Annotated in this window: 48 protein-coding genes and 1 tRNA gene (1 of these 49 running past the window's edge); 18 read left to right on the top strand and 31 right to left on the bottom strand. The window is 59.2% G+C overall.

What is annotated here, in order from left to right:
- From V8G57_RS23275 to V8G57_RS23290, 4 genes are all read right to left on the bottom strand, one after another.
- Nucleotides 1–374 (bottom strand): 2Fe-2S iron-sulfur cluster-binding protein (locus tag V8G57_RS23275; RefSeq protein ID WP_342831401.1); only part of this gene is annotated, 374 nt, incomplete at its 3' end.
- 51 nt (nucleotides 375–425) lie between these two features.
- A complete protein-coding gene (locus V8G57_RS23280) occupies nucleotides 426–1,988 on the bottom strand; it encodes a formate dehydrogenase beta subunit (RefSeq protein ID WP_342831402.1) in 1,563 nt (520 codons plus the stop codon).
- Entirely contained in the window at nucleotides 1,985–2,491 is a 507-nt protein-coding gene (locus V8G57_RS23285; protein ID WP_342831452.1) for a formate dehydrogenase subunit gamma, read from the bottom strand. Before V8G57_RS23285 ends, V8G57_RS23280 begins: the two co-directional genes overlap by 4 nt.
- A 185-nt stretch (nucleotides 2,492–2,676) precedes the next feature.
- Nucleotides 2,677–4,314 carry an OFA family MFS transporter gene (locus V8G57_RS23290; RefSeq protein WP_342831403.1) on the bottom strand — a complete coding sequence of 546 codons (1,638 nt, stop codon included), beginning with the start codon at nucleotides 4,312–4,314 and terminating at the stop codon, nucleotides 2,677–2,679.
- 167 nt (nucleotides 4,315–4,481) lie between these two features.
- On the opposite strand from V8G57_RS23290, the gene V8G57_RS23295 reads away from it, so the two are divergent.
- Nucleotides 4,482–5,558: a substrate-binding domain-containing protein gene (locus V8G57_RS23295; protein ID WP_342831404.1), complete on the top strand. Its 1,077-nt coding sequence runs from the start codon at nucleotides 4,482–4,484 to the stop codon at nucleotides 5,556–5,558.
- Nucleotides 5,559–5,576: 18 nt separating this feature from the next.
- On the opposite strand, the gene V8G57_RS23300 is transcribed toward V8G57_RS23295, so the two are convergent.
- Entirely contained in the window at nucleotides 5,577–6,605 is a 1,029-nt protein-coding gene (locus tag V8G57_RS23300) for a MerR family transcriptional regulator (protein WP_342831405.1), read from the bottom strand.
- Between the two features lie 301 nt (nucleotides 6,606–6,906).
- Here V8G57_RS23300 and V8G57_RS23305 point away from each other — a divergent pair, with 301 nt between their 5' ends.
- From V8G57_RS23305 to V8G57_RS23320, 4 genes are all read left to right on the top strand, one after another.
- A complete protein-coding gene (locus V8G57_RS23305; RefSeq protein WP_342831406.1) occupies nucleotides 6,907–7,686 on the top strand; it encodes a basic amino acid ABC transporter substrate-binding protein in 780 nt (259 codons plus the stop codon).
- 15 nt (nucleotides 7,687–7,701) lie between these two features.
- Nucleotides 7,702–8,499: a basic amino acid ABC transporter substrate-binding protein gene (locus V8G57_RS23310; RefSeq protein WP_342831407.1), complete on the top strand. Its 798-nt coding sequence runs from the start codon at nucleotides 7,702–7,704 to the stop codon at nucleotides 8,497–8,499.
- Nucleotides 8,500–8,525: 26 nt separating this feature from the next.
- Nucleotides 8,526–9,323 carry a basic amino acid ABC transporter substrate-binding protein gene (locus V8G57_RS23315; RefSeq protein ID WP_342831408.1) on the top strand — a complete coding sequence of 266 codons (798 nt, stop codon included), beginning with the start codon at nucleotides 8,526–8,528 and terminating at the stop codon, nucleotides 9,321–9,323.
- A 158-nt stretch (nucleotides 9,324–9,481) separates the two neighbouring features.
- Nucleotides 9,482–10,225, top strand: a complete 744-nt coding sequence (locus tag V8G57_RS23320) for an amino acid ABC transporter permease (protein ID WP_092401992.1) — start codon at nucleotides 9,482–9,484, stop codon at nucleotides 10,223–10,225.
- A 68-nt stretch (nucleotides 10,226–10,293) separates the two neighbouring features.
- Here V8G57_RS23320 and V8G57_RS23325 read toward each other — a convergent pair whose 3' ends face one another.
- Nucleotides 10,294–13,602, bottom strand: coding sequence for a UvrD-helicase domain-containing protein (locus V8G57_RS23325; protein WP_342831409.1), 3,309 nt, complete (start codon nucleotides 13,600–13,602; stop codon nucleotides 10,294–10,296).
- Nucleotides 13,599–16,343, bottom strand: a complete 2,745-nt coding sequence (locus V8G57_RS23330) for a PD-(D/E)XK nuclease family protein (protein ID WP_342831410.1) — start codon at nucleotides 16,341–16,343, stop codon at nucleotides 13,599–13,601. The genes V8G57_RS23325 and V8G57_RS23330 overlap by 4 nt, the downstream gene beginning before the upstream one ends.
- A gap of 313 nt (nucleotides 16,344–16,656) precedes the next feature.
- Between V8G57_RS23330 and trxA the strand changes: the two genes are divergently transcribed.
- From trxA to V8G57_RS23360, 6 genes are all read left to right on the top strand, one after another.
- Entirely contained in the window at nucleotides 16,657–16,983 is a 327-nt protein-coding gene (gene trxA, locus V8G57_RS23335) for a thioredoxin TrxA (protein WP_342831412.1), read from the top strand.
- Between the two features lie 104 nt (nucleotides 16,984–17,087).
- Nucleotides 17,088–18,350: a transcription termination factor Rho gene (rho, locus tag V8G57_RS23340; RefSeq protein WP_014004861.1), complete on the top strand. Its 1,263-nt coding sequence runs from the start codon at nucleotides 17,088–17,090 to the stop codon at nucleotides 18,348–18,350.
- Between the two features lie 205 nt (nucleotides 18,351–18,555).
- Nucleotides 18,556–19,848, top strand: a complete 1,293-nt coding sequence (gene tcuC / locus V8G57_RS23345) for an MFS transporter (RefSeq protein ID WP_342831413.1) — start codon at nucleotides 18,556–18,558, stop codon at nucleotides 19,846–19,848.
- A gap of 230 nt (nucleotides 19,849–20,078) precedes the next feature.
- Nucleotides 20,079–20,348, top strand: coding sequence for a type B 50S ribosomal protein L31 (locus V8G57_RS23350; RefSeq protein ID WP_014004858.1), 270 nt, complete (start codon nucleotides 20,079–20,081; stop codon nucleotides 20,346–20,348).
- 210 nt (nucleotides 20,349–20,558) lie between these two features.
- A complete protein-coding gene (locus V8G57_RS23355) occupies nucleotides 20,559–22,277 on the top strand; it encodes an ArnT family glycosyltransferase (RefSeq protein WP_342831414.1) in 1,719 nt (572 codons plus the stop codon).
- An 84-nt stretch (nucleotides 22,278–22,361) separates the two neighbouring features.
- Nucleotides 22,362–22,448 (top strand) — tRNA-Leu (locus V8G57_RS23360).
- A gap of 212 nt (nucleotides 22,449–22,660) precedes the next feature.
- On the opposite strand, the gene V8G57_RS23365 is transcribed toward V8G57_RS23360, so the two are convergent.
- From V8G57_RS23365 to V8G57_RS23440, 16 genes are all read right to left on the bottom strand, one after another.
- Nucleotides 22,661–23,356, bottom strand: a complete 696-nt coding sequence (locus V8G57_RS23365; RefSeq protein ID WP_342831415.1) for a DUF2968 domain-containing protein — start codon at nucleotides 23,354–23,356, stop codon at nucleotides 22,661–22,663.
- Nucleotides 23,357–23,495: 139 nt separating this feature from the next.
- Entirely contained in the window at nucleotides 23,496–24,863 is a 1,368-nt protein-coding gene (locus V8G57_RS23370; protein WP_342831416.1) for a sigma 54-interacting transcriptional regulator, read from the bottom strand.
- 142 nt (nucleotides 24,864–25,005) lie between these two features.
- Nucleotides 25,006–26,703 (bottom strand): TadG family pilus assembly protein, encoded by a 1,698-nt coding sequence (locus tag V8G57_RS23375; protein ID WP_342831417.1) that lies wholly within the window; start codon nucleotides 26,701–26,703, stop codon nucleotides 25,006–25,008.
- A gap of 43 nt (nucleotides 26,704–26,746) precedes the next feature.
- Nucleotides 26,747–27,193 (bottom strand): DUF3613 domain-containing protein, encoded by a 447-nt coding sequence (locus V8G57_RS23380; protein ID WP_342831418.1) that lies wholly within the window; start codon nucleotides 27,191–27,193, stop codon nucleotides 26,747–26,749.
- A gap of 38 nt (nucleotides 27,194–27,231) precedes the next feature.
- Entirely contained in the window at nucleotides 27,232–28,137 is a 906-nt protein-coding gene (locus tag V8G57_RS23385) for a tetratricopeptide repeat protein (RefSeq protein ID WP_342831419.1), read from the bottom strand.
- Complete coding sequence (locus tag V8G57_RS23390) at nucleotides 28,134–29,102, bottom strand: type II secretion system F family protein (protein ID WP_342831420.1); 969 nt, start codon at nucleotides 29,100–29,102, stop codon at nucleotides 28,134–28,136. The genes V8G57_RS23385 and V8G57_RS23390 overlap by 4 nt, the downstream gene beginning before the upstream one ends.
- Nucleotides 29,103–29,141: 39 nt before the next feature.
- A complete protein-coding gene (locus V8G57_RS23395) occupies nucleotides 29,142–30,071 on the bottom strand; it encodes a type II secretion system F family protein (protein ID WP_342831421.1) in 930 nt (309 codons plus the stop codon).
- Nucleotides 30,072–30,073: 2 nt separating this feature from the next.
- Nucleotides 30,074–31,432 carry a TadA family conjugal transfer-associated ATPase gene (locus tag V8G57_RS23400; protein ID WP_342831422.1) on the bottom strand — a complete coding sequence of 453 codons (1,359 nt, stop codon included), beginning with the start codon at nucleotides 31,430–31,432 and terminating at the stop codon, nucleotides 30,074–30,076.
- A gap of 113 nt (nucleotides 31,433–31,545) precedes the next feature.
- Nucleotides 31,546–32,850 carry a CpaE/TadZ family protein gene (locus V8G57_RS23405; protein WP_342831423.1) on the bottom strand — a complete coding sequence of 435 codons (1,305 nt, stop codon included), beginning with the start codon at nucleotides 32,848–32,850 and terminating at the stop codon, nucleotides 31,546–31,548.
- Nucleotides 32,851–32,871: 21 nt separating this feature from the next.
- The gene (locus V8G57_RS23410) at nucleotides 32,872–34,179 is read right to left on the bottom strand and encodes a type II and III secretion system protein family protein (RefSeq protein ID WP_342831424.1); all 1,308 of its coding nucleotides are present in this window, start codon (nucleotides 34,177–34,179) and stop codon (nucleotides 32,872–32,874) included.
- A gap of 55 nt (nucleotides 34,180–34,234) precedes the next feature.
- Nucleotides 34,235–35,221, bottom strand: coding sequence for a Flp pilus assembly protein CpaB (cpaB, locus tag V8G57_RS23415; RefSeq protein WP_342831425.1), 987 nt, complete (start codon nucleotides 35,219–35,221; stop codon nucleotides 34,235–34,237).
- A gap of 155 nt (nucleotides 35,222–35,376) precedes the next feature.
- Complete coding sequence (locus tag V8G57_RS23420) at nucleotides 35,377–35,862, bottom strand: TadE/TadG family type IV pilus assembly protein (protein ID WP_342831426.1); 486 nt, start codon at nucleotides 35,860–35,862, stop codon at nucleotides 35,377–35,379.
- A gap of 81 nt (nucleotides 35,863–35,943) precedes the next feature.
- A complete protein-coding gene (locus V8G57_RS23425; protein WP_342831427.1) occupies nucleotides 35,944–36,480 on the bottom strand; it encodes an A24 family peptidase in 537 nt (178 codons plus the stop codon).
- Nucleotides 36,481–36,547: 67 nt separating this feature from the next.
- The gene (locus V8G57_RS23430) at nucleotides 36,548–36,721 is read right to left on the bottom strand and encodes a Flp family type IVb pilin (protein ID WP_342831428.1); all 174 of its coding nucleotides are present in this window, start codon (nucleotides 36,719–36,721) and stop codon (nucleotides 36,548–36,550) included.
- A gap of 553 nt (nucleotides 36,722–37,274) precedes the next feature.
- Nucleotides 37,275–38,993 carry a ShlB/FhaC/HecB family hemolysin secretion/activation protein gene (locus V8G57_RS23435; protein WP_342831429.1) on the bottom strand — a complete coding sequence of 573 codons (1,719 nt, stop codon included), beginning with the start codon at nucleotides 38,991–38,993 and terminating at the stop codon, nucleotides 37,275–37,277.
- 214 nt (nucleotides 38,994–39,207) lie between these two features.
- Nucleotides 39,208–40,515: a collagen-like triple helix repeat-containing protein gene (locus V8G57_RS23440; RefSeq protein WP_342831430.1), complete on the bottom strand. Its 1,308-nt coding sequence runs from the start codon at nucleotides 40,513–40,515 to the stop codon at nucleotides 39,208–39,210.
- A gap of 367 nt (nucleotides 40,516–40,882) precedes the next feature.
- Here V8G57_RS23440 and V8G57_RS23445 point away from each other — a divergent pair, with 367 nt between their 5' ends.
- Entirely contained in the window at nucleotides 40,883–41,797 is a 915-nt protein-coding gene (locus V8G57_RS23445) for a 5'-nucleotidase (RefSeq protein ID WP_092396814.1), read from the top strand.
- Nucleotides 41,798–41,822: 25 nt separating this feature from the next.
- Here V8G57_RS23445 and V8G57_RS23450 read toward each other — a convergent pair whose 3' ends face one another.
- Nucleotides 41,823–43,475 carry a 3-(methylthio)propionyl-CoA ligase gene (locus V8G57_RS23450; protein WP_342831431.1) on the bottom strand — a complete coding sequence of 551 codons (1,653 nt, stop codon included), beginning with the start codon at nucleotides 43,473–43,475 and terminating at the stop codon, nucleotides 41,823–41,825.
- 178 nt (nucleotides 43,476–43,653) lie between these two features.
- On the bottom strand, nucleotides 43,654–45,966 hold the full coding sequence (locus V8G57_RS23455) for an NADP-dependent malic enzyme (protein WP_092396810.1): 2,313 nt from the start codon (nucleotides 45,964–45,966) through the stop codon (nucleotides 43,654–43,656).
- 464 nt (nucleotides 45,967–46,430) lie between these two features.
- On the opposite strand from V8G57_RS23455, the gene V8G57_RS23460 reads away from it, so the two are divergent.
- Nucleotides 46,431–47,609, top strand: a complete 1,179-nt coding sequence (locus tag V8G57_RS23460; protein ID WP_342831433.1) for an FAD-dependent oxidoreductase — start codon at nucleotides 46,431–46,433, stop codon at nucleotides 47,607–47,609.
- Nucleotides 47,610–47,647: 38 nt separating this feature from the next.
- Here the strand turns inward: V8G57_RS23460 and recQ are convergent, their stop codons facing one another.
- The 5 genes from recQ to V8G57_RS23485 all read right to left on the bottom strand — a co-directional run bounded on the left by recQ (nucleotide 47,648) and on the right by V8G57_RS23485 (nucleotide 52,290).
- Nucleotides 47,648–49,483: a DNA helicase RecQ gene (gene recQ / locus V8G57_RS23465; protein ID WP_342831435.1), complete on the bottom strand. Its 1,836-nt coding sequence runs from the start codon at nucleotides 49,481–49,483 to the stop codon at nucleotides 47,648–47,650.
- Nucleotides 49,484–49,506: 23 nt separating this feature from the next.
- Nucleotides 49,507–50,379 (bottom strand): undecaprenyl-diphosphate phosphatase, encoded by an 873-nt coding sequence (locus tag V8G57_RS23470; protein WP_342831436.1) that lies wholly within the window; start codon nucleotides 50,377–50,379, stop codon nucleotides 49,507–49,509.
- 70 nt (nucleotides 50,380–50,449) lie between these two features.
- The gene (locus V8G57_RS23475) at nucleotides 50,450–51,295 is read right to left on the bottom strand and encodes an undecaprenyl-diphosphate phosphatase (RefSeq protein WP_092396802.1); all 846 of its coding nucleotides are present in this window, start codon (nucleotides 51,293–51,295) and stop codon (nucleotides 50,450–50,452) included.
- A 98-nt stretch (nucleotides 51,296–51,393) separates the two neighbouring features.
- Nucleotides 51,394–51,948: a DUF1439 domain-containing protein gene (locus tag V8G57_RS23480; RefSeq protein WP_175500962.1), complete on the bottom strand. Its 555-nt coding sequence runs from the start codon at nucleotides 51,946–51,948 to the stop codon at nucleotides 51,394–51,396.
- Nucleotides 51,949–51,999: 51 nt separating this feature from the next.
- Complete coding sequence (locus V8G57_RS23485; RefSeq protein ID WP_254785040.1) at nucleotides 52,000–52,290, bottom strand: YkgJ family cysteine cluster protein; 291 nt, start codon at nucleotides 52,288–52,290, stop codon at nucleotides 52,000–52,002.
- A gap of 190 nt (nucleotides 52,291–52,480) precedes the next feature.
- Between V8G57_RS23485 and V8G57_RS23490 the strand changes: the two genes are divergently transcribed.
- The 4 genes from V8G57_RS23490 (at nucleotide 52,481) to V8G57_RS23505 (ending at nucleotide 55,667) form a co-directional block, all read left to right on the top strand.
- Nucleotides 52,481–53,119 (top strand): TetR/AcrR family transcriptional regulator, encoded by a 639-nt coding sequence (locus tag V8G57_RS23490; RefSeq protein WP_342831437.1) that lies wholly within the window; start codon nucleotides 52,481–52,483, stop codon nucleotides 53,117–53,119.
- Nucleotides 53,120–53,294: 175 nt separating this feature from the next.
- Nucleotides 53,295–53,960 carry a protein-L-isoaspartate O-methyltransferase family protein gene (locus tag V8G57_RS23495; protein ID WP_342831438.1) on the top strand — a complete coding sequence of 222 codons (666 nt, stop codon included), beginning with the start codon at nucleotides 53,295–53,297 and terminating at the stop codon, nucleotides 53,958–53,960.
- Nucleotides 53,961–53,968: 8 nt separating this feature from the next.
- On the top strand, nucleotides 53,969–54,292 hold the full coding sequence (locus V8G57_RS23500) for a rhodanese-like domain-containing protein (RefSeq protein WP_092396794.1): 324 nt from the start codon (nucleotides 53,969–53,971) through the stop codon (nucleotides 54,290–54,292).
- Nucleotides 54,293–54,365: 73 nt separating this feature from the next.
- A complete protein-coding gene (locus tag V8G57_RS23505) occupies nucleotides 54,366–55,667 on the top strand; it encodes a TolC family outer membrane protein (protein ID WP_342831439.1) in 1,302 nt (433 codons plus the stop codon).
- A gap of 37 nt (nucleotides 55,668–55,704) precedes the next feature.
- On the opposite strand, the gene V8G57_RS23510 is transcribed toward V8G57_RS23505, so the two are convergent.
- On the bottom strand, nucleotides 55,705–56,349 hold the full coding sequence (locus V8G57_RS23510; protein WP_092396790.1) for a TetR family transcriptional regulator: 645 nt from the start codon (nucleotides 56,347–56,349) through the stop codon (nucleotides 55,705–55,707).
- 244 nt (nucleotides 56,350–56,593) lie between these two features.
- Between V8G57_RS23510 and V8G57_RS23515 the strand changes: the two genes are divergently transcribed.
- On the top strand, nucleotides 56,594–57,671 hold the 5' portion of the coding sequence (locus V8G57_RS23515) for an efflux RND transporter periplasmic adaptor subunit (protein ID WP_342831440.1). Its footprint extends 158 nt past the window's final position; the window shows 1,078 of its 1,236 coding nt (coding positions 1–1,078); the start codon lies at nucleotides 56,594–56,596; its stop codon lies off the right edge, out of view.

Raw genomic sequence — 57,671 nt, forward strand, 5'->3', positions numbered from 1 at the left:
CAATTGCCGTTGGTGGGGCAAGTCAGGCAATCGAGCGGATGGTCGGAGATGTACAGTTCCATCACGCCGCGCCGGATATCGGCCAGCTTGGGTGTCTGGGTCCTGACCTTCATTCCTGGCTCGCACGGCGTGGTGCAAGACGCCGGATAACCCTTCTTGCCGTCGATTTCGACCAGGCACAGCCGGCAGGAACCGAACGGTTCCAGGCTGTCGGTCGCACATAATTTGGGGACGTTGATGCCGGCTTCCACGGCGGCGCGCATGACAGAGGTGCCGGCGGCCACTTCGACGCTGACGCCGTCGATTTCCAGGGTTACCGATTTTTCGGACTGCTTGGCGGGTGTGCCGTAGTCAAGTTCGTTAAGCTGATTCATCACATGCTCCTGGTTCCGGTGGAACGTGGGTGGTGTTTATCTGAATGGCGGTCAGGCGGCCTTGTCCAGCGTGCCGCCAGCGAAATCTTCGGGAAAATGATCAAGCGCGGACAGCACCGGCAACGGCGTCATGCTGCCCATCGCGCACAGGGAGCCGTTGACCATGGTGTCGCACAGGTCGCGCAGCAGATGGATCTGCTGGAGATGAATCTGTTGAGTCTGCCCCGCAACGATCTTGTCGATCACTTCCACCCCGCGGGTCGAACCGATGCGGCAAGGCGTGCATTTGCCGCAGGATTCCACCGCGCAGAACTCCATCGCGTAGCGCGCCTGCCTGGCCATGTCGACGCTGTCGTCGAACACCACGATGCCGCCGTGCCCCAGCATGCCGCCGACGGCGGCGAAAGCTTCGTAATCGAGCTTGGTGTCAAACAGCGATTCCGGCAGATACGGTCCGAGCGGGCCGCCGACCTGCACCGCGCGTATCGGCTTGCCGCTGGCGGTGCCGCCGCCGAAATCGAACAGCAGTTCGCGCAGGGTCACGCCAAATGCTTTCTCCACCAGGCCGCCGTATTTGACGTTGCCTGCCAGTTGCATCGGCAAGGTGCCGAGCGAACGCCCCATGCCGTAATTCTTGTAAAAAGCAGCGCCGCGCGCCAGGATGATAGGCACCGAGGCCAGCGAGATCACGTTGTTGATGACGGTCGGCTTGCCGAACAAGCCTTCGATCGCCGGCAGCGGCGGCTTGGCGCGCACCACGCCGCGCTTGCCTTCCAGGCTTTCCAGCAAGGCGGTTTCCTCGCCGCAGATATAGGCGCCGGCGCCTTTGCGCACTTCCAGATGGAAAGCGCGGCCCGAGCCGAGAATATTCTCGCCCAGGTAATTGCGCTCGCCAGCCGTGCCGATCGCCTGCTCCAGCGCGGCGATCGCATGCGGATATTCCGAGCGGACATAAATGTAGCCGCGGGTCGCGCCAACGGCCAGCGCAGCGATCGTCATGCCTTCGATCAGGACGAAGGGGTCGTCTTCCATCACCATGCGGTCGGAAAAGGTGCCGGAGTCGCCTTCGTCGGCGTTGCAGACGATGTATTTCTGCGCGCTCTGGGCGCCCAGCACCGTCTTCCATTTGATGCCGGTAGGGAAAGCCGCGCCGCCGCGGCCGCGCAGGCCCGACTCCAGCACTTCCTGCACGATGTCGGCGCTTTGCATGGCCAGGGCTTTTTGCAAGCCCTGGTAACCTTCGTGCGCCAGGTAGTCATCGAGCGACAGCGGATCGGTAATGCCGACCCGGGCGAAAGTCAGGCGCTCCTGCTTCTTCAAATAGGGAATTTCATCGACCAGCCCCAAAGCCAGGCGATGCTGGCCGCCAGCCAGGAAATCCGCATCGAACAGGCCGGCGACGTCATCCGGTTCAACCGGCCCGTAGCCGATGCGGCCGGCAGCCGTTGCCACCTCAACCAGCGGCTCCAGCCAGAACATGCCGCGCGAACCGTTGCGCACCAGCGTGATTTCCTGGCCGCGCCTGGCCGCTTCGGCCACGATCGCTGCGGCGACTTCATTAGCGCCCAAAGCCAGCGCGGTCGAATCGCGCGGTACGTAGATAGTGATGCTCATGCCGCACCTCGCTTGGCCCGCACCAGCTTGTTGAATTTGTCGTTGCTGACACGCGCATGCAGGTCGTCGTCGATCAGCATGCTCGGACCGCAAGCGCACTGGCCCAGACAATACACCGGCTCCAGCGTGAACTGGCCATCGCTGCTGGTGCCGTGGAAATCGCAGCCCAGCGCCGCCTTGGCGTGCGCTTCGAGCGCTGCCGAGCCGCGCGCCTGGCAAGCCTCGGCACGGCAGATCTGCACCAGGTGGCGGCCCGCAGGCTGCTGGCGGAAATGGTGATAAAAACTGATCACGCCGTGCACCTCGGCGCGCGAAAGATTCAGCTGCTCGGCGATCAACGGCACCGTCGACGACGGCACGTAGCCAAGCGCATCCTGGATGGCATGCAGGACCGGCAGCATGGCGCCGGGCAATGCCTGGTATTTTTGAATAATGGATTTGACCTGGTCCAGGTCGACAGACGGGTCCGACGGAACTACTTGAGAACTTGGCTCGATTTGCATCTTCACGACAGTCTCCTACCGGTGTTCGATGTTACAAAAGGTGCGCAGAATGGATGTTCTTGTTATGACTCGATGCACCTTGATCGGCGCACCGCGGTGCGTCCTGAATCTGTACTGCAACTGCTCTTGGCTTCTTGCCTGTTCAACCGCCGGACGGGCATTGCTGCCCATCCGGCCTGACTCAATTACTTAAACAATACTGCGGATTTCTGCAAGGTGATCGAGATCCCCCAAACCAGCGGAATAATCACCGCCGCCCACGACAACCATAACACCAGCGGGCTGCCGCCGCTGCCAATACGCGCCATGTCTTCGGCTGAAACCGTCACGTCCGGGTTGGCGGAAGCCTGCTCGTGCGCCAGTTTCTTTTCACGGGCCAATTCTTCCGGCGTCATGAAATGCTTTTCAGCAATCGGCTTGATCATCAGGTTGCACAGCAGGCCCACTACCAGGAAACCGGCCAGGATATACATCGTGGTGTTGTAGACCGATTCGCGCGGCATGCCCAGCGAGAGCTGGTATTCGCGCATGTAGTTCACCACCACAGGTCCAAGGATGCCCGCGGTCGCCCACGCAGTCAGCAAGCGGCCATGGATCGCGCCCACCATCTGGGTGCCGAACAGGTCAGCCAGGTAGGCCGGCACCGTGGCAAAACCGCCGCCATACATCGACAGGATCAGGCACACCGCGGTCACGAACAGGGCCACGCTGCCGGCCGCGCCGGACCAAGGCAAGCTCACATACAGCACGAAGCCGAGGACAAAGAACACCACATAAGTCATCTTGCGCCCGATATAGTCCGAGCAGGAAGCCCAGACGAAACGGCCGCCGATGTTGAACAGGCTGATCAGGCCGGTAAAGCCGGCGGCAATCGCTGCAATCGCGCCTTTTTGCTCCAGCGACAATTCAGTGAACTTGGTGCCGACGCCGAGCAGATGGCCGCCGAACACTTCCTGCAGCATGGGCGAAGCCATGCCGATCACGCCGATGCCGGCCGAGACGTTCAGGCACAGCACCAGCCATACCAGCCAGAATTGCGGGATGCCCCACACCTTGCTGACATGCACGTGATGCTGGGTGATCATCGCATTGCCGTTGGTGGCAGGCGGCGTCCAGCCGGCCGGCTTCCAGCCGCTAGGCGGGATCCGGTAGCCGAAGGCGCCAGCCATCATGAACACGAAGTAGATCAGGGCCATGACGACGAAGGTCTGCCAGACGCCGACCGAGACGTCGGAAGCAAAATGCTTCATCAGCTTGTCGGCCAGCGGGCTGCCGATCAGCGCACCGCCGCCGAAACCCATGATCGCCATGCCGGTAGCCATGCCGCGCCGGTCCGGGAACCATTTGATCAGGGTCGACACGGGCGAGATGTAACCCAAGCCAAGGCCGACGCCGCCGATCAGGCCGGAGCCTATCCACATCAGCCAGATCTGGTGATGGTAGACGCCCAACGCCGAAATCAGCAAACCGCCGCACCAGCACAAGGCTGCCACAAAACCCGCTTTGCGCGGACCGACGTGTTCCAGCCAGCCGCCCCAGATCGCTGCCGATGTTCCCAGCAGCACGAAGAACATGGTGTAGATCCAGCCCAGCATCGAAATCTTCCAGTCGCAGGTACTGGCGAATATTTCAGCAAAGAAACTCATATCCTTGGAACAGGCCAGCGACTCCTTGATCCCGATCGCCTTAGACAGCGGCAGCCAGAACACGGAAAAACCGTAAGCCATGCCGATACACAGATGAATTGCCAACGCCGCAGGCGGTACCAGCCAACGGTTGAAACCGGGACCTGCAATGGTCCGCTCTTTATCTAAAAATCCCACTTTTCCCCCCGGAAATTAAAAATGCTTATATGTACCATAGGTAATTACTTACATATAGTTTTATATGAAAAATATTTTCTCTAACTACAATTTTACCTATATTGACCTTTGTATATATGAAAAATATCACTGGCAACCAGGCCACTCAATAGGCTATATTTTGCATAATGTATAAAGTGAAAATCAAGCCGCACTGGGAAATCTCGCGCGACACCGAGCAGCCGCTGGATACCGCTGTGCTGCTGACGCTGCTCACCGCCGTCCAGGAAACCGGCTCCATCGCCAACGCCGCCAAGCAGACCGGCAGTTCCTACCGCCATGCCTGGGGTTTGCTGCGCGACGCCGAACGGATGTTCGGCCATCCCCTGATAGAGACCGGCCGCGGCCGCGGCAGCCGCCTGCTGCCGCTGGCGGAAAAACTGATCTGGGCTGACCGCCGCATCGCGGCGCGCCTGTCGCCGACCCTGGAAACCCTGGCGTCCGAGCTGGAAGGCGAACTGAGCAAGACGGTAAGCGGCCAGCCGCAAGTGATCCGCCTCAACGCCAGCCACGGTTTTGCCGTCGCCGCGCTGCTCAACCAGCTGAATGAACGCCACCTGCCGGTAGACCTGCGCTACCGCAACAGCGCCGATGCAGTGGCCGCGCTGGCGCGGCAAGAATGCGACCTGGCCGGCTTTCACGTGCCCTTGGGAGAATTCGAGGATGCTTCGGTGGCCAGCTACAGCCGCTGGCTGGACAAGAACAAACACTGCCTGATCCACCTGGCGGTGCGCAACCAAGGCTTGATGGTGGCGCCAGGCAATCCAAAGCATATCGCCGGCTTGGCCGACTTGAGCCGCGCAGGCGTGCTGTTCGTCAACCGCCAGCCGGGTTCAGGCACCCGCATGCTGCTGGAGCTGATGCTGTCCCGGCAGGCGCTGTCGCCGAACGCCATCGAAGGTTTCGAGAGCGCCGAATTCACGCATTCGGCGATTGCCGCCTTCATCGCCAGCGGCATGGCCGACGTCGGCTTCGGCGTACAGACCGCCGCTCATCGCTTCGGCCTGGACTTCATCCCGCTGGTCCGCGAACGCTATTTCTTTGCCCTGTCAAACGCTGCCATGAAAGATCCGTTGATGCAGCAGGTCATCGCCATCCTGCAATCGGCCTCGTTTCGCGACATCGTCAACCAGCTCAACGGCTACGACGGCAGCGCTACCGGCGAGATCCTGTCGCTGTCCGAAGCATTCGGAAGCCTGCAATAGAATCGCGCCGGCCCGGCCTCAGGATGCGGGCTGGAGGATCGCAAGCGCCTGGCGCAGGTAAGCCAGCAGCTCTTCATTGAGCCAGGTGCCCCTGGCCAGGCTCGGCTCCTGCACCATGGCGTTGCGGATTTTCTGCTGGGTCTCAGGATTGTCGCCTGCATAGGAGCGGAACAGTTCCATCCACACCTGCGCCAGCCGCTGCGGCTCCGCGTCGCCGGGCGTGGCGCCGCCATCCATCTGCTTGCGCAAGGCGGCGATCAGCGGCGGCCACTCTTTCATGCGCTTGCCGTAGTTGGCGCGCATGAAGGCGAACTCGGCGGGCGACAGGTACTTCTGGTACACCTGCAGCTTGCTCTCGGCGAAGGCCCGCATCACATAGCCGATCATGTCGGGCGAGATCCCGGTTTGTTCCTGCATGCCGGGTTCGTTGTCGTGCATGGCCCTGAGTTTGGCGAACAGGGCTGGGTCGACCAGCGTATCCTGCTCCACCATGTTCATCCAGCGCACCGCCAGCGCCTGCGCCTGCTCGCTGCCGGCCGGCGTTGCGCCGGCCATCAGGGCCGCCACCTGCTCCACCAGCGCCGACCACTGCCGCCGCCGGGCCGTATCGGCCTGGTAGAACGGCAGCTGCTTGAGTTCTTCCTGGGTGAAATATTTATCGTACATGTTCATCAGCTCCATCGTTGTCAGCCATTCGGCCAGTTCCGGCTCTTCTCCCGCCATGAACTGCGCGCGCAGGGTGGACAAACGGTCGCGCAGCCGGACAGACTGCGCGATTTGCTCATCCAGCATGCGGAGCTGCTGTTCGATGACAGAAGCCAGGGACAGCTCCGGCCGGGTCAATAGGGCTCCGATCTCGCCCAGTGATACCCCCAGGCGCCGCAGCGCCTGCACCTGGTGCAGGCGGGCGATATCGCCACGGTTGTACAGCCGGTAGCCGGCATCGGAACGCGCAGAAGGAGCGAGCAAGCCGATTTCGTCGTAGTAATGCAGGGTCCTGACCGTCAGGCCGCAGCGTTTGGCCAGTTCACCTACTCGCAACAGCATGGTCTTGCTCCTTTTTTCTTCAGCGTCCATTGATTCTGGAACCTCACGTCACGTCAGGGTCAAGCAGCTTATCGCAAAAAAAAACCACACCTGTCATTTCCGACATGGCATTCGGCGAGGCACGCCTCGCTGACTGCACCTGGCCGGCCGCACCTAGCCGGCCGCACTTATCTGCAATCTATCTATATAAATCATTGTTATTTGCATGGATGAATCTAAAATAGCGGCTTATTCCAGGCAATATTGTTAATATGCCAATCTCACGGCTGGAACACTCTACCGACCTTACAGGAGCTACTCAATGAATCGCATTTTCAATCTGGGCCTGTGCGTGCTCGCCCTGTCGCTGGCAGCTTGCGGCAAGCAGGAACCGAAAACGGCGGCGACGCCTGCACCAACCGAATACCTGGTCGGCGCCGAAGCGACTTTTGCGCCGTTCGAGTACCAGAATGAACAAAAGGAAATCGTCGGCTTCGACGTCGACGTCATGAACGCCATCGCCGACAAGGGCGGCTTCAAGATCAAGTTCGTCAATACGCCGTTTGAAGGCATCTTCAATTTCCTGGCGCAAGGCGACCGCGATCTGCTGGCGTCAGCCATCACGATTACCGACGAGCGCAAGCAGACTGTCGATTTCTCCGAGCCCTACTTTGAAGCCAACCAGCTGATCGTGGTGCCGAAAAATTCGAAGGTCACGAAATTCGCGGACCTCAAGAACATGAAAGTGGGCGTGCAAAGCGCTACCACCGGCGACGAGATCGTGCAAAAGGAACTGGGCAAGAACAATCCCAATATCAAGCGCCTGGAATCGGCGACGCTGGTCATGAAAGAACTGGAAGGCGGCGGCGTTGAGGCCGTGGTGTCCGACAACGGCGTGGTGAAGAACTACATCAAGAACAATCCGTCCGAAGGCTTCCGCTTGATCTCCGACCCGGCCTTCTCCAAAGAGTATTACGGCATCGCGGTCAAGAAGGGCAACGCCGAGCTGCTGGCCAAGGTCAACAAAGGGCTGGCGGCAATCAAGGCTGACGGCAGCTACGACAAGATCTACGCCAAGTATTTTGCCGACACCGCTAAATAACCGCCGGGGAAAAACATGAAACAACGATACCTGCCGGCGCTGACCCTGGCTTTGCTGTGTTCGCTGGCTGTGCTGGCTGGATGCGGCAAGAAGGATAGCAATGCCGCGGCGAGCGCAGGCAATGCAGCCACTGAATACGTGGTGGGCGCGGACGGCGCATACGCTCCCTTCGCTTCCGAGAATGAACAGAAGGAACTTGTCGGATTCGACATCGAGATCATGAAAGCCGTGGCCGACAAGGCCGGCCTCAAGATCAGGATCGTCAATACGCCGTTCGACGGCCTGTTCAATGCGCTGTCCCAGGGCGACCGCGACATCCTGATTTCCACCATCACGATCAACGACCAGCGCCGCCAGACCATGGATTTCTCCGAACCCTACTTCGTGGCAAAACAGCTGATCGTGCTGCCGTCGAGTTCGAAGGTGACCAAGTTCGAAGACCTGAAAACCCTGAAGATCGGCGTCCAGAGCGCCACTACCGCGGATGAGGCGGCGCAAAACCTGGTCGGCAAGAACAGCCCCAGCGTCAAGCGCTTTGAATCGATGCCGCTGGCGTTCCAGGAACTGGAAGGCGGCGGCGTCGACGCCGTGATCGGCGACAACGGCGTGGTCACCAATTTCGTAAAGAACAATCCAGGCAAGAGCTTCCGCATCGTCAACGATCCGGCTTTCCCCAAGGAATACTACGGCATCGCGGTCAAGAAGGGCAACGCCGAACTGCTGGCCAAGCTCAACCACGGCCTGGAACAGATCAAGGCTGACGGCACGCAGGACCGGATCTACAAGAAATATTTCGCCGACGAGAAGTTGTAAATTCGACTGATTTTTACGAGAACCCCATGAAAAAAATGTTAAGCCGCTATCTGCCGCTGTGCGCTCTCAGCCTGGGCTTGCTGGCAGTCGGCGCCTGCAGCAAAAAGGAAGAAGCGCCGGCGGCGGCCTCCAAGCAAACCCTGTACGTGGTCGGCGTTGAATCGGCCTACGCGCCGTTTTCCGCCGAAAATGAAAAGAAGGAAGTGGTCGGCTTCGATATCGACCTGATGAAAGCGATCGCCGCCAAGATCGGCATCGAGGTGAAATTCATACCGACGCCGTTCGAAGGCATCTTCAACTTCCTGGCGCAGGGCGACCGCGACCTGCTGATTTCCGCCATCACGATCACCGATGAGCGCAAGCAGACCGTGGATTTCTCCGAGCCTTATTTCGAAGCCAGCCAGCTGATCGCGGTCCCGCAAGGCAATACCTCGGTCAAGCAGTTCACTGACCTGAAGACCATGAAGATCGGCGTGCAAAGCGCCACCACCGGCGACGAAGTGGTGCAAAACCTGGTGGGCAAGAACAACCCCAGCATCAAGCGCTTCGACTCGACCACGCTGGCCCTGAAGGAACTGGAAAGCGGCGGCGTCGACGCCGTGGTGGCTGACGATCCGGTGGTCAGGAACTACATTACCAACAATCCGTCCGCCAGCTTCCGCGTGGTGCCCGATGGCGGTTTTCCGAAAGAGTACTATGGCATTGCGGTACGCAAGGGCAATACCGAACTGCTGGCCAAAATCAACCAGGGCCTGGCTGATGTAAAGGCTGACGGCAGCTTCGCGAAAATCAATGAAAAGTACTTCGGCAACGGTAAGCAATAATCCGTGACCTGCCCGCAGACCGGCTGTTTTTGGCGGTCTGCGGCAACTACGGTATAATTTTGCGCTAATTTTTATTATCTTATGTTTAACCCGGACCAGCAGCACGCCGGATTACGCGTCCTCTCAGCCCGTCGCACCGTTTCTTCTCAATAACACTTATGGATTTTCGCTGGAGCATCATACAAGGCTACGCGCCGCTATTCGTCAAGGGCTTCTTCATGACGGTCCAGGTCGCCGTGATCAGTATCATCATCGGCACCATCCTCGGTCTGTTGCTGGGCATGCTGCGCCTGGCGGAAGTCAAGCACGGTCCATGGAAATGGCCGTTCCGCCTGTTGAAATCGCTGGCCAGCTTCTATGTCGCCTTTTTCCGCGGCACCCCGCTGTTCGTGCAGATCCTGCTGATCCACTTTGCAGTGATGCCGGTGCTGATCCACCAGGACAACGGCCTGTTGATCTCCGGCGAGCTGGCGCGCACCATCAAGCAAGATTACGGCGCCTTCATCTCCGGCATCGTGGCCTTGTCGCTGAACGCCGGCGCTTATATTTCAGAGATTTTCCGGGCCGGCATCCAGTCCATCGACCGCGGCCAGTCTTACGCCGCATCCAGCCTCGGCATGGGCTACAAACTCACCATGCGCTACGTGGTGCTGCCGCAGGCGTTCCGCCGCATGCTGCCGCCGCTCGGCAATGAAGCGATCACCCTGCTCAAGGATTCGTCGCTGGTGTCGGCGATCGGCCTGGCCGAGCTGGCTTATGCCGCCCGGACCGTGGCGGGCGCCTACTCGCGCTACTGGGAGCCGTACATCACGATTTCCGTGGTCTATTTCGCCATGACCATGATACTGGCGACGCTGGTCGGCCGGCTGGAACGGAAATACGCGGCGCCCCACCATCGTTGATGGCAACCGAGTAGCCCCTTCCGAAAAAACCCTTATTTTTCTCATCGAAAATAAGGGTTTTTTTTTAACTAGTCGACTTCCGACAAGCGCCCATCCACAGTCAGCAAGGCGGTACGCAAACGCTTGCCGGCAAACACTCCTTGCGCCGCCTGCCGGTAACTGCGCAACTGCGCGGTATAAGCCGCCCGCTCGCTATCAAGCAGCTTGCGCTTGTAGTCCAGGATCCACACTTCGTCCTCGAAGATCACCACGCGGTCGAAGCGCAGCACCGCATTGTCGGCGATGATTTCCATTTCGTTGCGGGCGTGCAGGTGCATGGCTGGATTGAAAAAATGCTCCAGCTCGGCCTGTCCCAGGATGGTCTGTGCCTGCTGCCGGACCTGCTTTGCCAGCGCCGGCGGGCATGGCAGCCAGCGCGCAATCGTTGCGGCGTCCGGCAGCACTACCGGCCACAACCCATGCTGGGTCACTCTTTCCAGCAAGCCGTGCAAAGCGATGCCTTCAGCGATTGCTTCGCTGTCAAAAGTCGCTGCGACCGGAGTCTCGGCCGGCGGCAATTGCGGCGGATCAAATATTTCCTGTTCAAATTCCTGCACGCTGCCGGCAGCCGCGGCGTGTTCGGCGATGGCATCCAGGCTGGTTTCGGGGACGTGCTCCAGCCGTGCATACCAGCTGTCTTCGGTCACGCCGCCGCTCCTGCCGGCGACGCCGCTGACGATCAGCAGCTGCTTGGCGCGGGTAGTGGCGACGTACAGCAGGTTCCAGTCTTCCTGCATCTTGAAACCTTCTTCCGCCGCGAACAGCAGATCGCGCGCGGCGCCGCGCTCGGCACTGCTGCCGAACGCGGAAAAGTGCAGCGGCGCCTCCGCATCCTGCGGCCAGTCGCACAAGATGCCGTAGTCGTCGCGCGCCGGCTTGCTGTGATTGGCGTCCAGCAGCACCACTACCGGCGCTTCCAGCCCTTTGGCGCTATGCACCGTCAGGATGCGCACCGCATCGGTGGCGGCGTCGATGCTGGCTTCGTCGGGCGCATCGCCGCCGGCGGCGTTTTGCAGGCCGCGCAAGGCATCGATGAACTTCGGCAGGCTGGGATAACGGCCGGCATCCATGTTCAGCGCCAGCTCGACGAAGGTTTCGATGTTGCCTATCGCCTGGCTGCGCGTCAAAGGCGAAGCCGCCTGGGCATAACGCGCCAGCAATTGTCCCTGGTGCAAAATCACATCGAGCAAGTCATGCACCGGCAAGCGCGGCGCCGCCTGCAGCCATTGTTCCAGCAAGGCGGCGGCGCGCTGCAGCGCTGGAGCGGCGTCCTGGCTTGCCGAGGCCGCCCGCAGGCGCGCCCACCAGCCGCGCTCAGCGCGTTGCGCCAAGGCGATCAGGTCGTCGTCGCTGGCGCCGAAGATCGGCGATTTCAATACATGGCCGAGTGCGCGCGCATCGTCCGGCGTGATCAGGAAAGTCAGCAAGGCAACCAGGTCGGAAATTTCCAATGACTCCAGCAGGCCGCCGCGCTTGTCCGACATGAACGGTATGCCGGCTTCGCGCAGCGCGCTTTCATAGGCGCCCAGGTGGCTGCGCTTCTTCACCAGCAGCATCACATCCGACCAGCGCAGCGTGCGGCCGCCGTGTTCCTGGCGCACCGTCAGTTCTTGCCTGGCGCGCCATAACGCTTGCGCCAGCTGCCTGCCTTCGTCGCGGCGGCGAGCGTCTTCCGATTCTTCGCGCGCGGTGGTCAGCGGATTGCGCAAGCCTTGCGGCTGCTGTTCCGCCTCATCGTCCGCTTGCCGGACCAGGGGCAGGCGCCAGACCGCGCCGCCGGCTTCGCCCAGCGTGGTTTGCGCGGAAAACAGCGGGTTGGCGTAGAAGCTGGCGTTCAGCACCTCGACAATCGCAGTGGCGTTGCGCCTGGTCTGGTTGGCTTGCAATACCGTGGCGCCCTGCTCCTGCAACAGCTTGCGCGCAGCTTCGAACACCCGCGGCTCGGCGCGCCGGAAACGGTAAATCGACTGCTTGGGATCGCCCACCACAAACACGCTGGGCTGGCCGGCATCCGCGCCATACGCGCTTAGCCAGGCGCGCACGATGCTCCATTGCAGCGGGTTGGTGTCCTGGAACTCATCCAGCAGGATATGCTTGTAGCGTGTATCGAGCCGGCTTTGCAGGTAGGCCGCGCTTTCCGGATTGGTCAGCAGGCGATAGGCTTGCCATTCCAGGTCGGCGAAATCGAACACCCGCTGTTCCGCCTTGAGCGCCTGGTAGCATTCCAGGTAGGCGTTGCCGACGCTGAACAGATGCTGGTTCAGGCTGAGCACGGTGCGCTCGTGGCTGCGCTTGCGCAACTGCTTGAGGGCTTCTCCGGTCGCGTCGAATTGCGCGTCGAAAGCATCCAGGGCATTGCCGCCCAGGCTGTTTTCCAGCGCTTTCAGTAAATCCTTGGCCTTGCCGTTGCTGCGCGGCTTGCCGGCATCGTCAAAGAACTGATGGCACAAGGCGTCGAAATTGACCGCCGCGGCGCCAGCCGTCAGCGCCATTTCAATCGCGGTAGCGCGTTTCTGGTTGGTCGCCGACCCCTGCCCCAGCAGCCAGGCGATCTGCTTGACCTGCGACAGGAGTTTCTGGTCGTCCCACAACGACAGCCTTGCATCGATTTCAGCATCTACGCCGCACATTTCGCGCAGCCATTCGAGCGGCGCATCCACTCCCTGCTGGATCACAGCCCACCATTCGGCGCGTTTATCGATGAAAGCATTCAGCAGTTTGCGGGTGCTGAAATCGCCGACCAGCTGGTACAGCGCCAGCAGATCCTGCCTGGCCTGGCCATTCTCTTCGTCGTTCAGCGACTGCATGAAACGCAGGTAAGCATCCGCCAGCAATTCGCCGGTTTTCTCGGTCAAGGCATAACCGTGCGGCACGCCGGAAGCCAGCGGCGCAATTTGCAGCAGCCGCGCGAACCAGCTATGGAAAGTGTCGATCGACAGGCTTTGCGGACTGGCCAGCACGCGTTCATACAGGCCGCGCGCCGCCGGCAGTGTGTGCGCCAGGTCTTGCTGGGCGATGCCGCGTTCCAGCAGCAGGTTGCGCACCTTGGCGTCCGGCTGCAAGGCCAGGTCGTGCAGCAGCTCCAGCAGGCGCTCGCGCATTTCCTGTGCGGCCTTGCGGGTAAAGGTGATCGCCAGCAGTTCCGATGGCGCGGCCCCGGCCAGCAACAGCCGCAGCATGCGCGCCACCAGCAGCCAGGTCTTGCCGCTGCCGGCGCAAGCTTCCACCACCACCGAGTGCTGCGGATCGCAAGCGGCGTTGGTGAAGCCCTGGGCTTCGACGACCACGCCGTTCAAGCGATAAGCGCTCGGCAGTCCGGCTTGCATCGATTCGCTCATTCCCATGCTCCCTTGCGGCACAAACCGCGCACATCGCAATACTGGCAAACCGACGCCACGCCGTTGGCAGGCAGGCCGACGCCGCGCGCAATCGCTTGCACATTGACCGAAATCTGCGCGGCCAAGGCGCGTTGCGCTTCGTCGTAATCGGGAGCACTCACGTCGCCGACCTTGTCTTTCGTGGTTTCCAGCGCGACATAGTGCGCCGCCGCGACCGGCCGGTCCGACAGCAGGCCGTAGAACGCCAGCTGGTGATCTTCATGGTCTTTCAGTTTTTTATTCAGCACGACCAGGTTGTTGGTCTTGTAATCGAGCACCGCGCGCTCGCCGGCGCCGTTCTCGTCGACGCGGTCGATCCGGCCGTGCAGCATCAGTTCGCGGTCCGGCAGCACCATCGGTTTTTCATAAGCCTGTTCGCCGAACACGAAGCGCCAGCCTTGCGCTTCGTGCTCATTGGCCCAGACGACATAAGCCGCAATGACTTTTTGCCAGCGCGAGTAATAGCCCAATGCAGCTGCGTTCTTTGCGATGACGCTGTCGAACAATTTCTTTGAAATATCGGCCAGCAAGGATTCGCGCTGGTCCGGCGGACATGGCTGGTCACGCAGGGTTTCGTGGTAAGTCTCCAGGATTTCATGCAGCCAGCCGCCATAGTCGCGCTTTTCCGGCAGGTCGGACAATTCGTCCAGCGACGCCAGGCCCAGCATGCGCCTGGCGAAGAATTGATACGGACAGGCGATAAAGCTGTTGTAAGCGCTGGCCGTCAGGCGGCTCGGCGTCAGCTGCGGCGCCGCCGGCGCCGGCATGGCGGACGGCCTGGCTTGCAGGCTCTGCGAGGCAATCGGCGCCCGCCGCTCTGGCAGCGCCGGCGCGGCAGGAACGGCCAGCGCCAAAGTCAGCTGCAGGCGCTGGATCCAGGGGCTGGCCGGATTCGGTTCGCCATCCTTGTGCGCCTGCCACGACAGCACTACCTGCGGATTCATCGCCAGCAGCTCGACTACGTCGCGCAGTTGCTGGCGCTGGCGGCTCTCGCGTGTCGCCAGGCCCAGCTCGCGCCGCACGGTATTGGCGAAGAACAGCGTCTCCTGCGGCTGCGAAGGCAGGTGGTCGGCATCGGCACCCACCATCAGCACGGCGTCGAAGGTACGCAAGCGGGCGCCGTTCAGCGGCAGCATCACGACTCGGCGGTCATCGGCGGCGCTGATGAAGCTGGTGTCGTCGAGCTGCAGGCTGACCAGCGCGCGCCACTCGGGAAATGAAAACAGCGCTGCAAAATCATTGCCGGGCGGCGCGATATTCTGCAATAGCTGCAAGATCTGCTGGCCGGCGGAATCCGCGCTGAGCGCCGACGACACGCCCAGCGCATCGAGCGCCGCGGCGGTGGTGGCGATCCAGTCGCGCAGGTTCTTCCGGCCGCTGAACAATGCTGCCTGCTGCGCCAGCAAAGCTACCGCTTTTTGTTCCGCCGGCGCCGCGGTCAAGGCATTGATTACCGCGCGCCACTCGCCGAGCACATTGGCGCGCCGCAGCAGCAACTCTATTTTCATCACCAGCGCAGATTTGTTGGCAACGCTGTCCTGCGCATCGTGCAGCAGGTCGCTAGGCGCCTCATTCAGCACAAACGGCGATTTCAGCAGATCCAGCAAGGCCGTGGTTTCACCGCGCGCGGCGACGACGTCGAACCAGGCGGAAATGGCGGATGCAGCACGCGTGGTAGACAACTTCCAGCCGGTTTCATCGGCCACGTGGACTTGCGCCCGCTCCAGCAAAGCCCGGATGCGCCGCGCCACGACACGGTCCTGCGCCACGATCGCCAGGCTGGCCTTGCCCTCCTGCAGCCAGTCGATCACCATCTGCGCGCCCTGCACCGCCTCGTCTTCGACACTGCGCGCCGCGCACAATGCCAGCTCAGGCGGCGGCGCGTGATTGCTTGCTGCGATATCCGCGGTTTCTCCATCTGCCGCGGCTTCCACCATTTCCGGCCAGGCCAGCGCATGCGTCGGCAAGATTGCGTGTGCACGCCAGTCGAGGGTAATCGTCAGCACCTGCTGGCGCCTGGCATAAGCATCGAGAAAAGCCTGTTCCAGCGGTTCCGGCGCCACCGAGCTGATCCAGGCCAGCGGCTGGCTGGCGTGTTCCGCGACCTGCAGCATTTGCGTAAAGCGTGCTGCGATGGCGTCATCGGCGTCCAGCTGACTTTTCCAGATCGACCATACCAGCTGCGTTTCATCCGACAGCAGCTTGCGCGCGTCCGGCGACAGCTGCTCCAGTGCGCTTTGCCAGCGCTGCTCCGGATCGCCTGCTGCCTCACCGGCATGCAAGGCGGGCAGCAAGGCTTGCGTCAATTCGTCTGATAACGCTAACAGCGTCTGCGCCAGCGGCAGCAGGTCTGTGTTGCGGCGTGCAGTGAATAATTTTTTCAGCCAGCCGTGCTGGCGCAATTCGGCATACAGGCGCATCAGCCGTTCGCTGGCGGGCAGCACATTGGGCAGCGGCGGCAAAGTCGCCAGCCAGCCGGACAAGGTAAAGAATTGCGGTGGCACGAAAGTCCCGCCCAGCTCCGCGTTCATGGCCGCTTTCAGCGGCTGGGCGTGGGCAAAGGTGGGCAGCACCACACGCCATTGGGCGAAATCGCGCTGTCCCTGGTCGCCGCTGGCCTGGCGGCAGGCTGCCAGCAAGGCACGTGCAGCATCCGGCCAGAAGTTGGCAGATGGCACGATTTGGATGGATTCTGATGGCATGTAACTCACTGGAAGCGCGAGAACGGCTGCTTCGCAGCTCTCGCATTTTTGCAACAATTAGCTATCATTTTATGCGAGCCCCTGGAAAAACAAGCCTCAAATAATTACATGGCCCACACTTTTTCATAAAATCGGTTATGATTTAGCGAATATCCCGCCGCAATACCTCTTACCGCACCCACAAAAAACTTGAATTCGCGCACGGCATCCCCACTTATTCAATAGAATAGGGAACGCCGATGGCAGCCACCAAGCAGGAATGGTAAGTCGTCTTGGCACACATTGATTCTTTTTCCCTCACACTGAGGAAACCATGAGCGAAAACATTAAACACATTACCGACGCATCTTTTGAAGCAGATGTACTCAAATCCGACAAACCGGTCCTGGTCGATTTCTGGGCCGAATGGTGCGGTCCATGCAAGATGATCGCCCCGATCCTGGAAGAGGTGGCCAAGGAATACGGCGACAAGCTGCAAATCGTCAAGCTGGACGTCGATGCCAACCAGGCAGTGCCTGCCAAGCACGGCATCCGCGGCATCCCGACCTTGATCCTGTTCAAGAACGGCGTCCCCGCGGCACAGAAAGTCGGCGCGCTGGCAAAAGGCCAGTTGACCGCATTCATCGATTCGAATATATAATAAAGAACCGCGGCGATGCGCCCGCATCGCCGCTTGTGTTTTACTAATACACCACGCAGTTCCCTCCCCCACCCAATATTTCCCATCCCGGGACACTCATACCTATGCATTTATCTGAATTAAAGGCGTTACACGTCTCCGCCCTGCTAGAAATGGCAATCGGCCTGGACATCGATAACGCAGCGCGTTTGCGCAAACAAGAACTGATGTTCGCGATCCTGAAAAAGCGCGCGAAATCAGGAGAACAGATTTTTGGCGACGGCGCCCTCGAAGTCCTGCCTGACGGCTTTGGCTTCCTGCGCTCGCCCGACGCCAGCTACATGGCGTCCACCGACGACATTTATATCTCGCCTTCGCAGATCCGCCGTTTCAACCTGCACACCGGCGATTCGATCGAAGGTGAAGTGCGTACGCCGAAAGACGGCGAGCGCTATTTCGCCCTGGTCAAGGTCGACAAGGTCAACGGCGAATCGCCGGAAGCCTCGAAACACCGCATCCTGTTTGAAAACCTGACGCCGCTGCATCCGAACAAGCCATTGCCGCTGGAACGCGACATGCGCGGCGAAGAAAACATCACCGGCCGCATCATCGACATGATCGCACCTATCGGCAAGGGCCAGCGCGGCCTGCTGGTGGCGTCGCCGAAGTCGGGTAAATCGGTCATGCTGCAGCATATTGCGCATGCGATCACCACCAACCATCCCGACACCGTGATGATCGTCCTGCTGATCGACGAACGTCCTGAAGAAGTGACCGAAATGCAGCGCTCGGTGCGCGGCGAAGTGGTGGCATCGACTTTCGATGAACCGGCTACGCGCCACGTGCAGGTTGCTGAAATGGTGCTGGAAAAAGCCAAGCGCCTGGTTGAAATGAAAAAAGACGTGGTGATCCTGCTGGACTCGATCACCCGCCTGGCGCGCGCCTACAACACCGTGATCCCTGCTTCCGGCAAGGTGCTGACCGGCGGTGTCGACGCCAACGCGCTGCAGCGTCCGAAGCGTTTCTTCGGCGCCGCCCGCAACATCGAAGAAGGCGGTTCGCTGACCATCATCGCTACCGCCCTGATCGAAACCGGCAGCCGCATGGATGACGTGATCTACGAAGAATTCAAGGGTACCGGCAACATGGAAGTCCACCTGGAACGCCGCCTCGCCGAGAAGCGCGTGTACCCGTCCATCAACCTGAACAAGTCCGGCACCCGCCGCGAAGAATTGCTGATCAAGCCTGACCAGCTGCAGAAGATCTGGGTGCTGCGCAAGCTGCTCTACAGCATGGATGAAATCGAAGCGATGGAGTTCATCCTCGACAAGATGAAGTCAACCAAGAACAACGCCGAGTTCTTCGACATGATGCGACGCGGCGGCTGATCAGCATCAGCCATCAAGAAAGCCTGGCCCATGCAAATCGGCCGGGCTCTTTTTTTATGTGCAGCTGACAGCGCCATGGCCGCCGGGCCGCAAATACTGGCGTCATGGCATATTGCCATGTGAAAACTATAATTTACCGGCAAAAGAAGCGTCAAAACACGCTAAATGCTATGCTTGCGAACCTCCATTTTCGCAACGGCACATCATGGCGACAACTCAATCCAGCCAATCGAAATTCGGCACAGTCCTGCGGGTTACCAGCGGTAACTTCATGGAGATGTTCGATTTTTTCCTGTTCGGCTTCTACGCAACATATATCTCCAAAACCTTTTTCCCGGCCGGCGACGAATTTGCGTCGCTGATGCTGACCTTCATGACTTTCGGCGCCGGCTTCCTGATGCGTCCCCTGGGCGCCATCATCCTCGGCGCCTATGTCGACCGAGTCGGCCGCCGCAAGGGCCTGATCACCACCCTGGCGCTGATGGCGCTCGGCACCATGCTGATTGCCTTTGTGCCTGGCTACGCCAGCATCGGCTATGCGGCGCCATTGCTGGTGCTGGTCGGCCGCCTGCTGCAGGGATTCTCGGCTGGCGTTGAACTGGGCGGCGTGTCGGTCTACCTGTCTGAAATGGCGACCCCGGGCAACAAGGGCTTTTACGTCAGCTGGCAATCGGCCAGCCAGCAGGTAGCGATCATTGTCGCCGCGGCCCTTGGCTTCGGCTTGCAGGTATGGCTGCAACCGGCGCAAATCGCCGACTGGGGCTGGCGCGTGCCGTTCTTTATCGGCTGCATGATCGTGCCGGTGCTGTTCATGATCCGCCGTTCGCTGCAGGAAACCGAAGAGTTCATGGCGCGCAAGCACAAGCCTGCCGTGCGCGAGATCCTGCGTTCCATGGTCGATAACTGGGGCCTGGTGATCGCCGGCATGATGCTGGTGTCGATGACGACCGTTTCGTTCTACCTGATCACCGTCTACACGCCGACTTTCGGCAAGAGCGTGCTCAAGCTTTCTACCATCGATGCACTGGTGGTGACCTTCTGCGTCGGCATTTCGAATTTCATCTGGCTGCCGGTGATGGGCGCCCTGTCCGACCGCATCGGCCGCAAGCCGCTGCTGCTGGTGTTTACCATCCTCACCATCCTCACCGCCTACCCTGCCCTGTCGTGGCTGGTGGCTGACCCGACTTTCCAGAAAATGCTGATGGTCGAGCTGTGGCTGTCGTTCCTGTACGCCAGCTATAACGGCGCAATGGTGGTGGCCCTGACCGAAATCATGCCGGTTGAAGTGCGCACCGCCGGTTTTTCCCTGGCTTACAGCCTGGCGACGGCGATTTTCGGCGGCTTCACGCCAGCCATCGCGACCGGACTGATTGAATACACCGGCGATAAGGGCGCGCCCGGCATGTGGATGACTGCTGCAGCGATATGTGGCTTGTTTGCAACATTGTATTTGTATCGCAAAAACGGCAACCAAATCCTGGCAGCTGTCAAAAGCTAAGGTCGTATTGGGCGGACTCGCTGTCCGTCCGAGGAAATGATGAAAAGATAATATTGAAAATCCGCCCTGAATTAACCCCAAGGCACTGATTTCATTCATTTTTTCGAATTCACGACCGGATTTATTGTATAATTTGCGGTTTTCCACCCCCGGCAAGTGATCGACAATCGGGTCAAGAAGCAAGACGACCGACGAAGTGATTGATTGGCTACCACTCAATTGAGGCAATTATGAAAGACGGCATTCACCCAAATTACCGCGAAGTCCTGTTCCACGACGTTTCGAACGATTTCAAGTTCGTCACCCGTTCGACAATCCAGACTCGCGAAAACATCACTCACGAAGGTAAAGAATATCCTTTGGTGAAGATTGAAGTTTCGTCGGAATCGCATCCGTTCTACACCGGTCAACACAAAATCGTCGACACCGCTGGCCGCGTTGACAAGTTCCGCAAGAAATTCGGCGCTGTCGGCTCCAAGACTTCGATCGCAAATACTTAATTCGATCGCTCGTTTTAAAAAGGCAGCTACGGCTGCCTTTTTTTGTTTATCAGGCTCGCCAGCGGCATCGCAGACGGCTCTTTGATAAATCGTAAAGAAGTGTATGTTTTCTTGAGAACACCAGGAACAAAAACTACGCTCAGTAATAGCGCAGTAACCCGCTATCCGGCACAATACCCAGCAATTCAACATTGATCAAACGCCATTGTGATGAAGCCCGTCCGTCTTCCCGCCTCCGCCACTAGCGCACTGCCGCGCTGGGGCTTATGGGCGCTGGGATTGCTATACATACTGCCGGGCCTGATCGGGCGCGATCCGTGGAAAAATGAAGACGCTTCCAGCTTCGGCATCGCCTGGACCATGGCCCACGGCGGCCTCTCCGACTGGCTGATGCCGAATATCGTCGGCTTGCCGATGCCCGGCGAAAGTCCGCTGCCTTACTGGATCGGCGCCATCTTCATCAAGCTGTTCGGCTGGCTGCTGGGCGATCCGCTGGCGGGCCGCTTGCCGGCCGTGGGATTCTTCCTGGTCGGTTCGCTGTCGGTCTGGTACGCCACCTACCTGCTGGGACGCCGCACCGAAGCACAGCCGCTCCGCCTAGCCTTCGGCGGCCAGCCTGAACCGCGCGACTTCGGCCGCACCCTGGCCGACGGCGCCTTCCTGATTTATCTCGGCAGCCTGGGCCTGCTGCTGCAGAGCCACGAACCTACCGCCAAAAGCCTGCAAGTCTCGCTGGTCGCCTTTTCCATCTACGTTGCAGTGCGCCTGTTCGAGGCACGCAGCCTGCGCAGCGCCGCGCTGCTCGGCCTCAGCTTCGGCCTGCTGGTCCTGACGCGCGGCTGGCTGCTGCCGCTAGCCATGCTGTGCGGTTTGCTGACGCTGGCGCTGATGCGAGAAAAAGCCATCGCCCGCGACATGCTGCTGGCGACCGTGCCGGTCACGCTGCTGGTTGCCGCGCTCTGGTTCATCGTCAGCTGGGCCCTGCTACCAGGCGCGCCGGCCCGCTTCGCCATCTGGGAAACCATCAACCTGCGCCAGCTGAGCTGGCCGACCTGGACTGCCTTATCGTATTACTTTAAATACGGCATCTGGTTCGCGTGGCCCGCATGGCCGTTTGCCGGCTGGGCGGTGTATGCCTGGCGCCAGCAGCGCTCGACCTTGCATATCGCATTGCCATTGGCGTTTTTCATCAGCCTGACGATCATGCTGCTGCTCAATCCGCATCCGGAAGAAGGCATTCTGCTACCGCTGCTGCCGCCGCTGGTGATCCTGGCGGCATTCGGTCTGCCGACCATGAAACGCGGCGCCATCAATGCCGTGGACTGGTTCTCGGTGATGACCCTGACCGCCTGCGCAGCATTCATCTGGCTGGCCTGGATCGCCAAGGAAAGCGGCTGGCCGGCGCAGATCGCCAGGAATGTCTACAAGCTGGCGCCCGGCTTCAAACCGGAATTCAACCTGATCGCGCTGGTGATTGCGCTGCTCGGCTCGGTGTTCTGGATCCTGCTGGTGAACTGGCGCCTGTCGCGCCGGCCGGCGGTCCTATGGCGCGCGGTAGTGCTGTCCTCGGGCGGCGTGATCCTGTGCTGGCTGCTGCTCACCACCTTGTGGCTGCCATGGATCAACTACAGCAAGAGCTATGCCGGCGTAGCCGCCCAGATCGACGAGCACCTGCCGGTCGTCAAGCAGTGCGTGGACACCAATGTCGGTCCGGCGCAGCGCGCATCTTTCGCTTATTTCGGCCAGATTCCATTCGGCGAATACGGCCAGCCGCATTGCGATTTCCTGCTGTACCAGGACAATATCTCGGTCAAGTCGGATGACGCGATCTGGCGTGAATTCAAAGGCAACTGGAAACTGCTGTGGACCGGCCGCCGGCCGTCGGACCGCGATGAACGCTTCCGCCTGTACCAGCGGGTCGGCAACTAGCCCCGCAGCAGGCCGTTTGCGGGAAAATTGATTGGCCCAGCTATTGATCGGGCAGCAGAAACCAGTCATAATAGCGGACGCGTTGCCGAGATGGCGGAATAGGTAGACGCACGGGACTCAAAATCCCGCGCTGGAAACAGCGTGCCGGTTCGATTCCGGCTCTCGGCACCAACAGACATAAGGCTTCCAGAAATGGAGGCCTTTTTGTTTTGCCTCATCAGAATCGGCGACCAGGCCCGCCATCATGCTGCCGCGCGGCTTGATAAAGTCGGTCGCGATGGCGCCACGCAAAAAAAATCGGGACACGCAATATACGCATCCCGATATCTTTCCTGCCAGGCGCCAAGGCGAGTCCCTGGCGCCAGATCCGCACCGCGGCGGAGTTACTTCTTGCTGGTGGCCTTGGCGTCGCCGAAATTACTGTTATCCAGCATGGTCTGCTGGGCTTCCAGCGTACGGATGCGGGTTTGCAAGCCGCGCAATTCGTTGCGTGCAGCTTGCTGCTTGTTGCTCAGCAGCTGTGCCTGCTGACGCGCCTGATCCTGCTGGACACTGACGTTCTGTTCTTGCTGCTGCTGCACTACCAGATCGTTCTGCAAGGCGTTGAGACGGGTTTCCTGGGCTGCAATCAGCTGCTCGGTGTAGGACTTGTCCGCTTCCAGCTTGATGCGGCGGATATCCACCTCGGCCAGCTTTTCGGTCTGGCCGACGAAGCTCTTGTAGATTTGTTCGGCTTGCACGTCGGACGTGGTTTTCACGACGCGCCAGAAATTCTTTTGCTGGAACAAGGCGACATAATAGGTGCGGCTCTCCGGCTTGAACAGCAGGCTGGAACCGTAGTTACCGTTATAGGTAGTACGCATTTCGCTCACGCCCTGGCTCTGCATCAACTGCTGCAGTTCGCTGATGGTGCTGTTAGCGCTGACGGCTGCGGGCTGAGGGGCTGCGGCCGGAGTTGGCACGGCTGTGGCGGCGGCAGAGCTGGCGGATGACGGTTGCGCCAAGACGTTGACCGACAAGCCGGCAATGAGCATCCCCAATCCTAAACCGCGGACTGCATTGCGTACATTTACATTCATCCCCTGATTCCCTTCGCTAACATTAATTTAGTCGATATTTGACAGCATGCGGGCAATTTTATCTGCAATCCTATTGTTGCTGGGCATTGTTTTTACCCAAAGCATTATTGTTGTTGTTTTAATACTCGTCCTTGACAAACTATTCGGCCTCGCCGACCGCTTCCGTATCGGCGATCTGGAATTTGCGCATCTTTTCCCACAGCACCTTACGGCTGATGCCAAGCGCATGCGCGGTATCCTGGCGCCGCCAGCCGTTGGCGTCCAGCACCGAAAGAATCCGGCCGCGCTCGGCCAGGTCCCATTTCTTGCGCACCGCGGTCAGGTCATTGCCTTCATTGACCCGCTCCATGGTGCCGAGCTTGTCGAACACCCGGTCGATGCGGACCCGGTCCCAGACGCCCAGCTGGCGATAGATGATGCCGACCCGCTCTGCCACATTGCGCAGCTCGCGCACGTTGCCGGCAAATTTTGCCGCCGCCACCAGCTCCAGCAGCCAGTCCGGCGGCGGCGGGATCTGCTCGTAGGTCTGCGCCAGCAAGGTATTGAAAATCGCAATCTTGTCGATCCTGCCGCGCTCTTCCAGGTTAGGCACGCGCAGCTCGATCACCGCCAGCCGGTAATACAGGTCGGCGCGAAACATATCTTGCTGCACCTGTTCGCGCAGGTTGCGGTTGGTTGCCGCCACCAGCCGGAAATCCAGCTTGACCTCGGTTTGCGAACCGAGCCTGGTGACGGTGCTCTGTTCCAGCACACGCAGCAGCTTGACCTGCTGGTACAAGGGCAAGTCGCCGATCTCGTCGAGGAACAAGGTGCCGCCGTCGGCCTGTTCAAAATAACCTTTGTGCGCCAGCAGCGCGCCGGTGAACGCGCCTTTGGCATGGCCGAAAAACAGCGACTCGAACAAGCCGTCCGGAATGGCGCCGCAATTGACGGCGACAAACGGGCCATGGCGGTAACGGCCATGGCGCTGGTGCAAAAGCTGTGCGATGCGCTCCTTGCCGACGCCGGTCTCGCCGATGATCAGCACGCTGGATTCGCAATCGGCAAAGGCTTCCGCTTCCGCCACCAGCGCCTGCATGCTTTCGGATTGCGCAATCAGCGGCTGCGGCGCGCGATCGGCGCTAGCGCTGGCGTGCAGCTCCGACGCCAGGCGGAACACCAGCTTGCGCAGCTCGGCGCAGGTAAAGTCAAGCATCAGGATATGCGAGTACTCGACCGGATACACACGCGGATTGGCGGTGCGCCCTACTTCGGCCACCCAGATCACCGGCATGCCATGCGATTTCTGCCAGGCGTCGACGGAAAACTCGGCGTGCTCGATCACCGTCACCGAAATTACCGCGAGCGACGGCCGCGACGCTACCTGGTCACGCGTCACCGCCATGCCGTCGGCCCGTATTACCTCGATATCGAAACTCGCCAGGCATTGCGAAATCCGGTCGGCAATATCCGAACTGCCTTCCCATACGTAGATGTCGAGACTTTCTTGCAAAGGTTTGTTTTGCATGGTCAACTCTTTCAGTCACCTTCGCGCAAGGCTGGTTGGATCGTTACTGCCGTTGCGCCGTGACGTGCTAATAAATCGCGGATTTCAACCAGTCGTTCGTGGGTATTCATCACATCGTTTCCATCAATTGATATTTTTGTTTTTAATAAACCAGTTTCACATCACCGCAGCTAATTGACGATAAATTGAGCGTACTTTGCCCAATACCCAGGCCCAGTAACGAGAAAGTCGTATCGAGCAAAGCACCGACAGCTCCCAATACCGGGTTTAGCACTGCACCTAAAGTAATAAGCAGCGGATTCAGCAGGCTCAGGAGTCCACCGAAAACAAAAGTTCCCGGCTGGAGAATTCCTCCCAGGATCGCCCCCAAAGACGAACCGACAAGCTTACTGCTAGGGCCATCTGGAGGCACACCCGCAGGAGGAGGCGGATATAAGGTTGCGCTTGTATCTGGGCTGGTCAGCGACGCATTGATGCCGAGACTGACCAAAGGTAAAACTGCGACCTGGTTCGCAGGCTTGGACACGTCGGGACATGAAAATGGCGCGCCCATGCCAGTCTGTCCGTTTGCCAGGCAAACTTCTGCCACACCTGTTGTTATCTTGAATGTCGCGTTTTTCGGTGCAGTACATTGCAGGCTTTGGAGTTGGGCCTGCCCCGGAGCGACATCGATGAAAAGAGGAAGATTAACCAAGCCTAACAAAGCATTCACATTGAGCGCCAGCCGCACTTGCGCCGACGTTGCCGTCGCACCGACCCCGCCGACTCCCATCTGCGGCGGCTCAATCAGCTTTAATTGCAAGCCGACTTGCCCTAACGCACCGAGATCGATATTCGCGCCCAGATCTATCAGGTTATTCTTGTTAGCGACTTGCAAAGTCCCAACATTTATCAGATCCAGCACATTGATTTGCGCACTTAAGGCTGCAATCCCGTCTGTAGCGTTGACGTTCAGAATGTCTCCAAGTTTCAGCAGAGTCCCGCCTAATGCCCCAGTGGTTAAATTCCCCAGTTCGGCAACATTTATGCTCGCCGCCTGCGCCGGCGACAGCGCCTGGATGGTCGCATTTATCAGCTGGGCCAAGGTTACCTGGGTATTCAATACCTGGTCGAGAGTACCTACATTCAAACCCAGGTTATTTATAATTTGCAGCAACGAAACCTGCGACCCAAGCAATCCGTTGTAAGTCACCGCACTTAAACACACGTTACTGCCCAAGAGACCGTTGACCAAGGGATTCAGCAAGGGGCTGGTGCCGCTGCACACGGAAAGCAGCCCCGTGCCAAGAGAGAAGGTCGCATAGGGACTACTGCCCGAAGCAATTGCTTGCCCGCTGATAGTGCGCTGGCCCAGGCCAAAAAATGCCGGCACGGTCTGCACCACAACCACCTTCACTGCATTCAGCTTGGCTCCTGCGATAGGGGCCGCAAAATAATTTGGCGCCTGCGCTACATTGACAACCGGGTCCCAGCGACCGCAAGTAACTGTAATGGTATTTGACATCTTGTTAGGAGCCGTAGTCGCAAAGCCGTTGGCCTGAGCATTCCCTATGGCAGCCAGCACAGCCGTGTCGGTTGCCGCGCATGTCGTGGGATTGCCGGCTGGAGGCGTAGTGGTCAGCTGCAATGCGCCGGCCAATGCCGCCAGGTCAGCGGTTTTTTGCAAGTCGCGTTTCATATAAAACACATATCCGATGTCAATCGACGACGCTAGAATAAATACAATTGATAAAAAAATCGCCACCATCACTATGATGGAACCGCTATGGTGATGTATCCCACGCTGCCGCGCGTTCGCGCCAACGGAATGGCCAACCATGGTGCCGAGAAATGCATTCATGCAGGTTGCTGTTGATTTGGTATGGTTATCCGTATTGGAATGATTAATTCGACGTGTTCTTCGATACTTTATTTTCAAAAAATTCCGGTAGTGGATGCTTAAAACTATCCATATAACGCGCCCAGCTAGCATCGGCTGTCGCGCCCAGCATAGGTAAACGCGGACCTGCCACGCGTCCATCGGCTTGCGCCTGCAACAGGGCATGCGTGACGTCGCCGACGCGTATTCTGTTTTCCGGCCCGGTCGATGCCGGTGTCTCTGGCTGCTGGACAGGAGCAGCAGCCTGCGATGCAGCCGCTGCTGACTGAATCGCTGTAGGCGCGCTGGCGGTTGCAGAGACCGCCGGGGCTGGCCTGGCGGCAGGATCTTGCAGCAATTTGCCTGTAAGCGGCGACATATTCTGTGCCCAAGTACTCGAAACTCCTGCGCTTAGCAACAGTGCAGAACCGACAAACAGCATGTATTGACCGATAGTTCCCTGTGCTTTCATTTGCCGACCCCTTGAGCAAAAATTAAATTGCATGACTTTCAGCCGCCGTTGCCAAACCGGTCCAGCATCGATTGGAACGGCGTCGCCGGCAGCTGCACCGGATTTGTTTTTTTCCCGGCCGTTGCTGCAGAACCGCTCCCGACGAATTGCGCGCCCCCGGCAGAATCCTGCACCGCCGCCACGCCAGGCCGCCGCTGTCCGATTTCCGCGGCCAGGCGATATATAGCCGCGCGGCTATCCATGGACAGGTTGGCCTTGTCCATTACGGCGCGAGCTCTTTCTGCATCGCCTGAAACCAGCAGCAACAGCGCCAAATTGCCTATCATCTTGCGATTGTCAGGCGCCAGTTCTGCAGCTTGCGCCAACGGCACGCGGGCGCCGGCGAAATCTCCGCTGCGCAGCATTGCGTAACCAAGATCGCTCAGCATCACGGGATTGGTCGGCTCACGCTTTACCGCTTCCCTCAGCGAGGTGATCGCATTCCCGTAATCGCTGTTCTGTGCCGCCAGCAGGCCCAGCCCGTGCCAGGCCGCCCCCGCTTCAGGCGAATTCAGCAACTTGCGATATGCCGCTTCCGCTGCAGCTGCCTGGCTGGTTTCGCGCAATGCGTCGGCACGCAAACGCTGGACTTCCGGCGTACTGCCGTTCTGCTGCTCGTAGGCATCGATGTGCGCCAGCGAGGCAAAATACATGCCCTGCTCCTGCATCTGCCGTATCAAACCCAGGTACATGCCCTTGTTATCGGGTGTGGGCGCCTTCTCTTCCGCCTGCTGCCGCAACTGCGCCGCTTCATTCTGTTGCGCATACAACTTGGCAGAATTGCTTGCACAACCGCCAGCCAACACCGCGACCAATGCAATGGCGAACGGTGAAAACCAGGCCGGGCAAGCCGGCCGCCGTGCCTCGTGGCTACCCGTGTCCGGGCGCATATCGAAAATCTTCATGCATTTGCTCCCATTCTTGACAGAGCCCTGATCACCGCCAGGAACCCGACGCCGCCGGTAATCACCAGCAGTCCTGGCAGCAAGGTCATCACCATGACTCCCGTCATCTTCACTGTCAGCTTTCCGATCTTTTCTCTCATGTCCAGCTTGCGCTGCTCGCGGATCCGTTCGCTAAACTGCTTGAGCGGTTCCTGCACCGCGCCGCCGTGATGTTCCACCTGCACCAGCAGGCGCGAAACCGCGTGCAAATCCTCATTGTCGAACACCGTCGAAAAGCGCCGCATCGATTGTTCCCGGCTGCGTCCCGTGCTGTATTGGCGGCTGGCGATCGCCAATTCTTCCCCCAACACCGTGAGCACATTTCCGAATTCGTTTTCAATCACATGCAGGCTCTGGTCGACCGACAAACCCACGCCTTGCAATAAGCGCAGCAAGTCAATCAGCAAGGGCAATTCCTCGGCCGCCAGCCGCTGGCGCTTGAGCGCGACGCTCCGCATGATCCATTTCGGCAGCATATGGCCCAAGGCAATGCCAAAAAAAAGAATCAGCAGCAGCGAAAGCCATCCTCCGCGAGGAATCAGAAAAAACCCAAGCAGAGGCAAGCTGACTGCAAGCACCGCTCGCGCCAGAAAAAACAAGGATTTACCACGCACGTCATTGACATTGCATTGATCCAGCAGATGGCGATCTTCTTCCGCCACCAGCTGACGTCCTACCGGCGTATCAAGCCAGCCGGCGCTGACCGCTACCAGCCGGTCACGCAAGGATGTCGGTTTCGCACTGAGATTGGCATTGATATTGGCGCTGGCAGCCGGACGGTCATGGGATGCGATCTTTTCGTCAATTGTGGCCAGATTTCGTTTGAGCCGCCATGCTCTCGCCAACAGAGCTCCTCCCATCAGCAACAAGGCTGCGGCCAGCAGCAGGACCGCCAGGATGATCAACGTATATTGTGTCGAATTCACTTTATCCCCGCTTCATATAACGCTTGGCAGCATTACCTGCTACACCGTTTTTGCCAGTCGATACAGGCCGTAGCCGCCCACCACTTCGAGCACGACCGCGCCAACCAGCATTTTTTTCCCGATCGGGTCCTGCCACATGCTTGCAAACATATTGTTATTAAAAATGATCAGGAAAATACCAATAGCGATCGGCAAGATGCCCATGATCCAGGCCGACAAACGAATTTCGGCAGACAGCGAAACCAATTCATTCTGTGCATGTTCCAGGTCGCGCATGAAAGCTGCCATGCGTTCCAGGACCAGGTCCGAACGTCCGCCAAAGCGAGTCGACACACCAATCACGGCAGCGACCAGATCCAGTTCCTTGAATCGGTAAATGGCAGCTTGCAAACGCAATGCATGTTCCAGCTCAACGCCGGCCTGCACCTGTCGGTTTGCACGGTCCAGTATCACCCGCAACGCCCCCTCAGTGCTCAAGATACCGGTCTGGAAGGCCGAGCCGATACTGTTGCCTATTGTGACCAGGCGCACCAGGGTATCGAGGAACCCCGGCAATTGCCGCACCATGGTCCGCTGCAATTTGGCCGTCCGCAGCCAGAAATAAAAATAGACCAGCATCGTATATAACAGCAGCGTTCCGACTGCTGACAATGCGCCACCCAATATCAATGCCAGCAGCGTCAGGCAGATTCCAGGGACCAGCAGCTGGACGTACAGTTTGCCGCTAGGATGCTGGATCCCTGCGCGCAAGAAGAAATGGCGCAAGGCTTCTATCGACACTTGCAGTTGCGGCGCGATCTGGTTCGCATCCTGCGGTTCCTTCTGGACCAGCTGCATTCCTTGCAGCTGCCGGTTCACGAATGCAGCGCTGACGTCCTGCTGAGAGCGTTGTTGCGCGCGCTGCCACAGCCAAAGACCGGCACCGGTCAATAGCAGCGCAGCAGCAAGCAGCCAAAGAGCAATATGCATGACTAGCGCCTCCCCGGCTGGCCACCTGTCGAACCATGGCCGAGACCGCCGGTATTCGGACTGCCGGCGCTTTGCTGCCCAAGCTGGCGCTGGCGTTGCAGTTTGGGTGCATGCGGGAAGATACCCAGCGATATCCAGCGATCCGCTTCTTCACCATCCGGTCCGATATAGCTTTCATGCCGATACAGTTCCTGCAGGGTGATGATGTTGTCGCCCATGCCGGTGACTTCGGTAATCGAGACGATGCGGCGGCGGCCATTGGAGAGCCGGCCGATCTGCACAATGAAATCAAGGGCGCCGGCGATTTGCCGCCTGAGGCTGCTTTCGCTTCCCTGGAAGCCGGCAAACCCTGCCAGCATTTCGATCCGGTACAAGCATTCGCGCGGCGTATTGGCGTGGATCGTTCCCATCGAGCCGTCATGGCCGGTATTCATGGCTTGCAGCATTTCCAATACTTCGGCGCCGCGCACCTCGCCGACAATAATCCGGTCCGGCCGCATCCGCAGGCTGTTGCGGATCAAGTCGCGGATACTGACTGCGCCGCTGCCTTCGAAGCCGCCCAGGCGCGATTCCAGGCGCACCACGTGCGGATGGTTGAGCGACAGCTCTGCTGTGTCTTCCACTGTCACCACACGTTCGTTCTCCGGGATGAAAAATGCCAGTGCGTTCAGCAAAGATGTTTTACCGGAGCTGGTGCCGCCCGAGACCAGGATATTGCAACGGGCTTTGACCGCATTATCCAGCAGCGAATATATTTCCTCGTTCATGGTGCCGAGATTGAGCAGGTCGGTAGGTTTCAGCGGCTCCTTGCGGAATTTCCGGATCGACACCATTGGCCCATCCACCGACAACGGTTCGATCACCACGTTGAGCCGGCCGCCGTCGGGCAAGCGGGCGTCGACCATCGGATTCGATTCGTCCAGCCGGCGTCCCAGCGGCGCCAGGATGCGCCTGACGATGCGCAGCAGATGGGCGTTATCGGTAAAGCGCAGCGTCTCACGCTGCAATACGCCATGGCGCGAAACAAACACGTCGTTGTAACCGTTGATCAGGATATCTTCGACCGTCATGTCGGCCAGCAGGTCTTCCAGCGGCCCCAGGCCCGCCAGTTCCTTGGTCAGGGCGTCGGCGATCTGCCGTACTTCGGCTTCATTCAAGGGAATGCGCTGCAGGCGGACAAAACCGTCGACGTCCAGATTGACGAATTGCTGGATCGCGCTGCGCGACCAGCGGCCGAACTCCGCCCCCAGTTCTTCAATCCGCGTCAGCAGATGATCGTAGGCCGCAGTCTTGATATCCTGGAATTCCTGGGTGTTTGTAAACGCTTGATCGTCGTCGGCAAATTCAATCTGGTTACTCACGTTCGTTTCTCCCGTCTTTCATCAGGGGCCGCCTTTTCCTGTCTTTTCCTGGCCAGGTTCTGAGACAGCGGCGTGCATCGTATCTAAATCGGCTTGCTTGCTTACTTGCTTACTTATTTTCGCAATAAAATTTTCGGCAGCCAGCGTCCCACTCCATGTTTGTGCGCTGCCGTCTCATCATGGCTGAGCAAGCCATCAATCAGGCCGTCCACAGCTTTGACGTAAGTATCGTGCGGAGCAACTTCATGCAGCAGCTTGCCGCGGTTGGCGCTGGAGGTCAGCTTCAGCGTACGTTCCGGCAAAGTCGCCAGCAAGGGCAATTTGAAACGCTCGGCAATCTGGTTTGCCGCCATGCCGAAACGGTCGTCGTAACGGTTCACCACCAGGTGGCGCTTGCCGTCGTCGGGATGGCGGCCGTTCAGTTCCTGCAAGGTGCCCGCCAGCGATACCAGGGCGCCGACGCTCTGGTCGGTCACCAGCCATACCTGGTCGGCGGCGCCGGTCAGGTTGGCGATGAATTCATGATTGGTGAAGCCGCCGAGATCGGCGATCAATACGTCAAAGTACAGGCGCAGCCGATCCAGCAAGGCCAGTGCATCGTGGTGCGACACCGTGCGCATTTCGCTCAGGCTGTGCGGCAGCGAAATCACGGTAACGCCGCCAGGGCTGCGCGGCAGTGCCGTATGCACAAGGGTCTCGTCAAAACGGCGCAGGTTGCGCACCGCTTCGGCAAAATCGAAATTGCCGTTGGCGCTCAGGTACAGCTTGCCATCCCCGGCCGGCAAGCCCAGGTCAAGCAATGCGACCCGGCTGTCGGTCGCATTCCGCTTGCCGCCGTGACTGGTATTGCGCAGCTGGATCATGTCCGCCAGGTGCGCTGCCAATGTGCTGGTGCCGATACCCGGACGTACGCCGAGCAAGGTCACTAGCTGGCCGCGCTTGACCGGCGCCGGGGCTCGCGCAGCAGCCTTGGCCAGCACCCGCTGCACCACATCGCGCGCTTCATCCTCGGAAGCGCTGACGTCGATGAAATCGCTGACGCCTGCACGCAAGGCCGCAATCGTCCCTTCGGGAAACGCCATGGAGCCGACCGCCACCAAAGGCAAAGTCGGAAGGGTTTTACTCAGGGCGCGCGCCAATTCGGTTGCATGCGCGGTTGTGCCCAGAGAGTCAAGCGACAGGACGCCGGCGTGGTCGCTTACTTGCTCTATACCTGAGAAATCCAGCAGCACCAGCAAAGGATTGAGCTCCACTATGCGCGACAGCAATTCCGCTACATCGGCTTTTTCCTGCAATAGCGTGCCCCATTTGCCAAGGGCCGCACCCAGCCATTCTGCTTGCGTGCTGTTGCGCGAACAGAAGACGAAACGGCTAAGCGCCGTCAGTTCATTCAAAGCCTTGTTACGAGCATTCATCATGTGATCCAAGAAATTGGGCGCTTATTTTGAAAATCCCGGCAATTCGTCGCGGCTCGCTCCTCCTAGCAGATAACTTCCCCACGCGGTGCCAGCGGTATTGCGGCGTTCCTCGGTTTCGCCAGGCAATGGCAGCGGCACATTTTTTGCGATTGGCTGGACAATGTGCGGAGTGACGATAATCACCAATTCCTTTTCGTCCTGGGAGTAACTCAGATTACGGAAGAAGCTGCCGATAATAGGCAAATCACCCAGCAGTGGAATTTTTTTGACATTGGATAGCGTAGTGCGTGAAACCAGGCCGCCGATGATGAAGCTTTCGCCGTCGCCCAACTCGACCGTCGTATCTGCACGCCGGGTATTAATCGACGGCACGGATACGGTGTCTGTGATGACGACCTTGGTATAGTCGACGTCGCTTGCTTCCGGTGCGACCTTGAGAGCGATCCGGCCTTTCGCCAGTATGGTCGGCGAAACAGTCAAGCCGATCCCGAAAGGTTTGTAGACGATCGTGGTGGTGCCAAGGCCGCCGGACTGCGGAATTGGCAGTTCGCCGCCAGCCAGGAAACTCGCACTTTGGCCGGAGAGAGCGGTCAGCGATGGCTCCGCCAGCACGCGCGCCATGCCATTTCCTTCAATCAGGCGCAAGTTGCTGCTCAAACTGTAACTACCTCGGCTGAACTTCGTCAGCAAACCGAACGCAGACGATGCCGTAGTCAGCCCACCGTTGGAAGCGAGGTTGCTGCCCAGGTTAAAACTGAAATTGCCGCGGTTTACCAGCAGCCCGAAATCGAAACCGACTTCCTTCAATACCGATTTGCTGAATTCGACGATCTTGACATCGATCTGCACCACGTTGCCGCTATCGATGGTCGAGATATCGAGCACCTTACCCTTGCCTGCCGCGTCCGCAGCGGCAGCACTGCTTTTTATATGGTCCAGAAGCGATGGCGCCTGTCCGCTGATCACGCTGGCAGCGCCACGCACCTTCACGTCGGCCCCGCCTTGCCCGGCCACAGCCGCCTGCAAGTCACCTTGTACCGTAATCCTCCATGTATTGGCCGGCATGCCCTTGGCCCATGCCGTCACGGTGGTGACGCCGGCTTTTTTCCCGACCAGGATCACGCTGCCATTTTTGCCGCCGGAACCACGCACCATCAATACATCCGCCACTTCCGGATCGGCTATCGCAATGCGTTCCAGCGTACCCGCAACCGGCAGGTTTTGCTGTTCGTGCATGGCGAGCGTGATATCCGCAGTGGCAGCCATGGAAAAGACTGGAATTGCACTCGCGCTTAACAGCAATGGCAGGGCTAGTTCGTGAATTTTCATGAGTTACGGTCAATCCTGTTATTGATATAAGCCCGTCATTGAAAAACTTCTCGCGTCAGAAAGCTACCGACTCCCGCTGGGTGCCACGGATGACCTCAACTGTGCCGGGAATATTGGCGCCACGTGCTGCCCCAGGTCGTGGCGCGGCGGCTGCCTTATAGCTCGCCGACGATCTGGAATCGCCTGCCAGCCCGTTCATTTCCATGCCGGCAAATGCCTGGTTGTCCGGTAGCTTCAACGCCTCTTGCTGATCGCGTGTGAGCTCTCGTTTGCCTGCCAGCACGGTGGCCGGGGACGGAAACAGCGCCAGATCCGGAATTGCTTCGTCGCTGGGGTTACGCAGCGCCAGCATCAATTTGCCATTCTGGGTTGCCAGCAGCAGGCGATTGACATCCGCGACCGGCGTCGCCAGCACTGCGGTCCGGGCAACTGGCTGAGCCTGCGCCTGTGCCGGCTGGCTTGTCTGCGATGCCTGCTGAGGCGGCGTCGCTCCGCCGCTACCGCCAGCGGTACCGATCACCGCCGCCCCGTATGACAGCACATGCAGGCGCGACATCAATAAACGCGCTTGCGTCTTTTCGCTATCCTGGCCTTGCTTGAGCGTGAAAAATACATCGACATAATCACCCGCCTGAACACGGTTGCCGGCGCCGACAATCTCATCGACCGGAATTGCCACAGCCCGCTCGCCATCAGCCAGCTTCACTGCCAGGCCGCTGGCCAGGCCGCTTTCGGTAATCGGCGTACCGGCGCCGATGTCAATCAGAGGAACCTTGCCAACCACCGAACTGGCCTGGCTGTACGCACCGGCCGGATTGATCGGAAGAGCCACCAGGCTGATATCGTCGGTACCGATTGCTTTGCCCGCGACCAGCGCACGTGCTGCCACTACAACCTCATACTGGCTGGCATTCCTGGCGATTGATGCAGGCGCCGCGGAAATCGTCGGCGGCGGACGGCTGCCTAGCCACCAAGCTACAAACGCCAAACCGAGAGCAGCCACCACCAATATTGCTGCAACAATTTTTGTAAGGTTATTCATAGGGTGTAGTCGATGCCTATCCGAACAGAGAGAAGTTCAAAATGCTTCCATGCCACATCACATCTACGTCAACCAGAGCACCAAGCTATTCACTCACTGACGCTATACCGATAATGTTGTGGGTAGTAAATAAATAATTCTTGTCAACGGCATTCTCAATTAATTTGCACCGTGGCAGAGCTCGCCAACGTCGCGGGTACCGCAACATTCATTAGTGGTCCCAGCAACAGCGGCACCAAAGGCTGAGTGCTATATGGGTATGAGACTTTGACTGTGATGCATTGCGCGCTGGTGCCCGCGGGGAATGCACACACGACGGGGCCGGTCGGAACACAGGTGGCAATCGGATCGCCATTGCCATTGCTACCTAGCCACTTAACAAGCTGAGTCGCGGTGTTGCAGGCAATCGTGCCGCGATCCGCAGTGGTGTAGCGCAGCGCAGCGCGCGCGCCTTCTTCCGCTGCCAGCGCCAAAGATTGCTGGGCCAGGAAAATCAGTACATAGGTAATGATTCCGTACAGCAGTACAAAAAGCACTGGGAAAACCAAAGCAAATTCTATCGCTGCAATACCGCGCTGAACGGTGCGCCGTACTCCCGATGCCCTCCCGGGACGGGCCGTATCTTTATATTTGTAATACATCCCTGCTCCCGATCTTTACCGCTGATACGATCAGTGCACCGCCGGCATCCGCCTGCCAGCATGCATGATGCAAACAAGAACTCAGGTAAACCCTAGCGCTATCCCAGCGCCATGCACCCCTATCCAAGCCCCGGCTAATGCCAAGTACGCTGCATAAGGAATTCCCACACGTTTGCCGCGTTTTTCCAGTAGTCGCTGGCACAATGGCCAGCGCATCACGCGCATCGCAATCAACTGCATGCGAGGCACCATTCCCAAACGCGAGGCATACATCACTGCTGCATGGGCACCTGCAATCAAAGAAGCGATCAGGAAGGCTGGCAACAACGCTCCAGGTCCAAGCAGGAAACCAAGCACAGCAAAAAACTTGACATCACCTGCCGCCATCGCTCGCAATGCATACAACGGCAAGAAAAACGCCAATCCGACTGCGAAACCAGATAAAGCATTCAACCAGCCGATACCGTTCAAGCCTTTACCCAGCCACAAAAAAAATCCTAGCTGTACCGCAATCGCGATCAACAAGAATTTGTTAGGAACGCGGCGAAATAAACAGTCGTATGAAAAAATTGCAGCGCAAAACAGCAAAAATAGTGGCAACAAACTTAAATCCGGCATTTGTTTTCTCTGTCCAATTAGCAGCGACGGCTAATTGGACAGCTCATGGTGTTCTGTACAGTTGGAATTAAGTGCCAATTGGTAATCTACCGGCTATGTTGTTGAACAACCGCGATAGATCGGTGCCCAGGAGAGTAACCGCGACAATGATCGCTACTGCGACCAACCCTGCAATCAGACCATATTCGATTGCAGTAACCCCATCTTCATCCCGAAGAAATTTCATTAATTTGGCGTTCATTGTGATCTCCTGAAAAAGCACATACCTCATTAAATCTGCAGCCTTTTTGCGCAACAATCCGCGGTCGAACGACTCCACATTCAGCCGCAAATCAAACCCTCTGAATTCAGACTACGCGGTATCAGCATAGCCCCGATTAAAAATTACCTCAAGATAAATTTTTCCTTTAAGAAACATATTATTAGAGCAATCCCTCTAGTCGGTTCTTCATAGGGAAAACAAGGTTTTGGCTTGAAATAGCATTTTACATTATGAAAATAATAGTTACACCAAGGCAACCAATAATTACTTTTGGGTAAGCTAAAATTTCGATTGTCAGCATGCACTTTCTACAATCTTGTTCATCATAAAAATACAGATTGGTCTTACCACTTTTGCACACAACCGCACACCATGGATCGGTGCGCAGAACTACTGTTTTTAGCGACAGATGCGCGATACTTCCTTAACGTTGGAGTCGGTACGAACATGGACAGCAAATCGTCCCAAGCCGACAAAAAACCCGGCGGTAGTACGTGGCCCGAGATTCAATCCAGCCAAGGCGTCGTGAAATTTAATCCAGCTGATACGAATAGCTCGCATTCACACGCGGCGATCTCGAGCTGGAATTGACAGGAACATCCGCCACCGGCTTCGCCAGCGACAGGTCCAGGGTGTAATAACGACCATCCGAAAAGCGTACCCCCAGCGCAACAGAACCCAAAGTATCGTGGATCAAAGGACCCGCATTCGAATAAATTCGGGAGTGATCCACCAGAAAATATGGCTGCACCGACTTCAGATAGGTGTAGCTCACCGGGAACCGGCGATTGATTTCAGCCGATATGCCCCAGCCCTTGTCGCCTGCCAGTTCGCCGGCCGGATATGCGAGGCCGAACAGCTTGCCGCCGAAGCCGATCTGCTCGGAGGTCGGCAAGATATTGCTGCTGTATTGCGTGCCGACCGCCACCGCGACGCCGAAGCCCCCCGGCAGCTGGTTCGATTGCGCTGCCTGCATCGTGACCCTGGTAAAGCCCAGGTCGACATTGCTGTTCTCGCGCTTGGCGCCGAGCGCGTCCACGCCTTTATATACGCCGACATTCAACTGGCGCGTCTGCTGCAGTTTTTCCGGACTGGTCTTGACATCGGTCCAGGCGACCTCGGCGCTCAATACCCGCACCTGCGAACTGAGCTGAATCGACATCGGCGTGACCGGTACTGAACGGGTATACACCTGGGTATTTTCAGCGGCATAAGCGCCGCCGGTGACAGTCAGGTTATGCGTGTTATCAAGTATCACCGGATAACTAAGAGAACCGCCAGCGCGTACGGTTTTGGTTTGATAGCGATTCTGGAATTGGATGTTTTCCAATGCCGAATTTTCCGGTTTGGCGCGATAGTCGGACCAGTTCAGCCTGGCCAGCAAGCCATCGGTGCCAATCGGCTGGACATAATTGATCGCATAATACTTTTCATCTTGCGGCCCGCTCGGCTGCAATGTGCTGACGGTCACCTGCTCGCCCAAGGGCGTCAAGCCGTTGGTGCTGGCGGTGAGCAAGCCACGGATGCCAGGCTGCCGGTAATCGGCCCCAACGCCGACTGTAATCGGGCGCCGCGTCACTGTCAGTACCATATCGGCGGCGCCGTCGGTCGTGGTGGGCGGCGCCACGTTGGCGACAATCTTGACGCCCGGCTGCAAGCTGAGAATGCCGGCCACCCGTTCAAAAGTGGCGCGCCGCAGCGGCCGGTCCTGCTGCAGCTGTTCGGCAACCCGCTTCAGGCGCTCTTCGCTGCCGCCGGGATTGCCTTCTACCTTGACATTCTTGACATAGCCCTCGACCACCGTGACCACCACCACGTTGCCCTCGAAACTCTGGGCCGGGATAAAGGCAAAGGAAAGCGGATACCCCTGGTCCTGGTACATCTGCGTGACCTTGTTGGCAGCAGCCAGCAATTCGGCGACGGTGGTATCACGGTTGGCCAGCGACGCGAACAGCGCGGCTACCTGTTCGAACGGCAGGGTCTTGACGCCGGCGATCTGGAAACGCGACGGCGTCAGATGGCTGGCCAGCAGATTTTGCAACGCGGGATCGACTGCCTGGGTCTGGACATTGATGGTCACCGGCGCGCTTGGCGGCGCCTCTGCCTTGGGCAAGGTATCGATCGGGTTGCCTTGCACCGGGCTGCGCGCATCGGCGTGTGCCGGCAATGGATACGACGTAGTGAGCAAACATGCGCCGCTGACCATGATTACCGCGGCGCGGCGGTAGCACTTCGATTTGGATAATTGCATGCGGCTACGGCTCTCGTTCGTTATCGACGGCAAAACCTGTCTATTCATCGGGACCTGAAGTCACTGTTAAATTACGGCAATAATTCATCCTGTGCAACAATTTTGTTGTTGCGTACGTTGCCATTTCGCCTCTGTACAGCCTGGCTGTTTTCCCGCATAACCCAAAAAAAAGCCTTGGTAAAAACCAAGGCTTTTTGCAAACCGCCGCTACTGCTTATTTTTTGGTTAAACCACCCAGCAAGCCGCTCAGCAGTCCTGAGGTTTGGCCGCTGCCTGTGGTGCCGGCGGCACCGGAGGACGCTGTGGTGGTCAAGCCGGCGACCAGGTTGGTCACTGGCGCCAGCAGGTTGCCAGTGCTGCCGCCGGTGCCGGCCACGCCGCTCACGCTGCCCAGCAGGCCGGTTACCGGAGCCAAGGGATTGCTGCTGCCGCCGGCACCGCTCACAGTGCCGGTCAAGCTGCCCAACAGGCCGGTCACAGGCGCGAGCGGACCGCTACCGCCGGCTGCGCCGCTCAAGCCACCGGTCAGGCTGCCAGTCAAGCCGTTGACCACGCCGACCACTGGAGCCAATGGCCCGGCAAGGGCGCCAACCAGCGCATTGTCAGCCGGCTGCAAGATACCGCCGGTCTGGTTGCCCAGCAACGGCTGGCCGGTGGTGGTTATACCGTTGACAGCAAGGCTGCCCACCAGGTTGCCGGCGTTGTTCACGACCGGGCCTACATTGCTGACGACAGGCACGCCCGAGTTGGTCAAACCGCTGCCGACGCCGGCGACAGTACCGCCCACCACGCCCAGCAGCAGATTGGCTGGCTGGTTCAAAGCAGTCGCGTTACCCGCCGTCTGGAGCAAGTTTGCAGCAGTGTTGGTCAAAGGCACGATCGCGCTGCTCACAGTTTGCGTGACTTGCTGTACCGGGCCGGTGGTCAATGCGGTAGTCAGCGTTGGCGCTACGGTGCCGGAAATGGTGTTGCCTATGGTGCTGACCAGGCCGCCGACCGGTGCTGTCACCGGCGCCAGGGCGCTAAGCGGGCCGCTGCTGCCAAGGCTGGTGACTACCTGGCCGGCGCTGTTGACGGTAGCACCGACCTGTGCCACCACTCCGCCTGCGCTGCCGACCGTGATGCCGATCGGATTCTGCGCCGTGCCGATTTGGCCCAGGCCATTCGTCAAGCCGCCGCCGAGCACGGTGACGATGCCGCTGGCATTGTCAACCACGCCGTTCAATGCAGTCTTGGTGCCAGGTGTGACCAGCGGCAGCTGGTTGATCAGCGTGCTGCCGACGCCGTCTACCGCTGTACCTACGCTTGATACGGTGGTGCCCAGGTTCGAAACCAGATTGGACGAACTGGCAGTCGGCGTGACTGGCGTAACTGGATTGGTGGGCGTGCCGCTGCCATCAGGGCTACTGCCCGCAGGCGTCGCAGTATGGCTAAGCGAACCGTCGCTGGTGCCGCAACCTGTCAACAATGCCGTCAGCAATATGGATGCTGCAAGCACCCCGTTCTTTTTCAATGCTTTCATGATCGATCTCCCTTTTTGATGAATCGGATAAAGCTCTGCCTACTGTCTTTTCGCAAAGAGCGTGCCAGCCGGAAACGCCCTCGAAACAGCAGTCCGTGCAGCTCATCCAATTTCACAAATCGAAAATAAAGATCTTTAAAATCAATGACTAACAGCGATTTCCAACAACCTTCCAGGAAAATGCGGCCGGTACTGCAGAGGCCTTTGACACGTAACATGTAACGTAACAGCAGGGAACATGCCGCCTTCGACATTGCAAGAATCATTGTAAAAAACACCACCAGACAAACTCGGGCTTGCTGCCCCGTCGGTGCTTAAGCAAGCGCCTATAATGAGCGCTCCCGCTACATCCTTAAGACCACCGCCCATGCCGCAGTCCTTAGATAATTTGCTGGTGATCGGGATTTCATCCCGCGCGCTATTTGACCTGGAGACCGAAGAGGCCATCTTTCGCCAGCACGGCCTGGAAGAATATCGCCGCCACCAGCTGCTCAACGAAAATGAAATCCTGAAGCCGGGGGCCGGGTTCGCCCTGGTCAAGGCGCTGCTGAAACTGAACCGCCTGACAGGCCAGCGTTTTGTCGAAGTGGTCGTGATGTCGCGCAATTCCAGCGAGACCTCGATGCGCATCTTCAATTCGATCAAGCATTACGGCCTCGACATCACGCGCGCCGTATTGTCCGGCGGCGCTTCGCTGGCGCCCTACCTGCAGGCTTTCAATGTCAGCCTGTTCTTGTCCTTGCATGAAGATGACGTGCAGGCAGCCGTCAACTCCGGCGTGGCGGCGGCTTTGCTGTACCAAAAGCCGGAGAACGCGTTGGAAGAGCTGGAACAGATCCGTATCGCTTTCGACGGCGACGCCGTGATTTTTTCGGATGAATCGGAAAGGATTTACCAGACCGAGGGGATTGAAGCCTTTGAAAAACACGAGCGCGAAAACGCTTTGCTGCCGCTGCCGCAAGGTCCGTTTGCACGGCTGCTGCTGGCGCTGTCCTATATCCAGAATAATTTCAAGAATCCGGACGGGCATGCGGCGCCTATCCGCACCGCACTGGTCACGGCGCGCTCTTCGCCGGCCCATGAGCGGGTGATCCGCACCTTGCGCGCCTGGAATGTAGCGATCGACGAAACCTTTTTCATGGGCGGCATCGTCAAATCTGATGTGCTGTCCGCGTTCAAGCCCCACATGTTTTTTGACGACCATCCCGATCATTGCGATCGCGCCGCCAACAAAGTACAGACTGGACGCGTGCCGTGGAAACAGGCGGGAGAATTTGAATAAACCCGCCGGCGCCTGGCGTCAGGCGTCACGCGGTTGGCAAGACATGCCCTTTGAACTGTTCCCGCAATTTGTTTTTCAGCAGCTTGCCGGTGGCGCCCAGCGGCAAGGCGTCGACAAACACCACATCGTCCGGCGTCCACCATTTGGCGACCTTGCCCTCGAAAAATTTGAGCAGCTGCGCGCTGTCCACTTCCATGCCCGGCTTCCGGACCACCACCAGCAATGGCCGCTCATCCCACTTCGGATGAAAGATGCCGATGCAGGCGGCCATCTGCACGGCCGGATGCGCCATCACGATGTTTTCCAGGTCTATGCTGCTGATCCACTCGCCGCCTGACTTGATGACGTCCTTGCTGCGGTCGGTGATCTGCATGTAGCCGTCGGCGTCGATGGTCGCCACGTCGCCGGTAGCGAACCAGCCATCCTGCAGCACCGCCCCGCCCTCATTCTTGAAATAGGTATCGATGATCCACGGCCCCTTGACCAGCAGGTTGCCGTAGGTTTCGCCATCCCACGGCAGTTCCTTGCCGGCGTCGTCGACAATCTTCATGTCGACCCCGTAGATCACATGGCCCTGCTTTTGCAGCAGCAGTTCCTGCTGTTCGACCGGCAGCGACAGATGCCTGGTCTGCAGGCAGCAGGAGGTGCCCAATGGCGACATCTCGGTCATGCCCCAGGCGTGCACCACCTCGACGCCATGGCGATGGCGCAAAGCCTGCATCATCGCCGGCGGACAGGCGGAGCCGCCGATGATGGTGCGCTTGAAGCTGGAAAATTTCAGCTGGTTCTGGTCCAGGTAATTCAGCAGGCCAAGCCAGACGGTCGGCACGCCGGCGGAGATCGTCACCTGCTCCTGCTCGAACAGTTCATACAGCGATTTGCCATCCAGCGCGGCGCCCGGGAACACCATCTTCGCGCCGGTAATCGGCACCGCATAGGGCAGACCCCAAGCATTGACGTGGAACATCGGCACCACCGGCAGCACGGCGTCGCGCCCCGATATGTTCATGGTGTCGGGCATGATCGACGCCAGCGAATGCAATACCGTTGAACGATGCGAGTACAGGGCGCCCTTGGGGTTGCCGGTGGTGCCGGAGGTATAACACAGGCTGGAAGCTGAATTCTCGTCAAACAGGGGCCAGTCGTAGTCGTCCGAACTGGCCTCCAGCAGCGCTTCGTAGCACAGCAGGTTCGGCAGCTTGCTCTCTGGCGGCATGTGTTCAGGAGCACACAAGGCAATGTAGCCCTTGATGGTCTTGGCCAGCGGCGCGACCGCCTCGACCAGCGGCAGGAAGCAGATATCGAACAGCAGGTACTGGTCTTCGGCGTGGTTGGCGATATAGCCGATCAGGTCGGGGTGCAGGCGCGGATTGATGGTGTGCAGCACCGCTCCCGACCCGGACACCGCATAGTACGCTTCCATGTGCCGGTAGCCGTTCCAGGCCAGCGTAGCGACCCGCTCGCCCATGCCCACGCCTAGCGCGGCCAAGGCATTGGCGAGCTTGCGCGCGCGCCGGTGGCAATCGCTATAGGTATAACGGTGGAGATCGCCTTCGACCCGCCGCGACACGATTTCATTGCGGCCGAAATAGCGGTCGGCGTGCTGGATAATGCTGGAGATGAGCAATGGCTGGCTCATCATCTGCCCCATCAGCGGGCTCTTGGGATATTGGGGCATCGCATCTCCTGGCGCGTATTTTTTCACATTGGAATGCCACTGTTTTTATTGCAATTTACACGTTTTATCCGCGCCGGAGATGCATGGCACAAAAAAAAAGACCCAGCTTTGCCGCCGGTCACTTGGCGGTAAAGCTGGGTCCTTCTATTCCTGCTGATGTTTTATTGCTGTTTCTGGCTTAGCGCGCGGAAATCGCATCCACCACGCACAGCGCAGTCATGTTGACGATACGGCGCACGGTGGCCGACGGCGTCAGGATATGGACCGGCTTGGCGCAGCCGAGCAGGATGGGACCAACCGCAACGCCGTTGCCGCAGGTATTCTTGAGCAGGTTGTAGGCGATGTTGGCGGCGTCGATGTTAGGCATCACCAGCAGGTTGGCGTCGCCTTTCAGGGCCGAATCCGGCATCACTTTGCGCAGCAGCTCGGTATCCAGCGCAGTGTCGCCGTGCATTTCGCCGTCCACTTCCAGATCCGGCGCCTGCTCCTTGATGATGGCCAAGGCATTCCGCATTTTTTGCGCCGAAGCGCTGTTGCTGGTGCCGAAATTGGAATGGGACAGCAAGGCAGCGCGCGGCTTGATGCCGAAACGCAGCATTTCTTCCGCGGCCAGGATCGTGATTTCCGCCAGCTGCTCGGCAGTCGGATCTTCGTTGACATGGGTATCGACCAGCACCAGCTGCCGGCTCGGCAGGATCAGCGCATTCATCGCGGCGTAGACATTGACGCCATCGCGGCGGCCCAGCACCTTGTCGATATAGTTCAAATGCAGGCTGGTAGTGCCGTAGGTGCCGCAGATCATGCCGTCGGCATGGCCCTTGTGGATCGCCATCGAACCGATCAGCGTATGGCGGCGGCGCATTTCCAGCTTGGCGTACTGTTCGGTCACGCCCTGGCGCTTGGTCATCGCCAGGAAAGTCTGCCAGTAGTCGCGATAGCGTTCGTCGAAATCAGGATTGATGACTTCAAAGTCGACATCCGCTTTCAGGCGCAGGCCAAAGCGCTCGATGCGCTGCTGCAGCACCGCAGGCCGGCCGACCAGGATCGGACGCGCCAGGTTTTCGTCAACCACCACCTGCACTGCGCGCAGTACGCGCTCCTCTTCGCCTTCGGCGTACACGATGCGCTTTTTCTCGGCCGACGTCTTCTTGGCGGCCTGGAACAGCGGCCGCATGAACGTGCCGCTGCGGTAAACGAACTGCTGCAGCTTGTCGATGTAGGCTTCCATGTCCTTGATCGGACGGCTGGCGACGCCGGACGCCTCGGCAGCCTTGGCCACCGCCGGCGCGATCTTGATCATCAGGCGCGGATCGAACGGCTTTGGAATGATGTACTCAGGGCCGAACGACAGGTTGGTGATGCCGTACGTCGTTGCGACGATGTCCGACTGTTCGGCTTGCGCCAGTTCGGCGATCGCATGCACCACCGCGATTTCCATTTCACGGGTGATGGTGGTGGCGCCGCAATCGAGGGCGCCGCGGAAAATGTACGGGAAACACAGGACGTTGTTGACCTGGTTCGGATAGTCCGAACGGCCGGTCGCCATGACGGCGTCGTCGCGCACCGCCTTGACGTCTTCCGGCAGGATTTCAGGCGTCGGGTTGGCCAGCGCCAGCACCAGCGGCCGCGCCGCCATCGCCTTCACCATGTCTTGCTTGAGCACGCCGCCGGCCGACAGGCCGAGGAAAATGTCGGCGCCGGGAATCAGTTCAGCCAGGGTGCGCGCATCGGTCTCGCGGGCGAAACGTTCCTTGTCCGGGTCCATCAGTTCAACCCGGCCTTTATAGACCACGCCGGCCAGGTCGGTGACGAAAATATTCTCGATCGGGAAACCGAGGTCAACGATCAGGTCCAGGCAGGCCAGCGCCGCGGCGCCCGCGCCCGACACCACCAGCTTGCAGCTCTTGATGTCTTTGCCCACGACTTTCAGGCCGTTCAGGATCGCCGCGCCGACGATGATGGCGGTGCCGTGCTGGTCGTCATGGAATACCGGGATCTTCATGCGGTCGCGCAGCTTGCGTTCGATCTCGAAGCATTCCGGCGCCTTGATGTCTTCCAGGTTGATGCCGCCGAAGGTCGGCTCCAGCGAAGCGATGATGTCGCACAGCTTTTCCGGATTGGTTTCGTTGATTTCAATATCGAAGACATCGATGCCGGCGAATTTCTTGAACAGCACGCCCTTGCCTTCCATCACCGGCTTCGACGCCAGCGGCCCGATGTTGCCCAGGCCAAGCACGGCGGTGCCGTTGGTGATCACGGCGACCAGGTTGCCGCGCGCGGTGTAGCGGAAAGCATTGGCCGGATCGGCCACGATTTCTTCGCAAGCCGCAGCCACGCCTGGCGAATATGCCAGCGCCAGGTCGCGCTGGTTGGTCAATAGCTTGGTCGGGGTAACGCTGATTTTCCCCGGGGTCGGAAACTCGTGGTACTCAAGCGCCGCCTGACGCAATTGTTGACGAAGTTCTTCTTTTTTATCGATCATCGAATCCATATGCGTCTGTCCCCAAGCGTAACAAGTGAAAGTCATTGATTTTATCAGACTGGTCGCGGCCGACTATGTGAATTTCGCATGGTGAACAGCTATTTCATAGGATAATCTATAAAAACTATTGAATTCTATAAATAAAATCTTAAAAACTATCAACCTCCATGCAGCCACTCCGTCATCCCCGCGCACGCGGGGATCCACCTTGCCGGCTAAAATGGATTCCCGCGTGCGCGGGAATGACCGGGGCGCGGAGCTGGGGTCGCCTAGACCGGGGCGCGGAGCCGGGGTCGCCTAGACGCTGCAGAAGTTATTCCCGCCTTAACCGAACGGTATTACGCCGCAGGGTCTGATTTAGAAATGATTGAGATCCAAGCGCTTGTTGTAAAATTGGCCGCCGCAAACTTCGCGGCGGCGAACATGCCGCGCATCGCGTTCCTCGCTGCCGCCAACCATCTTTCAGGACATTCATGAAACCCATCATCATCATCGGCGCCGGCATGGCTGCATATTCCCTGGCGCGCGAGGTGCGCAAGCTGGACAAGACGGCCGCGCTGCTGATCATTACTGCCGACGATGGCGGTTTCTATTCCAAGCCGATGCTGTCCAACGCTTTCGCGCAAAAGAAACTGGCGGCGCAGCTGATCTCGCAAAGCGCGGTGCAGATGGCGGAACAGATCGGCGCCAACATCATGACCAAGACCCGCGTCAACGGCATCGACACCGCGGCCAAGGTGGTCGATACCAGCATGGGCGCTTTCGAATACGCGCACCTGGTGATTGCCGTAGGCGCCCAGCCTATCCGACTGAACATCGCCGGCGACGCCGCCGACCGCGTGCTGTCGGTCAACCACATCGAAGACTACGCCACCTTCCGCGCCAAGCTGCTGCCTGACCAGCAGGCAACGGCGCGCGTGGCGATCCTGGGCGCCGGCCTGATCGGCTGCGAATTCGCCGACGACCTCGCAGCACATGGCCACACGGTGACGCTGATCGATCCCAATTCGCTGCCATTGGCTGCGCTGGCGGCGCCGGCTTTATCGGAAGGTTTGCATGCCGCGCTGACTGCCCGCGGCATCGCCCTCCAGCTCGGCACAACCGCCGCCAGCATCGACCATGCCGACGGCGCGATCAAGCTCACCTTGTCGAACGGCGAAGTGGTGATTGCCGATGTGGTCCTGTCCGCAGTCGGCCTGCGTCCTGACCTGGCGCTGGCGCAAGCAGCCAAATTGGCTACCGGCCGCGGCATCATGATTGACAGCCATGGCCGCACCAGCGCCGCCGACGTGTATGCACTCGGAGATTGCGCCGAGTACCGTGTCGACAGCGAAGGCCGCACCAGTCCCCTGCCATACATCGCGCCGATCCTTACCGCGGCACGCGCGATTGCCAAGACCCTGACGGGCGAAGATACCGCGATCGACCTGAAACATTCGCCGGTGATCGTCAAGACCCCGAGCTATCCGCTGGCGCTGGTGCCGCCGCCGTCGCACACAGTGGCGGCGGGCCGCTGGGAAACCGAATTGAATGGCGCGACCACCATTTGTCGCTTCTTTGATGCACAGGGAGTGATGGTAGGTTTTGGCGTAGCGCCGCAAGAAGCGAAAATCCGCCAAGCCTTGATGGCGGCCTTAGGCACTACGATTTAAGGAATTGGGCGGCGCTGCTGTCGGGCGCCGCCGGGACCTCAGGCAAATTCGGCAATCAGCTCAACGATTTCCGCACCGTAGGTCTCCAGCTTTTTCTCGCCGACGCCGCTGACGCCGCGCAGGTCATCCAGCGACGACGGCTGCGCCTTGGCGATTTCGCGCATGGTGGCGTCGTGGAAGATGACGTAAGCGGGGACATTGTGCTTGCGCGCAGTCTCGACCCGCCACCAGCGCAGCTTCTCGAAAATCGCCTGCTCCAGCGTCGACAGGTCGGTTTCGACATACCCCTTGGGCTTGCTGCCGCTGCGCTTTTGCTTGACCGGTTTCTGGTACTCGCGCAACTGCACCTGCTGCTCGCCGCGCAGTACCGGCCGCGCCGCATCGGTCAGCTTAAGGGCGCTGTATGCCTCATGGTCGACCGTGATCAGGCCCAGCGCAATCGACTGCCGCAGGATCGCCCGCCATTCGGCTTCGCTGCGGTCGCTGCCGATGCCAAAGGTGGAAAGCTGGTCATGGCGCCACTGCTTGATCTTGTCGGAATCTATGCCGCGCAACACATCCATCACGTGCATCGCGCCGAAACGCTGGTCGACCCGGTAGATCGTCGACAGCAGCTTTTGCACCACCACGGTCGCATCGAACGATACCGGCGGGCTCATGCAGGTATCGCAATTGCCGCAGCGCTCGGAACCCTGGCCGAAATAATCCAGCAAACGTACGCGCCGGCAATGCAAGGTCTCGCACAAGCCGAGCATCGCATCCAGCTTGACGCCCAGCACCCGCTTGAAGATTTCGCCGGCCTCGGATTCGTCGATCATGCGCCGCTGCTGCACCACATCCTGCAAGCCATACGCCATCCAGGCATTGGCAGGGGCGCCGTCGCGGCCGGCGCGGCCGGTTTCCTGGTAGTAGCCCTCTATGCTTTTCGGCAGATCCAGATGGGCGACAAAACGCACATCCGGCTTGTCGATCCCCATGCCGAAGGCGATGGTGGCCACCATCACGATGCCGTCTTCGCGCAGGAAGCGGCCCTGGTTCTTGGTTCGTTGCGCATAGTCCATGCCTGCATGGTAGGGCAAGGCCCGGATCCCCTGCTGCTCCAGGAATTCAGCGGTTTCTTCCACCTTCTTGCGCGACAGGCAATACACGATGCCGGCGTCGCCCGCATGTTCGCTCTGGATGAAATCGAGCAGCTGCTTGCGGCCGTTGGCTTTCTCGACAATCTGGTAGCGGATATTGGGACGGTCAAAAGAGGAAACGAAACGCGCGCCCTGCTCCAGCTGCAGACGCAGCGCGATTTCCTCGCGGGTCTGCTGGTCGGCGGTCGCCGTCAGCGCAATCCGCGGCACTTGCGGGAAGCGCTCATGCAGGATCGACAACTTGATATATTCGGGACGGAAGTCATGCCCCCATTGCGATACGCAATGCGCCTCGTCGATGGCGAACAAGGCAATCTTGGACGATTCCAGCAGGTCCAGGCAGCGCGGAGTCAGCAAGCGTTCCGGCGCCACATACACCAGGTCGAGATCGCCGCTGCGCACGCGGCGCTCGATCTGCGAAGCTTCTTCGTAGGTTTGCGTCGAATTCAGGAAAGCAGCGCGCACCCCGACTTCGGCCAGCGCATCGACCTGGTCCTGCATCAGCGCGATCAGCGGCGACACCACCACGCCGACGCCGTCCCGCAGCAGGGCCGGGATCTGGTAGCACAGCGACTTGCCGCCGCCGGTCGGCATCAATACCAGCGCATCGCCGCCGTTGGCTACATGGCTGACAATCTCAGCCTGCTGGCCACGGAAAGAGGGATAACCGAATACCGTTTGCAGTATATGGAGTGCTTGCGGGTCGGAACCGGCGGATGCATCTGAATGTGGCATTAAATACTTGACGAAGTTTTCTTTTAATTAAGGAAGCCGTTATGTACCGCCACCAGGAGGAAAATCCCCAAAGCGATGCGATACACGATAAACGGCCAGGTCGAGAAGCGCTCCAGGAATTTCATCAAGCCCCAGATCGCGCCGAACGCCGAGACGCTGGCGACCACCAGGCCGAAAATCAGCAGCATCCAGGTTTCCGCCGGCATGTGCAGGTGGAACAGCACCAGCAATTCTTTCAAGCCGGCCAGGGCGATCGCCGGCAGGCCGAGCAGGAAAGAAAAGCGCGCCGCTTCTTCGCGCTTGAAATTAAGGAACAAGGCGGCGGTCAGGGTGGAGCCGGAACGCGACACGCCCGGAATCAGCGCCCCCACCTGCGCCAAGCCGACAATCAGCGCGTCGCGCAGGCGCATCTCGCCGACCGTACGGCGATGGCGGCAACTCAATTCCGCAATCGCCAGCAATACGCCCATGGCGATACAGGCGTAGCCGATCACGCTCAGGCTGCGCAGCGGCGAGCCGCAGGCGTTCAGCACCGGCGCCAGCGCCAGGCCGGCAATCCCGATCGGGATCGTCGCCAGGACGATCGCCACCCCGAGCCGGAACGACGGGCTGCTGAAATTGCGCTCACGCACCGCCGTGATGCTGCCGACCGTCACCTCGCGCACATCGCGCCAGAAGTAGCTGACGACGGCAGCCAGCGCAGCCAGCTGCATCGCCGCGGAAAACGCCGAGCCGGGATCGTGCCAGCCCAGTATGGCCGGGACGATGCGCATGTGCGCAGTGGAAGAAATCGGCAATAGCTCAGAGATGCCCTGAATTACGCCAAGGATCGCGACCTGCACGTAATCCAGCGATGCAAACCCGATATCGGTACCAGCGGAACATACACCTGCCACAACACTCTCCTGTTCAGGATCAAATAACGGCCGTTTTCAGATCCGGCCAACTTTTCTGCGGAAGCCCCGCTCAGTGCGCCCAATTCACCCAGCCGGTGTAGCCGGTCACGATCACCACCAGGCCAAACACGATCCGGTACCACGCAAACACGGTGAAATCATGGCTGCTGATATAACGCAGCAGCCAGCGCACGCACAGGAATGCCGAAACAAACGCGGCAACGGTGCCGATCGAAAACAGCGGGATGTCGGCGGCGGACAGCAGCGCGCGGTCCTTGTACAGCGAATAGATGGTGGCGGCAAACAGCGTTGGAATCGCCAGGAAAAACGAAAACTCGGTGGCGGCCTTGCGCGACAGGCCGAACATCATGCCGCCGATGATCGTGGCGCCGGAACGGCTGGTGCCGGGAATCAGCGCAAACGCCTGGGCAATCCCGATCTTCAATGCATCGAGCGCGCTCATGTCGTCCACCGACTCGACCCGGGCGACACGGTCGCCGCCCTTGTTGCGGCGCTCGACCCACAGGATGATGAAGCCGCCGACGATCAGCGCAATCGCCACCGGCAAAGGCGCAAACAGTTTTTCCTTGATCATCTTGCTGAAAAACAGGCCCAGCAACGCTGCCGGCACGAATGCGATGATCAGGTTGACGACCAGCTTGCGCGCCTTGGGGTCGCTGGTGAGGCCGCGCAGGACCGCGCCGATGCGGGCCCGGTATTCCCAGCACACTGCGAAAATCGCGCCGGCCTGGATGGCAATCTCGAACACTTCGGCTTTTTCCCGCGTGATGTCGGCGGTGAAATCCAGCAAGCTGCCGGCCAGGATCAGGTGGCCGGTTGACGAGATGGGCAGGAATTCGGTGAATCCCTCGACCAGGCCCATGATGAGCACTTTTAACGCAAGAATAATATCCATGTAGTGTGGGAGTAGTAGGAGAAAGGAAATCAAGCGCCGGGCGAATGATACCGCCCTGGCAGTCGTATTGTTGCGAGTGTTTTCTTAAAACCTGCCGGCTATTTTACCGGTTCAAACGTGACCACCAGATTTTCTGCCCGGGTGCCGATCCTGGTCGGCATGAAAGCGACGCCGGCATAACGCAAATCCTCCGGCTTGAAGGTATACAGCGGCAGGTTGGTCAGCAGCTGGCGCGCCAGCAGGTTGCCGATCTGCGTGACTTGGGCAGCGTAGGTGTTGTCCAGGCCGTCAAGCACCAGGCTGTCCAGCCTGGCCTCCTGCAATGTCACCGCGTTATGCGGGTTATCCAGGAACAGCACGCCCGAGATCGCCATCTTGCCGTTCCACGACTTACCCAGCAGCGGCATGGTCAGGACCACGTCGGTTGTCATGGCCAGGCGGTTCTGTTCGGGCGGCAAGCTGAGCTGGGCCTTGTCGGCGGTTATTTCGAACAGGCCCAGGTAACGCTGGGAAAACGGCAAGCGCTTGTCTACCGATTGCTGCAGTTTGGTCAATGGGAATTCGACATCGCGCGGTCCGATCAGGGCCGCACAGGAAGACAACAACAGAGTCGCCAGCAAAACCAGCAGCGCCGGCATTTTCGTAACAGGCATGTAATTTTTCATTTGCATTCGGATTTTCCTTATTCTGTCTGCTGACAGACCCTACATGGCGGTCAATCGTTCCAGCGTCGCCAGATAATGCATGGCGTGCGTGCGGGAATTGCCGCACATGTCCAGCGCCGGCTTCAGGCTGGCGCATACCGCGGGACGATCGGGACTGCCGAAAATCCGGCAAAGGTTGGCCTGGTCCAGCTGGATGCAGCGCACGCCAGCCGGCTTGCCGCCGGGCATGCCGGGGATCGGCGACGAAATCGACGGCGCCGTGCAGCAGGCGCCGCAATCGGGACGGCAAGCGATGCTTTGCACGCTCATGCCCTGCCCCCGCCAATCCATGTATTTTTTGCAAACATCCGAAACCTGTAACAACGCCGATTTAACCGAAGGCCAGATTCTACCGGCAATCGCCGCGCATCCTTCAAGTTCCAGTGCAGACGCCAACCTTTCTTGACACTCCAGCGGTTGCCGCTTACATTACTGACTCTTAAGTCAGTAACGAGCAGGTAACCGAGGAAACCAAGGATTCATGAACTGCCCTTTCAGCTCCAAACCCCGCTGGGCAAGACGCAAGGAAGCGCGTCCGCAGGAACTGCTGGCGGCCGCGCTGGACCTGTTCGTCGAACGCGGATTCGCCGCCACCAGACTGGGCGATGTCGCGGCCCGGGCCGGCGTCTCAAAGGGCACTTTGTACCTGTATTTCGAGAGCAAGGAAGATTTGTTCAAGGCGGTGGTGCGCGAAAACATAGTGCCGGCGCTGGCTGAAGCGGAAGACATCATCGACGGCTACCAGGGCCCCAGCGCCGAACTGTTCCGCGAAATCCTGCTGGGCTGGTGGGAGCACATCGGCGCCACCAAGCTGGCTGGCATCACCAAGCTGCTGATGGCCGAATCGGGCAATTTCCCTGAACTCGCAGCTTTTCACCGCGAAGAAGTCAGCGAACGCGGCGAAGCGATGATCGTGCGCATGCTGCAGCGTGGCATCGAGCGCGGCGAATTCCGTGCGATCGACGTGCGCCAGACCGCCAACGTACTGATTGCGCCGGTGATCATGCTGATGATGTGGCAACAACCGCTCAACCCCTGCCACGTGGAGCCTGTGGATGCCGGCAGTTACCTGGACAGTTTTATCGATCTTTGCCTGCACGGCTTGCTCAGCAAACCGTAGCGCGCCCTGGCTTCAGGATTTACGCCAAACTGTCCCGGCAAGGCGCGACGACGAAGACGGTATGGCGTACGGCTAGGAGGAGTAACGCCGCTGGGGCAGTTTTGCGCAAGTCCTAAGGTTTTGAGGGTGGCCTTTGATAGAATGAGCCCTTTATTTTCACTACCGAGCCTTAACCATGAATATCGAACAAGCCCGCTTCAATATGATCGAACAGCAAATTCGCCCTTGGAACGTGCTGGAACTGGACGTGCTGGAATTGCTGACGGTAGTTCGGCGCGAGGAATTCGTTCCTGTCGCCTACAAGAGCCTGGCGTTTTCCGATACCGAGATCCCGCTGCCGGGCCCGAACGGCGAAAGCATGCTGGCGCCCAAGGTCGAAGCGCGACTGCTGCAGCAAGCTGCCGTGAAGAAACATGAGCAAGTATTGGAAATCGGCGCCGGTTCGGGTTATATGGCGGCCCTGCTGTGCTACAAGGCAAGGCATGTGACGACGGTTGAAATCGATCCCGAGCTGAAAGCGCTGGCTGAAAAGAACCTGGCTGCCTATGGCATCACCAATGTCGAGGTAATGCTTGGCAACGGCGCCCAGGGCTGGGACCAGGGCGCAAGCAAGACTTACGACGTGATCGTGATTTCCGGCTCGCTGTCGACGCTGCCGGACGCCTTCCTCAAGCAGCTCAATGTCGGCGGCCGGATTGTCGCCATCCTGGGCGAAGCGCCGGTGATGTCGGCACAAATCATTACCCGCACTTCGGACAGCAACTACAGCACGGTCCACCTGTTTGAAACCAACGTCAAGCCGCTGCGCGAAGCTGCCGTTCATTCCCACTTCAAATTCTAAGCCCGCCCATGCAACATCTCACTGCTTCAGAACTGGCCGCCTGGATCGCCGACCCGCAACGGCCGGCGCCGCTGCTGCTCGACGTGCGCGAGCCATGGGAATACGAGACCTGCCACATCGCCGCGGCGCAGCTGATGCCGATGCAGACAGTGCCGGCGCGCCTGAACGACCTGGAAGAAGACCAGGCGATCGTCTGTATCTGCCACCATGGCGCGCGCAGCATGCAGGTCGCTGCATTTCTCGAGCGTCACGGATTTTCCGCGGTCAGCAACCTGACCGGCGGCGTCCACGCCTGGGCGCAGCAGGTCGATCCGGCCATGCCGACTTACTAGGGCGTGCTGACCTAGGCCCCGACCCAACCGAACCAGACCACACCTGCCTGCCGCCACCGTTCCGGAGAGTGTAATGCGCAATACCCTTATGGCTTCGTTGATCGCAAGTGCATTGCTGGCTGCAAATGCACATGCGGTCGATCTGGTACAGACGTATCAGCAAGCGTTGGCCAACGATCCGGTATACACCAGCGCACGTTACGCGCTCAGCGCCAGCAATGAGGCCAGCATCCAGGGCCGCGCCGCCCTGCTGCCGGTGGTCGGCTTCGGCGGCAACTACAGCCGCGCCGGGGAATCCTGGAAAACCGTCACCAACAACTACAGCCTGCAGCTCACCCAGCCGCTGTTCCGTCCGGCGTATTGGCAGCAGTACCAGGAAAGCAAGCTGTCGGTCGCTGCCGGCGAAGTGAAGTTTGCCCAGGCGGTGCAGGACCTGATGCTGCGCGTCAGCCAGGCTTACTTTGACACGCTGACGGCGCAAGACGTGCTGGCTACTTTGCAAGCCCAGAAAAGCGCGATTGCCGAGCAGCTTGCCTCCGCCAAGCGCAACTTCGAAGTCGGCACCGCCACCATCACCGACACCAACGAAGCCCAGGCCAGCTACGACCTGGTGATTGCGCAGGAAATCGCCGCCAGCAATAACCTGGAAGTCGCCCGCAACGTGCTGCAGCAGATTATCGGCAAGCCGCCGGCGCCGCTGGCGACCCTGCGTCCCGGCGTCCAGCTGAGCGCGCCGCAGCCGGCGGCGATCGAGAGCTGGGTCAGCAGCGCCGAGGAGCAGAATTTCGGCGTGGTAGGTCAGCAAATTGCGCTTGATAGCGCCAAATACGAAATCAAGAAAAACCGTGCCGGCCATCTGCCGACAGTCGACCTGGTGGCCAGCCGCGCGCACTCCGATGTCAGCGGCAGCCCGATTCCTTTTTATAACATTTCTCAGATGAACAACTCGATCGGCGTGCAGTGGACCATCCCGCTGTATGCCGGCGGCGCCGTCAACAGCAGCGTGCGGCAAGCGGTGGCATTGGAAGACAAGGCGCGCTCGGACCTGGAAAGCGCGCGCCGCAACGCAGCGTTGAATGCACGCCAGGCTTACCTGGGGGTCAACAGCGGCTTGGCCCAGATCAAGGCGTATGAGGCGGCGGAGATTTCCAGCCAGTCGTCGCTGGACTCCAACCGGCTGGGTTACCAGGTTGGCGTACGCATCAATATCGATGTGCTGAACGCGCAGCAGCAACTGTTCTCTACCCGCAGGGATCTGGCCAAGGCGCGTTACGATACGCTGATGAATAGCCTGAAACTCAAGTCGGCGGTCGGCACCTTGAAAGAAGAAGACCTGCAGCAGATCAATGTGTTATTGACGCCGGCTGTTTATTGAACGTGTTCCTGAGGGGCCCGGGAACGGTGCATCAGGATCAGGCATCGTTGTTTTTCAGCATGAACGGCGATGTCTTGAACATGTGGATGCAGTTGTCGACTACTTTTGAAACATTGTCGGCGAGATCAAAGCTGTGCGGGCTGAAGGTCCAGTTGCTCAGGATGCCGAACAGCAATCCTTGCACCATGACCGCGGCCATCACCGGATCCAGTTCACGCGGCAGCTGACCTTTTGCAATCGCGAACCGCAGCAAGCGTTCTATGTCGGTACGGCCTTGCAAGAAACACTCATGCTGGCGGATATAGATAGGATCTTCCGGATCCACCAGCTCGCACTTGTGCAGGACAATTTCAAAAATCTTGCGCGACTGCGGATTGAGCGTCGCTTCCTGCAGGGTGAACAAACATCTGTTGCGGAACTGGTTCAGGGGATCATGCGCATTTTCGTCGGCGGTCTTTTCGATCATCGCTTCCATCGGCAGGCGCACCCGCTCACACATGGCGTCGAATAAATCGCTCTTGTTCTTGAAGTGCCAATAGATAGCTCCGCGCGTCACGTCAGCGGCGCTGGCGACGTCGGCCAGCGTGGTGCGCGCCACGCCGTGCTGGTGAAACACCTCCGCTGCCGCATCCAGGATGCGGCTTCGCGTTTCCAGTGCTTCTTCTTTTGTACTTCTAGCCATTTTAAGCCGACCTCCAAACTGTTACGATATTTTGTGCGCTCGCAGCAAATAATTTATTAGCAATACAGACATAACACATACATTCGTGCATGTATGTATAATAGCAGGATTCCGGCTGTTCCACCCGCTTTCTGGCAAGGCATCCGGTGCAACAAAGCAATTACTTATATATCCTATGTCAATTCCAGAAACAGAGTCACCTGTCAGATCTGCAGTCTTTCCTCAATTACCGTGCGAGAATTTTATGAATTCAGTTAGCTCTATCAGTCGTCTCACGCGTATCACCCTGGCTATCGCGCTCCTGTCCGCTGTTGCCGCCTGCGGCAAGAAGCCGGAAGCCCAAGCGCAACCGCCAGCCGGTGTTTCATTCGTCACCATCGCCCCAGAACGCCTCGCCCTCACCACGGAATTGCCAGGTCGGCTGGAAGCTACCCGCATCGCCCAGATCGGCGCGCGGGCAGCCGGCATCGTGCTCAAGCGGAATTTCCGCGAAGGCAGCGATGTAAAAGCAGGCCAGACCCTGTACCAGATCGATCCGGCGCCGTTGCAAGCCGCTTACGACAGTGCCCAGGCAACCTTGGCCAAGGCCGAAGCAAACCTGACTACCGCGACCCTGAAAGCGCAGCGCTACAAACCGCTGGTGGATGTCAATGCCGTCAGCAAGCAGGATTACGACGACACCGTTGCCACCCAGAAGCAAGCTGCCGCTGACGTTGCATCCGCCAAGGCTGCACGCCAGACCGCCAGCCTCAACCTCGGCTACGCCACCGTGACCTCGCCGATTTCCGGCCGCATCGGCAAGGCGCTGGTGACCGAAGGCGCACTGGTCGGCCAGGGTGAAGTGACCCAGCTGGCAGTGGTGCAGCAGATCGATCCGATCTACGTCAACCTGACCCAGTCCAGCACCGATATCCTCAAATTGCAGCAGGCAATGAAGAACGGCCAGCTGGAAAGCGCCGGCGCCGGCCAAGCCAAGGTCACCCTGGTGACTGAAGACGGCCGCACCTACCCGCAAACCGGCAAGCTGCTGTTTTCCGACCTGACGGTCGACGCCAACACCGGTTCGGTCACCCTGCGCGCTGAATTCCCTAACCCGGACCGCAGCCTGTTGCCTGGCATGTATGTACGCGCCAGGCTCGAGCAGGCAGTCAACGCCTCCGCCCTGACCGTGCCGCAACAGGCGGTCCAGCGCGACCTCAACGGCGCTTCGGTGTTCGTGATCGGCGCTGACAATAAAGTGGCCGTACGGCCGGTAATCGCCGATGTCGCACAAGGCGACAAATGGATCGTTGCCGAAGGCCTGAAAGCGGGCGACAAGGTGA

The sequence above is a fragment of the Collimonas rhizosphaerae genome, assembly GCF_038896935.1.
Lineage (GTDB): Bacteria > Pseudomonadota > Gammaproteobacteria > Burkholderiales > Burkholderiaceae_D > Collimonas > Collimonas rhizosphaerae.

What these genes read in the sequence shown, in the direction of transcription:
- V8G57_RS23480 (WP_175500962.1), bottom strand. Translation starts at nt 51,948, where the DNA reads ATGCCTGTTACGAAAATGCCGGCGCTGCTGGTTTTGCTGGCGACTCTG.
- V8G57_RS23330 (WP_342831410.1), bottom strand. Translation starts at nt 16,343, where the DNA reads ATGCCATCAGAATCCATCCAAATCGTGCCATCTGCCAACTTCTGGCCG.
- V8G57_RS23300 (WP_342831405.1), bottom strand. Translation starts at nt 6,605, where the DNA reads ATGCTGTTGCGAGTAGGTGAACTGGCCAAACGCTGCGGCCTGACGGTC.
- V8G57_RS23395 (WP_342831421.1), bottom strand. Translation starts at nt 30,071, where the DNA reads ATGCATATTGCTCTTTGGCTGCTTGCTGCTGCGCTGCTATTGACCGGT.
- V8G57_RS23310 (WP_342831407.1), top strand. Translation starts at nt 7,702, where the DNA reads ATGAAACAACGATACCTGCCGGCGCTGACCCTGGCTTTGCTGTGTTCG.
- cpaB (WP_342831425.1), bottom strand. Translation starts at nt 35,221, where the DNA reads ATGAATAACCTTACAAAAATTGTTGCAGCAATATTGGTGGTGGCTGCT.
- V8G57_RS23320 (WP_092401992.1), top strand. Translation starts at nt 9,482, where the DNA reads ATGGATTTTCGCTGGAGCATCATACAAGGCTACGCGCCGCTATTCGTC.
- V8G57_RS23295 (WP_342831404.1), top strand. Translation starts at nt 4,482, where the DNA reads ATGTATAAAGTGAAAATCAAGCCGCACTGGGAAATCTCGCGCGACACC.
- V8G57_RS23505 (WP_342831439.1), top strand. Translation starts at nt 54,366, where the DNA reads ATGCGCAATACCCTTATGGCTTCGTTGATCGCAAGTGCATTGCTGGCT.
- V8G57_RS23315 (WP_342831408.1), top strand. Translation starts at nt 8,526, where the DNA reads ATGAAAAAAATGTTAAGCCGCTATCTGCCGCTGTGCGCTCTCAGCCTG.
- V8G57_RS23500 (WP_092396794.1), top strand. Translation starts at nt 53,969, where the DNA reads ATGCAACATCTCACTGCTTCAGAACTGGCCGCCTGGATCGCCGACCCG.
- recQ (WP_342831435.1), bottom strand. Translation starts at nt 49,483, where the DNA reads ATGCCACATTCAGATGCATCCGCCGGTTCCGACCCGCAAGCACTCCAT.
- V8G57_RS23385 (WP_342831419.1), bottom strand. Translation starts at nt 28,137, where the DNA reads ATGAAGATTTTCGATATGCGCCCGGACACGGGTAGCCACGAGGCACGG.
- V8G57_RS23365 (WP_342831415.1), bottom strand. Translation starts at nt 23,356, where the DNA reads ATGAATGTAAATGTACGCAATGCAGTCCGCGGTTTAGGATTGGGGATG.
- V8G57_RS23435 (WP_342831429.1), bottom strand. Translation starts at nt 38,993, where the DNA reads ATGCAATTATCCAAATCGAAGTGCTACCGCCGCGCCGCGGTAATCATG.
- V8G57_RS23425 (WP_342831427.1), bottom strand. Translation starts at nt 36,480, where the DNA reads ATGCCGGATTTAAGTTTGTTGCCACTATTTTTGCTGTTTTGCGCTGCA.
- V8G57_RS23475 (WP_092396802.1), bottom strand. Translation starts at nt 51,295, where the DNA reads ATGGATATTATTCTTGCGTTAAAAGTGCTCATCATGGGCCTGGTCGAG.
- V8G57_RS23305 (WP_342831406.1), top strand. Translation starts at nt 6,907, where the DNA reads ATGAATCGCATTTTCAATCTGGGCCTGTGCGTGCTCGCCCTGTCGCTG.
- V8G57_RS23440 (WP_342831430.1), bottom strand. Translation starts at nt 40,515, where the DNA reads ATGAAAGCATTGAAAAAGAACGGGGTGCTTGCAGCATCCATATTGCTG.
- V8G57_RS23355 (WP_342831414.1), top strand. Translation starts at nt 20,559, where the DNA reads ATGAAGCCCGTCCGTCTTCCCGCCTCCGCCACTAGCGCACTGCCGCGC.
- V8G57_RS23495 (WP_342831438.1), top strand. Translation starts at nt 53,295, where the DNA reads ATGAATATCGAACAAGCCCGCTTCAATATGATCGAACAGCAAATTCGC.
- V8G57_RS23420 (WP_342831426.1), bottom strand. Translation starts at nt 35,862, where the DNA reads ATGTATTACAAATATAAAGATACGGCCCGTCCCGGGAGGGCATCGGGA.
- V8G57_RS23375 (WP_342831417.1), bottom strand. Translation starts at nt 26,703, where the DNA reads ATGAATGCATTTCTCGGCACCATGGTTGGCCATTCCGTTGGCGCGAAC.
- V8G57_RS23285 (WP_342831452.1), bottom strand. Translation starts at nt 2,491, where the DNA reads ATGCAAATCGAGCCAAGTTCTCAAGTAGTTCCGTCGGACCCGTCTGTC.
- V8G57_RS23490 (WP_342831437.1), top strand. Translation starts at nt 52,481, where the DNA reads ATGAACTGCCCTTTCAGCTCCAAACCCCGCTGGGCAAGACGCAAGGAA.
- V8G57_RS23460 (WP_342831433.1), top strand. Translation starts at nt 46,431, where the DNA reads ATGAAACCCATCATCATCATCGGCGCCGGCATGGCTGCATATTCCCTG.
- V8G57_RS23455 (WP_092396810.1), bottom strand. Translation starts at nt 45,966, where the DNA reads ATGGATTCGATGATCGATAAAAAAGAAGAACTTCGTCAACAATTGCGT.
- V8G57_RS23450 (WP_342831431.1), bottom strand. Translation starts at nt 43,475, where the DNA reads ATGCCCCAATATCCCAAGAGCCCGCTGATGGGGCAGATGATGAGCCAG.
- V8G57_RS23370 (WP_342831416.1), bottom strand. Translation starts at nt 24,863, where the DNA reads ATGCAAAACAAACCTTTGCAAGAAAGTCTCGACATCTACGTATGGGAA.
- V8G57_RS23510 (WP_092396790.1), bottom strand. Translation starts at nt 56,349, where the DNA reads ATGGCTAGAAGTACAAAAGAAGAAGCACTGGAAACGCGAAGCCGCATC.
- V8G57_RS23410 (WP_342831424.1), bottom strand. Translation starts at nt 34,179, where the DNA reads ATGAAAATTCACGAACTAGCCCTGCCATTGCTGTTAAGCGCGAGTGCA.
- V8G57_RS23430 (WP_342831428.1), bottom strand. Translation starts at nt 36,721, where the DNA reads ATGAACGCCAAATTAATGAAATTTCTTCGGGATGAAGATGGGGTTACT.
- V8G57_RS23405 (WP_342831423.1), bottom strand. Translation starts at nt 32,850, where the DNA reads ATGATGAATGCTCGTAACAAGGCTTTGAATGAACTGACGGCGCTTAGC.
- rho (WP_014004861.1), top strand. Translation starts at nt 17,088, where the DNA reads ATGCATTTATCTGAATTAAAGGCGTTACACGTCTCCGCCCTGCTAGAA.
- V8G57_RS23350 (WP_014004858.1), top strand. Translation starts at nt 20,079, where the DNA reads ATGAAAGACGGCATTCACCCAAATTACCGCGAAGTCCTGTTCCACGAC.
- tcuC (WP_342831413.1), top strand. Translation starts at nt 18,556, where the DNA reads ATGGCGACAACTCAATCCAGCCAATCGAAATTCGGCACAGTCCTGCGG.
- V8G57_RS23380 (WP_342831418.1), bottom strand. Translation starts at nt 27,193, where the DNA reads ATGAAAGCACAGGGAACTATCGGTCAATACATGCTGTTTGTCGGTTCT.
- V8G57_RS23485 (WP_254785040.1), bottom strand. Translation starts at nt 52,290, where the DNA reads ATGGATTGGCGGGGGCAGGGCATGAGCGTGCAAAGCATCGCTTGCCGT.
- V8G57_RS23445 (WP_092396814.1), top strand. Translation starts at nt 40,883, where the DNA reads ATGCCGCAGTCCTTAGATAATTTGCTGGTGATCGGGATTTCATCCCGC.
- V8G57_RS23280 (WP_342831402.1), bottom strand. Translation starts at nt 1,988, where the DNA reads ATGAGCATCACTATCTACGTACCGCGCGATTCGACCGCGCTGGCTTTG.
- V8G57_RS23325 (WP_342831409.1), bottom strand. Translation starts at nt 13,602, where the DNA reads ATGAGCGAATCGATGCAAGCCGGACTGCCGAGCGCTTATCGCTTGAAC.
- trxA (WP_342831412.1), top strand. Translation starts at nt 16,657, where the DNA reads ATGAGCGAAAACATTAAACACATTACCGACGCATCTTTTGAAGCAGAT.